This window comes from Rathayibacter sp. AY1H3, from assembly GCF_002932015.1.
This window is the reverse complement of the sequence record NZ_PSUU01000007.1, coordinates 55,530-100,056: the sequence shown is the minus strand read 5'-3', so window position 1 is coordinate 100,056 and position 44,527 is coordinate 55,530. Positions and strand designations below refer to the sequence as shown.

The window sequence follows — 44,527 nt, the reverse complement described above, 5'->3', positions numbered from 1 at the left end:
CCCGTTCGAGACGCCGGGCGGCGGCGGTGATCTTCCTGCTCGCCTCGTGCGCTCGGGGGCGCTGGCGCGCACGCCCAGCACCGGCCGGTCTTGCAAGACTCATGCAAGACGTGTTATTGTCTTCTTGTTCGACTTCATCTCAGAGAAAAGGAAAGAACAATGACCGCCTACGTGAACGTGCCCGTGCCCGGAGACCTTGTCATTCCTGTGATGCGTTTCATCGCAGCGCAGAACTCCAGCGCTGCGAGCGTGAGCAGCCTGGGGGCCGCAAGAGTCTTGAACAACGATGACGAGATGATCGAAGACTCGCGAGAGTGGACCCTCGAGGAGTTCGAGGTCCTCCGGTCCGGCGAAGCGAAGTCCATCAAGCTCTTCTGCGAGGTCCTCGACGTCCTTGCCGCGGCGTCGCCGTCGGCGGTCGCCCTCGAGGACGTGGCGAAGGTGACCGGCGTCGAGCCGCTGACCATGCAGCGCGCGTTCGGCCGGGCAACGGTGTGGATGAAGAACCGCATGGGCGGCGACACCCGCTGGCCGATCTTCTGGCCCGGCGACGGCTGGGCGATGACGGAGACCAACGCCTCGCTGTGGAAGTCGCTCGCTGAGTGAGGATGGGGATGGACGGCGTTCTCCTCCTGAAGTCCCGGAGGCTTGGTGTCCGGGTGACGAGAAGCGAGGAGCGGAGCAGGTCGGCCCTCTCTGAACCGCGGAGCCAGGTCGATCACAGCACCCGAAGCGCTCGCGATGACTTCTCCTGTCACGTCGGGGACGGAGCTGAACACCGAGGAGCGGTAGCGAAGCCATGGCGCGGAGTCCTGGATGCGGCGAGTGGCGCCAGTGAAACTGCGACTTCACACGCCGGATCGGATCCGCTCCTCGAGCCGGCAGCGAATGATCCGTCGCCAGATCATTCGCTACTGCCCATGCGCGCATTGTCATACACCACGAGCTCACTCATGAACCACTCGAGCACTTCGACGAGTTGCAGCCGAGCAGTCCGGTCGGCGAGGACTTCGAGATCGAAGGATGGGCGCTTCTCCAATCGGTCGGCGGGCAGGTCGACGCCGCTGACCGCGTTGAGGCGGCTGAGCAGCGCCTGTCGGAGCGTGACGGAGTCGAGCGGCGATCGGCTCCGCATGTGCTGGAAGACGACCTCGACACTGCCGCTCGGGTAGAGCGTCAGCGGCCAGATGCTCTTCGACGCCGGAGTGGAGCCGCGTGCGACGAGGAAGCACGACTTCTCTTCCGCGGCACCGAAGTCCAGGATGCCTCCGAGACGTTCCCACTCGTCGAGGAGCTCGACGACACCGTGGACGGTCGACGGTGCCTGCCTGTCGGCGACGCCGGAGAGGAAATCGGCTCGCTCGCTGTTCCCCTCGTCGGGGACGGAGTCGATGTCGGAGTGGATCGAGAGCCCCACAAGCTCCGCGAGCTCCGGAACCGTCAGCTTCTGACCGGGATCAGCGCGGCCGGCGGGGTCGAAGATCAGGCCCTCGGACCTCAGCAGCTCGTCAGGGGCGACCTCCGCGTGCGGGCTGTCCGCCTCCCAGACGAAGCCCGGCGAGATCTGCCCGGACTGCTTGAGGACCCGGTACGCGTTCGGCACCGGGTTGTGGGTGAGGTACTGCCCGAGGGGAACGGGATGGGTTCCGGCGACTGTCGCGATGTCGCCGTAACTCGCCCACCGGCCCGCAGGGATCGCCGCGACCAGGTCGAGGACGAGCCTCCAGGAGACCCCGGAATCGCGGGTCTCCGAGTCAGTGAGCGGTGCGGCCCACGTCGAGACGATCCTGTCGGCGATCGCGGAGCCGCGCTCGACGATCTGACGCCGAGTCCAGGCCGTCTGGCCGGCGATCTCGCGGTTGAGACGGAAGCTCGACGCGTCGAGGAGCTCCCGCTTCTCGGCGAACGGGCGATTGCTGAGCTCGGAGTTGTACGAGGTCAGAGTCAGGTTCGCGAGCGTGTGCACGTAGGACTCGTGCATCTCGTCGACGGTGTCGAAAGTTTCGAGGTCGCCGGCCAGCGCCTCGCGCCAGGTCTGACTGAGCGTCTGCGGCATGACGTGCTCAATGGTGGCTGCGCTGGGATCCGTGTGCTCCTTCGCGGAGACGTCTCTGTTCCGCCACTCTATGGGAGTCGCGTCCTCGAGCCAGGCAAGGATCATCTTCCGTTGCGCTGGTCGGCCCTGGTAGTAGAAGGGCTTCGACAGGACGGCTTCGCGGATCTGCGCGTCGGTGGCGAAGAACTTCCGCCCCACGGAGAAGTAGCGGTGGAGGGTCGCCACGCCATCCGATTCCCCGACCTCGAGAGGTGCGCGGTAGAGGATCCGCGAAAGAGCCGCGCTGCTGGCTCCGATGATGACTCGGCGGACCATGAACGACTCGAGCAGCCGCAACGACTCGGCGACCTCGGAGGAGCTCACCGAGCCCGCGTCGCGCAGTCGGAGGAGGTGGAGGACGAGCGCATCGGTCGCTGAGAGCCCCCACTGCACATTGCGCTGCAGCGCGGCTCGGACGTCCGGGTCCGGCTCGTTCTCGGGGTTCCGGATCACCGCCAGCAACTGGGCGAGTCCGCTGTACCGGCGGACCTCGGCGACGATCTGATCCTCAGTGAGCGATCGCATCCGATCGACCTGCAGCGAGTAGATGTCTCCCTGCTTCGCATCGGGTGTGGACCAGATCAGGTCGATCCAGAAGAGCGCTTCGAGATCTGCCGGCGAGAGAGCCTTCTGCAGGGGCAGCCACCAGCCGTCGTAGATCTCCTCACTGCGCGACCCGAGCCGCATGAAGATGTAATTGCGCAGCAGATCGCCCTGGGTGAGCTTGAGGCCGGTGTTGTTGAGCGACTCGAAGATCCGGTACACGTTGTCGTGGGCGTGCGCCGTGATGGAGACGAAGACCAGACCGTTCAAAACGGCCGACTCGATGCGGTCCATGTCGTAGGCGTCGTCGGGATCATCGGCGCCGTGCAGCTTCGTGCGGAAGAACCGGTAGGCGTCGAGCACGCCGGACGCCACGGACTGATCGATGTTCCCGTCGACGATCGCCCGGAACGCCTGCCTGTCGGCTTGCGTGGGCAGGACCTTCAACCGATCATCGCCGCGCTTGAACCGGTCGAACAGGTACGTCTCTTCGAGCCGCTGCACCTTCTCGGGGTTCTCCGGCTCCGTCTCCGCTTAGTGGTCGCGGAGGGCGCAGATGAACAGACTGAGGGTGGTGAGGCGTTGCTGACCATCGACGACGAGGAACTGCGACCCTGCCGGCCCGATCTCGCCCAGCGAGAGGACGAGGGAGCCGGTGAAGTGAGTGGCGCCCGGAGGGTCGACGCGCTGCTCGGCGAGGTCGACGACGTCTGACCAGAGCCGATCGAGCTGTTTCACGGTCCAGGAATACGGGCGCTGGTACAGCGGCACGCGGTACTGCTTGGCGCCCTCGAGGACCTGCTGGAGTCGGGTCTCTTGCACGTCCATGAGCGGCTGGTCCTGTTCTTGGGGTGGGCGGTGCACTCAGAGTACGGGCGACCTCTCAGTCGGGAGGCGCCCCACGTAGGGTTCGCAATGGTGTCACTCCACGGGACCCTGAGAGTGGCGGCTCTGCTGAAGGAGTTGGCGAAGTCCGCAAGCGAATGGCCCTCCTGGTGACACCTTGCCGCCGTCTACATTCGGCCGAGAAGGGGACGGTGATGCCCCCACGGTTCCAGCACGCTACTGACCGGCCGCGTCGCTGTTCAAGGCCTCGGCTCCCGTCAATAGACTCGTTCACAAGTTCATGAGGGGTCCTGAAGACTTGAGTAATAATCACGCCACGTTCATCTGGTCAATCGCTGACCTGCTTCGCGGGAGCTTCAAGGCGCACCAGTACGGCGACATCATTTTGCCGTTCACGGTGCTCCGCCGCCTCGACGCGGTACTCGAGCCCACGAAGCAAGCGGTGTTCGCGGCGGTGGAGCAGGCCGCGGCCGCCAGCATACCCGTGCGCGCGTCGCTGCTGCGCAACAAGGCGAGCCACCCGTACTCCTTCTGGAACGAGTCGAAGTTCGACCTCAAGACCGCCCTCGGCGACTCGGAGAACCTCGGGGTGAACCTGCTCGACTACGTCTCCGGGTTCTCGGAGAACGTGAAGGACATCTTCGACAAGTACAAGATTTCCGACCGCATCGCCGAGCTCGACGAGCACGACCTCCTGTTTCACGTCACGCAGCGTTTCGCGGCGGTCGACCTCTCACCGGCGCAGGTGCCGAACGAGGAGATGGGACACATCTTCGAGGAGCTCATCCGCAAGTTCGCGGAGGCGTCGAACGAGACGGCGGGTGAGCACTTCACGCCCCGCGACGTGATCGAACTGATGGTCGATGTGCTGCTCGCCCCGGAGTCGGACACGCTCGCGAAGGCGAACGTCGTGCGGTCGGTCTACGACCCGACGGCCGGCACCGGCGGCATGCTCTCGGTCGCGGAGGATCACATCCGCAGCGCGAACCCGTCTGCCGTACTCACGCTCGCCGGCCAGGAGATCAACCCGCAGTCGTACGCGATCTGCAAGGCCGACATGACGGTCAAGGGCCAGTCGGTCGACGCGATCTACTTCGGCGACACCCTCATCAACGACGGCCACGCCGGCGCGACCTTCAGCTACGGACTCTCCAACCCCCCGTTCGGCGTCGACTGGAAGAAGCAGCAAAGAGCGGTCACTGAGGAGCACACTCTCCGTGGTTACGCGGGGCGGTTCGGGGCCGGGCTGCCGCGGGTGTCGGACGGTTCGATGCTGTTCCTGATGCACCTCATCTCGAAGATGCGGACTGCCGAGCAGGGCGGCGGGCGCGCCGCGATCGTCCTCAACGGCAGCCCGCTCTTCACGGGCGGCGCGGGGTCTGGGGAGTCGAACATCCGCAAATGGGTGCTCGAGCGCGACCTGCTCGAGGCGATCATCGCGCTGCCAACCGACATGTTCTACAACACCGGAATCGCGACGTACATCTGGGTACTCGCGACGAAGAAGAACGCCGACCGGGTCGGCAAGGTGCAGCTCATCGACGGAACCAAGCTTTTCCGCAAGATGCGCAAGGGCCTCGGCTCCAAGCGCAACGAGCTGGGCCCCGAGGACATCGACACGCTGGTGAAGCTCTACAGCGGTGAGGCGGATGATGCGCGGTCGAAGACCTTCGCGACAGAGGACTTCTTCTACCGCACCATCACCGTCGAGCGCCCGCTGCGGCTGAACTGGGCACTCACACCGGAACGGCTGGCCATCGCGCGGGAGATAAAGGCCCTGGCGAAGGTGGAGTGGAAGAACTTCGTCGCGTCGGTGGAGGAGGCGGGGATCGCGCCGACCACGGACCTTGCGGAGTTCCGCAAGCAGCTCAAGCGCCGGCTCGACGACGACGGCGTCGTGATGACTCCGGCGCAGTACAAGGCCTTCTTGGGCGCGCTGTCGGAGCGGGACGAGAACGCGCCGATCGTGAAGGACGCGAAGGGTCGCCCTGAGGCTGATGCCACACTTCGCGACACCGAGAACGTCCCGTGGACCGAAAGCATCCACGAGTACTTCGAGCGCGAGGTGACGCCGTTCGCCCCAGATGCGTGGATCGACGAGTCGAAAACGAAGGAGGGCTGCGAAATACCCTTCACGCGCCACTTCTACCAGTACGTGCCACCACGCTCACTCGAAGAGATCGACGCTGACCTCGAAGCGGTGCTCGGCCGCATTCGCGCGCGCCTTGAGGCGGTGAAGTTATGACGAAGTTGAAGCCGTATCCCGAGTATCAAGGTATTGCAGTTCCATGGCTCGAAAAAGCTCCCATGAAATGGTCGCTACAGGCATTGCGATATCTAGCCGTCGTAGAAACCGGAACGAAAGATACGATCGATTCCGTACCGAATGGGTCCTACCCATTCGTCGTGAGGTCGAAAACGCTTCTCAGTATTGACAGCTTTACTTACGATACGGAGGCTATCCTCACGGCGGGAGATGGAGATGTTGGAGAGGTCTTTCATCATCTCACTGGAAAATTCGATGTCCATCAGCGAGTTTACGTGCTCCGAAACTTTCGGACCATTCTTCCACGATTTCTCTATTACTACTTTTCCTCACAGTTCAAGCGGGTTGTGGCATATGGCGGGGCCCTGACCACTGTCGCATCCTTGCGCCGACCGATGTTTACTTCTTTTCCGGTGCTAGTGCCTTCTCGTGATGAACAGTTAGCAATCTGTGCCTTCCTTAATCGGGAGACGGCGGAGATCGACGCGTTCATCGCGGATCAGGAGGAGCTCATCGCGTTGCTCGCCGAGCGGCGAGATGCGTGCTGGCAGTCCGCTATCGATGGTTTGAACGTGACCGATGTCCCACTTCGCAGGGTGACATCCTCAGTTACCGATGGCCCTTTTGGATCGAGCCTTACTTCGGCGCATTATTCTGACGAGGGCGCGCGCGTCGTTCGTCTCGGTAACATCGGCATCAACTCGTTCAAGGACGCGGACCGAGCCTTCATACCGTTGCCCTATTTTGCTGATCTTGTAGCGCACTCCCTTCGTGCCGGGGACGTCGTAGTTGCGGGACTTGGGGATGATCGCATGCCTCTTGGTCGAGCCGCGGTCGTACCTGATCTGGGTCCTGCAATCGTCAAAGCCGACTGCTACCGGGTGAGATCAAACGGACTTGTCACCGGCGAGTATCTCGCCTGGGTGCTCTCGGCACCACAGACCAGAGCAAGGTTCACCTTAATGGCGAGAGGGTCAACAAGGCAGAGGCTCAACACGGCGGTTGTCCAGGATGTTTTCATCCCCTTGCCGAGCCTTGATGAGCAAAGACGCGTCGTAAATGAGACGAGCGAGATTGTTGGAACGTTGGATGCCGCGATCGCCGATGCGCGTGAGGCAATCGCGCTGTCGAAGGAGCGGCGGGCCGCTCTCATCTCGGCGGCGGTGACGGGCAAGATCGATGTGCGCGGCGTGGCCTGACGGCTGCGGGCGTTGACCGGGGGTTACTGATGGCGATCCAGCACGAGGACGCGTTCGAGGTTGAGCTGTGTGAGTACCTCGCGGCACACGGGTGGGAGTACTCCACCGATGACGAGGGGTACGACACGGAGCGGGCACTGTTTCCCACCGACGTTTTCGCGTGGCTGGAGGCGACGCAGCCGGAGCAGCTCGACAAGCTGGTGAAGCCGGGTGCGAACGAGGCGTCCCAGGTGGTCGGGCGTAAGCAGATCCTCGATCGCATCGTCGCTGCGCAGACGAATGATCCGATGAACGGCGGCGGCACACTCAACGTGCTGAAGACGTCCGTCGGGGCATTGAACGCGAGGTTCTCGCTGTTTCAGACGCGGCCTGCGACTTCACTGAACTCGAAGACGGCCGAGCGCTTCGCGGCGAATCGTCTGCGGGTGATGCGTCAGGTCGTCTACTCGGGTAAGAACGGGAATCGTATCGATCTCGTCTTGTTCGTGAACGGTATACCGGTGTCGACGATCGAGTTGAAGACCGATTTGACGCAGGGCCTCGCCGCGGGGTTAAAGCAGTACGCCCAGGACCGGAAGCCGGAGGGTGAGCCTCTGCTGACCTTCGGTCGGGGTGCTCTCGTGCATTTCGTCGTCACGAACGAGGAGGTGCACATGACGACGAAGCTCGACGGGCCGAACACGCGCTTCCTCCCCTTCAACCGCGGCGCAGCGAACGGCGCGGGCAACACGGCTATTCCGGGGACGAGCCCAACGGCGTACTTCTGGAAGGAGATTCTCGAGCGGGGTACGTGGCTGGATCTTCTCGGGCGGTTTCTGCATTATCGGTTCGAGGAGAAGACCGACCCGATCGATGGGAAGAAGACGTACGCGAAGTCGCTGCGCTTCCCGCGGTATCACCAGTGGCGGGCCGTCACGAAGCTCGAGCGGTCCGTGCTGGAGGAGGGCCCTGGTCACAACTACCTGATCCAGCACTCCGCCGGCTCGGGGAAGACCGACTCCATCGCGTGGGCTGCGCACCGGATGGCGCAGCTGCACGACGCGACCGGTCAGAAGGTGTTCGACGGCGTCATCGTGGTCTCGGACCGGCAGGTCCTCGACGGGCAGCTGCAGCGTGCCGTCGAACAGCTCGAGACCACGTCGGGTGTGTTCCAGCCGATCACGCGCGGTGGGGATGCGTCGAAGTCCGCACAGCTCGCTGAGGCGTTGCTGGCGGGGAAGCAGATCATCGGGGTGACGTTGCAGACGTTCCCGCATGCGTTGACCACGATCGAGAAGCACGCGGGTCTTGCCGGTCGCCGTTACGCGGTTATCGCTGACGAGGCGCACTCCTCGCAGAGCGGCGAGGCTGCCGCCTCTCTGAAGCAGGTCCTCACCGCCGGCGTGGCCGATGCCGATGAGGCGGGGGCGGGGTCGGTGGATGTGGAGGACGTGCTCGCTGATGTGATGGCGCGAAAGGTCGGGGTGGGGACGATTTCGTTCCTGGCGTTTACGGCGACGCCGAAGGGGAAGACGGTTGAGTTGTTCGGCCGTGAGGACGAGACGGGCACCAAGCGCGCGTTCGATCTGTATTCGATGAAGCAGGCGATCGAGGAGGGCTTCATCCTCGACGTGCTGAAGAACTACCTCCCCTACGACCTCGCGTTCACCCTCGCCCACACCGACCGGGCTACTGGGGTGGATGTGGAGATCGACACGGTGAAGGCCAGCAGCGAGGTGATGCGGTGGGTGCGGTTGCACCCCACGAACATCGCGCAGAAGGTCGCCGTGATCGTCGAGCACTTCCGCACGAACGTCCGCAGCGAGCTCGGCGGCCGCGCGAAGGCGATGGTGGTCACCGGGTCTCGGAAGGAGGCCGTGCGTTACAAGCTCGCCATCGACGCCTACCTGAAGGACCACAAGCTCGACGGTCAGCTGGGGGCGCTCGTCGCGTTCTCCGGGTCGGTGCTGGATGCGGAGTCGGGGCCGAAGGACTTCACAGAGACGTCGATGAACGAGGGCCTGAAGGGGCGGTCGTTGGAGGCGGCGTTCGCGGGGGATGAGTTCCAGGTGATGATCGTCGCTAACAAGTTCCAGACCGGCTTCGACCAGCCCCTCCTGGTCGGCATGTACGTCGACAAGAAGCTCTCCGGCATCACGGCGGTGCAGACGCTGTCGCGGCTGAACCGGGTGATCCCGGGGAAGGAGAACACGTACGTCATCGACTTCGTCAACGACCCGGACCAGATCCTCGAAGCGTTCCAGACATACTACGAAGACGCCGAGCTGACCCAGCCGTCAGATCCGAACATCATTCACGACATGCTGGGCAAGCTGCGCAGCATGAGCATCATCGACCCCCACGACGTCGACGCCGTCGTCGACGCGTGGCTGACGAAGTCCAGCCACAACACCCTGTACTCGCACATCAAGGCATCCCGCGACGTGTTTTGGACCCGCTGGAACGACGCCGTTGACACCTCCAACGACCTCGAGAAGGGCCGCCTCGACGAGTTCCGTGGAACGATTTTCGCGTTCGTGCGGGCCTACGACTTCCTGTCGCAGATCATGGACTACGGCGACACCGACATCGAGAAGTGGGCCATCTTCCTCCGCGTCTACCGCCGCGTCATCGAGCGGCAAGACGCAGAACCGTCAGCGATCAACACCGACGACATCGTCCTCACCCACTACCGCCTCCGGAAACTCGAAGCTCAGAACCTCGGCCTGACCTCGGGGCAGACCGGGCAACTACCTGGCGTCACGGCGGCCGGGTCGGCTCAACCGCGGGAGGCGAAGTACGGGCTGCTGCAGGACGTGATCGACAAGATCAACGGCCTGTTCGCCGGCACCGACGTCGACGAAATCAACGGCGTCAGCGCTGCGGAGACGATCCTCCGGCACGTCGTCGACAACCCCAAGATCCAGGCCGAAGCGATGGCGAACACGCCCATCGACTTCGAAACATCACCCACCATCGCCGCGCAACTCGAAGACGTCATCTATGCCTCCGCCGCTGGCCACAGCAACGCGATGAAAGCGCTGCTGCAGAAGAGCGACTTCGCATCAATCGCTGCTGTGCTCGTCGCCATGGGGCTGTATGAGAAGACGAGGAGCGAAGCAGAACGGGCGGCGGCTGCGGGCTGAATACTGCGACGCGGCTCTACTACGCTTCACCCGATTTGGTGGAGACGGTCGGAAGTCAGACATCCTTCCGGCGGCACAGCGGGCGCTCACGAGCGGTTACGGCGGGCCTGGCACCCCGTGTTACGCGATGGTCGAAAACGGCCTGCAAAATTGTAAGGTGGTCCCACTTCTGCCACTGTAGGAGGATGGCTGAACCAACACGACCCACGAAAACCGGCTCTGGAACGCCGTCCGCGTCTGCAAGCGTTACCATCTCACGTAAAGCCCTCGTTGTTGGTCTAGTCGTCGCGGTCGTGATCTTGGTAGGTTTGGCAATCGGGGTCGGATACGCCATCGGGAACGGGAATGGTCGCAGCGGGGTCGGGGTCGCAGCTGAGTCCGCACGACAAACGTCCTCCCCCGCGCGTACAGTAGCCCCCACTCGAGCGGCCAGCACGCCAACTCCGGCATCCGGCCCGGCCGTGACGGTCTTCCAGCTGGGAGACACTTTCACCACGGGCAATGTCACTCTCACGGTGAATTCCATGGAGGCTGTCGAGTCCATCGAGACGACCGAGGGGTCGCCTATTACTCCCGATTCTGGGGGGCAGTTATTCATACTCGGAATGACGTACAGCAACTCGAAGTCGCAGGCCGATCTTTCTTGTGGGAACACCGATCTTTACCTTCAGGCGTTCGATACTCTTGAGCGCGAGATGGCGCCGGTGTTCGAACTCAGCCGCGTCCCCGGCAATCCTGGTTGTAATGACCACTTGCTACAGGATACGCCGCACGAATGGAATTACATATTTCAAGCAATTTCAGGGGCTGAGCCTTACGCTCTCTCGGTTACCGAGACCGACAAGTATCTCGACCCGGTTTGGGTGAATCTGCAACAGTAGCAGTGAAATGACCATCTGATAATCAAGTGCGGTGCGGGCGGCGCCTCTTGAGGCGGATCGCGAGCGGCTACGAGTATTGGTGAAAGATCATCGAATGCGTCGAAGGCGGACCGACACCCTCGGCCCCAATCCGGCAGCCGAGCGGGCGCTGATCGCGGACTACCGTGCAGCGGTCGCCGGCGCCATCCCCGTGCTCGAGCTGAGTGTCGCTGAGGAGTGAAAGCGCGCCAATGATCCGACCGCTTGCCACGACTCCCGCATCGAAACAACCGTGGCTTTCGATGACAATGGTCGAGCGCAGTCGGCGGAACCAGCGGCAGCTGAAGCCGCCTGAGCTGCCCTTGCGTAGGAGTGGCGAGCCGACCAGGTCGGTGGTCCCTCCGTTGCCGCGGCGGATAACGAGCAGACTCAGTCTCAGCGCGACGTCACCGAAGCTCAGCTTGTGATCGCGGAGGCCCAACTCCAAGTTACGCCATAGCCGTACCCTTTCATGGGCGCCTGAAATTCGAGCTTGGTGTAACCGCTTTCGAGCTTAATCTCTGAACCCACCGCGGCTAACGTTGGCCAGTCACCAGCGGGAGCCACCACGCGATTCACGTGAAGCGGACGCGAATTATCGTCAAATTGTATGGCAAGCGAGAAAGTCGGCGTAGGTGCATTCGGGCTCCAACCTATAAAGGAGGGCATTCGCTCTGCGGACTTGCGAACTCGTCGAATGAATTTGACGGTGCGTCTTTGTCCCACCGCTAGCGCGCTTTCTAGTTCAACACGGTAGGTGATTGCGCCTGTGGCACCCACCGTAGGCCCCTCCTTCAGGGTTCCGCCAGCAAGAATTTCGAGCTCCACCTCCTCGGGGCGCGGCCAAAAGAAGCTGATCGGGATAGAGGCAGTTCCTGCGACGATTGCGACTAGAGTAAATTCCTCGTGCCACTGTAGGGCAAAACCACCATTCTCGATGCGGCAAAAGACCTGCTGGTCCTCGATTATGGAGCGGCGCAGAGCACCGACATCTGATACCAGACTGATTGTTTCAGCCGCTATGGCGCGCTCGTTTATTGCGTCAATAGCGGAGTCGAGCATGCTAAACAGCTGATCTGCCGAATCAGCGGGTACGACTACGGCGGATCGAGTGTCAATGAGCCGTTGTGCCGCTGGTGTCGGCGTTCCCACTCCTACCCAGTAAGTGGGGTAGGTCGATTCCGTAGCTAAAAGGAGATTGTAGAGAGCCTTGTCCCATGTTGCAGACCACCCCGATATCACCAAACCGCTATTAGCAAACAGTGCGCCCAGTGTTGCGAGAAGTTTAGGCGAGTAGCTGCTGAGCTCTTTCTCTGTGTTCTTCGCGGCTAAGTCGAGGTAGTCGCCATTGATTTTTAGTAATGCCGGTGTTCTATCGCGAAGTGCCAGTCCATCAGTCTCGAGGTGAGTCGAGACTCGCGCTCGTACGTTCCACTTCGCGAAAGAATTTTCAAATAAGCGGTCAAAATTCGTAGTGACAATGTACTGAATGGAATCCTTAGCTACCATTCGTGCAACTGCCTCATGCGCGATTGAAGGCCGGTGCAGGCCGCTGCCGACGCTGGGCTCGAAATAGGATCTTAAAATATCTCTGCGCGCTAGTGGGGATGGTGAGATTGCCGCTAGCAATGAAGAGTAGTTGAGGGATTCCCCGCGTTGTGAGATCCACCATTCCTCACGCTCACTCGTATCGAGTTCGATCCCATTAGCTTGAGCGATGCGGCCGATTAGGTCGATCATTACGTCCCAGCCCGTGGGAAGTCCGGCGCCACGTGAAACGCCTGCACCTGCCAATAACGCATAAGAGCCCGGTGAACTTTGCATTGCCACGGCGAGCTGAGCGAAGCTGAGGCTCGCGGACAGATCGATCATGATGCGTCCCTCTCGAACAGGGGCAAGTTAGGTGCCAAGTACAAGGCTGGCTGTTCGAGCACTGTCTTGACAAGAGCGGAGCTGCAGTTACGTGCGGATGACAGCAAGTTTTGGTTCCCTGCCCCCCTGCAGGCACTGCTGGCGTTCCGCACCTTTAAGCGAGTCGCCGAAAAGTGAGGGCATGTCAGGGTTCTGGCGTATCAACACGAGCATGCGCGCCGAGACCGTACGCAGCCTCGGGCTCGGGCAGCTATATTTAAGCATCGCAGAGCGACCGAAGCATCATTTCGAGGACGCGTACACCAGCGGAAGAACAAGTTCGGGCCGCTCGGCGAGTTTCATTGCTGCTGCTCATCGTCGGTGGCGTCGGGGTCCTTGTAGCTGGATTGGTTCGCCTGGTCGGCTCGACCTTGCGTACCGCGAGCCACCTGATCCGTGCTGTTTCAAGCATCGCTCTCTGCTCGACTCGAAAGTGACCGCTGAACGCGCGGTGGTTAAGGTGTCTTTGGTGTCACACTGATCACATGAGTGCATGGCGCGATTACCAAGAGGCGACAGCAAACGTGTTTCGAGACCTTGGCTTCGAGGCAGATACCGATCAGACGCTGCAGGGCGTGCGTACGACCCACGCTGTCGACGTCGTTGCGCGATACAAGCACGTCGGATTGCAGTTGACGTGGCTGATCGAATGCAAGCATTGGAAACATCCAGTCAACAAACTTCACATCCTCGCGTTACGGACAATTGTCGAAGACACTGGTTCGGATAAAGGTATCGTCATGGCCGAAAAGGGCTTTCAAAGTGGAGCGGTCGAGGCTACCGTCAAAAGTAATGTAACGACTATGTCTCTAGATAACCTGCGAGAAGCCGCCTCTGAAGCGCTATTGAAGCGCCGACTTGCTTATTTGCCGGCGAGAACTGCAGCCGCTAATGCCCGCTATTGGAAGATACCGAAGTCTATTCGCGAAGATATAGGCTTACGCCCAGATGGCCCCGCAAACGGATATAGCGGCGCGACTATCGTCCGAACTGTATCAGATCTTGTTTACAGTGCGATGGCAATGCAGTTTCCGCCGAGAATGACGTTCATAACTCTGTCAATTCGTGACCTGCGCCAGGCTGTCGAGGTCGCGGAGTACCTTATCTCAGATCTTGAAAGTCGGTTGAGCAAAGTGGAAGCTGATAGAGGTGTTGGACATCCTGGGAAGCCTGTCGGGCGTGGCAAAGATGAGGATGAAGACGTTGATGTAAGCGATGCAGAACTTATGTGGCAACTTAGTCTTCTCTTGGAAACTTCACCCTCAGAGGTAGCCCGTCAGCTGCAAGGCCCTGATCGCCCTGTAGATTGAAAGGAGGTTCTCTTTAGAGCTTCACGACACCGGTCACGGTCATCCGTCTCGACGCTGATAACACAGATAGTGTCGAGCCTCCCGAGGATGACTAGGGTAGGCATGACCTCCCTAGGGCCTTAAGCTTGTTCCTCAGCGAGCGCTTGGTGGCTCCCGACCTCACTTCCGCCGGTTCAGCACCTTCGTCCCCACGCCCGCGATCGCAGCTCCCACGATCGGCGCGACCAGGAACACCCACAGCTGCCCCAGCGCGTCCGGCCCTCCGAACACAGCGGCAGCGATCGACCGAGCCGGGTTCACCGACGTGTTGCTCACCGGGATGCTGATCAGGTGCACGAGCGTCAGCGTGAAGCCGATGGCGAGCGGCGCGACGGCCTTGTACTCGCTCTTGGCGGTGACGGAGAGGATGACGGCGACGAAGACGGCGGTCAGGACGATCTCGGTCAGTAGCACTGCGCCGAGGCCGAAGCCGCCAGGCGATCCAGCGCCGTAGCCGTTGGAGGCGAAGCCGGAGTCGCGGGCGGCCGCGAGGTAGCCGGCGGGGCCGTCGGCGGCGACGAGGAAGACCATTCCGGCTCCGATGAGTCCGCCGAGGATCTGGCTGACGATGTAGCCGGGGATGTGCTTCCACTCGGTCCGGCCGGCGATGGCGAGGCCGATGCGGACGGCGGGGTTGAAGTGGCCGCCGGAGATGTGGCCGACGGCGTAGATGCCGGCCATCACGGCGAGGCCGAAGGCGAGGGCGACGCCGAGGAAGCCGACTCCGAGCGCGTTGCCGGAGTCGGGGAAGGCGGAGGCGAAGACCGCGGTGCCGACGCCGCCGGCGACCAGGAGGAAGGTGCCGAACGCCTCCGACGCGTAGCGCGCTCCGGCCGAGTACTGCTCGGCGTGCTCGGTGCGCTGCTCGCTCGTGGTGCGGCTGGCGGTGTGGGGGCGGGCCATGATCGTTCTCTCTCTCGGGTCGGGGGAGTGCCTGCGGGGTCACCGGGCACCGGGACACTCCAGCACTGGGCGGACGGGCCGGAGCATGGTCGCGGAGGGCTCTCAGACTCCGTCGCGTGACGGTTCCGTGAGCGGCCTGGAGCCACTCGCTCGGCGGCCATCCGGGCGCCCCTACGCAGGTGCCCGTCACCGTAGCGATCGGCCGACACCCACACGTCCCAGCACCGGGGACAGGCGGGAATCACGCCCCAGGTGGCACGAGCACCGCTTCATCCACCTCCCTCTTCTCCTACGCGCGCCTCCCTGCCACGGTGCGCTGAACCGGTTTACAAAACCGGTTCAGACGCGGCGACGAGCGAAGGAGCTCCCATGGCGGGCAGACCGACGATCCTCGACGTCGCGCGCGAGGCCGGCGTGAGCAAGGCGCTCGTCTCGTTCGCGCTCAACGACCGGCCGGGCGTCTCGCCCGACTCCCGCGAGCGGATCCTCCGCGTCGCCGCCGAGCTCGGCTACCGGCCCAGCCTCACCGCCCGCTCCCTCTCCACCAGCGTCTCGTTCGCGGTGGGACTCGTCGTGGCGCGCGACCCGGCGGTCATCGCGGCCGACCCGTTCTTCCCCTCCTTCATCTCGGGGGTCGAGCGGGTGCTCGCCGAGCGCGGCCGCGTGCTGGTGCTCAGCGTGGTCGATCCGGGCGCCTCCGAGGAGGCCGTCTACCGCACGCTCGCGGCCGACCGCCGCGTCGACGGCGTGTTCCTCACCGACCTCCGGCAGGACGACTCCCGTCCGGCGCTGCTCGCCGAGCTGCAGATCCCGGCCGTCACGCTCGGGCGGCTCGAGGGCTCCTCCTCACCCGCCGTCGTGATGGACGACTCCGCGGGCATCGCCGACGCCGTCCGGCACCTGGCGGAGCTCGGCCACCGCCGCATCGCCCACGTCGCGGGGCCCGACCACCTGCTTCACTCCTCCCGCCGCCGCGAGGCTTTCACGCGGGCCTGCACCGACGCGGGGCTCGAGCCCACCGCGCTCGTCGCCACCGACTTCAGCCCGCAGCAGGGCGCGGCGGCCACGGAGCGGCTGCTCGACAGCCCGACCCCGCCCACCGCGATCGTCTTCGGCAACGACCCAATGGCCATCGCCGGCCTCGGAGTCGCGCACGCCCGCGGCCTCCGGCTCCCCGACGACCTCTCGATCACGGGCTTCGACGACTCCGAGATCGCCGCCCACGTCTACCCGTCACTGACCTCGGCCCGCACGCGCCCCGCGCGCTGGGGCGAGGAGGCCGCCCGCACGCTGCTCGACCTCATCGAGTCCGGCAGCGCCCCCGACGTCGACCTCGAGCCCGCCGGGCTCGTGGTGCGCCACTCGACCGCTCCTCCGCGGCCGTCGACCCACTGAAGACGCGTGCGCACCGTCGCGCACGCCGGACAAGGAGAACACCATGGCCCCCTCGACGACGAGACGCTGGCTGACCGGGATCGCCACCGCCTCCCTCGCGACCCTCGCCCTCACCGCCTGCAGCGGTGGTGGCGGAGCGTCGACCGACCTCACCGCCACCGGCCCGATCACCATCTGGTACTCGAACAACGAGCAGGAGGTGCAGTGGGGCAAGGCGATGGTCGACGCCTGGAACGCCGACCACCCGGACGAGGAGATCACCGGGCAGGAGATCCCCGCGGGCAAGAGCAGCGAGGAGGTCATCGGAGCCGCGATCACGGCCGGCAACGCGCCGTGCCTCGTCTTCAACACTGCCCCCAGCGCGGTCGGCCAGTTCGAGCGCCAGGGCGGACTCGTCGACCTCTCGAGCTTCGACGGCGGCGCCGACTACATCGAAACCCGCAGCGGCGACCTCGCCGAGCAGTACCAGAACGCCGACGGCGAGTACTTCCAGATGCCGTGGAAGAGCAACCCGGTCGTCATCTTCTACAACAAGGACCTCTTCGCGAAGGCGGGACTCGACCCCGAGAACCCGTCGCTGTCGACCTACGACGACTTCCTCGCCACGTCGAAGACGCTCGTCGAGTCGGGAGCCGCGCCCGCCGCGATCCAGCCCGCGCCCACGAGGGAGTTCTTCCAGACCCAGTTCGACTTCATGCCGCTCTACGCCGCGGCAACCGGAGGGACGAGCCTCGTCGAGGACGGCAAGGCCACCTTCGCCGACGACGACGGCTACGAGGTCGCCGACTTCTGGAAGAGCCTCTACGACCAGGGCCTCGCCGGCCGCGAGCAGTACCAGGGCGACGCCTTCGCCGACGGCCAGGCCGCGATGTCGATCGTCGGCCCGTGGGCGGTCTCGGTCTACGACGACCTGAACTGGGGCTCCGTCTCGGTGCCCACCCCCGACGGCACGCCCGCCGAGGACACCTGGACCTTCAGCGACGCGAAGAACGTCGGCCTCTACTCCGCCTGCGCCAACAAGGGCACGGCCTGGGAGGTGCTGAAGTTCGCGACCAGCGAGGAGCAGGACCGCTCGCTGCTCGAGACCACCGGGCAGATGCCGCTCCGCACCGACCTGCAGACCACCTACGCCGACTACTTCGAGGCGAACCCCGCCTACCAGCGCTTCGGCGACCAGGCGAGCCGCACCATCGAGGTGCCGTCGGGACCGAACACCGTGCAGATGCTGCAGGCGATCCGCGACGCGTGGGGCAAGACGGTCATCTTCGGCGAGGGCGACGTGAAGACGGCGCTCGACGGAGCGGCCGAGACCGTCACCGGGCTCGCCGGCCAGCAGTGACCCGGCCGTGACCACCCTCACCCGCCGGCCCGCGCCGGCCGGGGCGCCGGGGAAGCGGAGCCTCCTGCACCGCGTCCTCGGGCCCCAGCCCCTCGGGCTGCTGTTCGGCAGCCCCTACCTCCTCTTCGTGCTCGCGGTCTTCGCGTTCCCAGTCGTCTACTCGGTCTGGATCGCGTTCCACGACTTCTTCTTCGCAGCTCCCGGCGTGCAGGTGGAGCGGCCGTTCGTCGGCCTCGACAACTTCGTCACGGCCTTCTCGAGCCCGCAGGTCATCCGCTCCTTCGGCAACATCGGGATCTTCCTGGTGATCAACGTGCCGCTGACGGTGGTGCTCTCGCTCCTGCTCGCCGCGGCGCTCGACAAGGTCGTGCACCTGCGGACGTTCCTCCGCGTCAGCTTCTACGTGCCCTACGTCACGGCGAGCGTCGCGGTCGTCGGCGTGTGGCTGTTCCTCTTAAACGGGAACGGGCTGGTCAACAGCCTCCTCGGGCCGCTCGCGCCGAACCCGTCGTGGCTGATCAACGAGCAGCTCGCGATGCCGATCATCGCGCTCTACGTCACCTGGAAGCAGCTCGGGTTCTACATCCTGCTGTACCTGGCGGCGCTGCAGAACGTGCCGAAGGAGCTCTACGAGTCGGCCTCGACCGACGGCGCCGGACGCATCCGCCAGTTCTGGTCGGTGACCGTGCCCAGCGTGCGGCCCGCGACCCTTTTGGTGCTGCTGGTGTCGACCGTCACCGGGGCGAACCTCTTCACCGAGCCCTATCTCCTCACCGGCGGAGGCGGCCCCAACGGCGCGTCCGCCTCGCCCGTGCTGCTGATGTACCAGCTCGGGATCCAGCAGGGGCAGCCCGACGTGGCCTCGGCCATCGGCGTGGTCCTGGTGCTGCTGGTGCTGGTCATCGCCTATCTGCAGAACCGTTTCGCGGGGGAGAGGAACTCATGAGCACCCTGTCCAGTGCTGGAGGCGCCGCCTCGGCCGTGCCCGCCGCCGTCGCCCCCGAGAAGTCGCCGCGTAGGCGCCCCGTCGGCTCCAGCCGCGGAGCCGTGATCCTGCGCGGAGTCGTGCTCGCGATCGGCGCGATCGTCTTCCTCTTCCCCTTCTACTACATGATCGTCGGCTCCCTGCAGACGGATCCGGACCCGACGCTGGCGGGAGCGATCCCGGAGCCGGGCAACCTCACGCTCGACAACTACGTCAACGTGAACGAGCGGATCAGCCTGCTCACCGGACTGGTCAACTCCGGGATCTTCACCGGCGGTGTGCTGCTGTGCACGGTGTTCTTCGGCGTCCTCGCCGGCTACGCGCTCGCGATGCTGCAGTGGCGGGGGCGCAACGCGGTGTTCGCGCTCGCCCTGCTGGTGCAGGTCATCCCGTTCCAGCTGCTGCAGATCCCGCTCTACGTGCTGATCGCGCGCGACTACGGCCTCGCCGACAGCCACCTCGGGATGATCCTGCCGTTCGCCATCAACTCGACGGCGGTGATCATCTTCCGGCAGTACTTCCTGCAGCTCCCCAAGGAGCTGTTCGAGGCGGCCCGGATCGACGGCGCCGGCGAGCTGAAGCTGCTGTGGACCATCGCGCTCCCGCTGGTGCGGCCCGCGCTGGTGACCGCCGTGCTGCTGACCTTCATCGGCCCCTGGAACGAGTTCCTCTGGCCGTTCCTCATCACCAAGGACGCGTCGCTGCAGCCGCTCGCCGTGTCACTGGCCAACTACATCTCGAACGTGGCGTCGTCGACCGACAACCCGTTCGGGGCGATCCTCGCGGGAGCCGTCGTGCTCGCCGCGCCCGTCGTGGTGCTGTTCATCGTGTTCCAGCGCTACTTCGTCTCGACCGATCTCGGATCCGGAGTGAAAGGCTGACCATGTCTCCCACCCTCACCACTGTCCCCTACCGTCTCGAGCGCGTCGGCGTCGTGATGGAGCCCGCCCCGGGCGACGAGCTCGAAGCCGAAGGGGTGCTCAACCCCGGCAGCGGCCGCGGACCCGACGGCGAGCTCTACCTCCTGCCCCGGATGGTCGCCGCCGGCAACGTCTCGCGCGTGGGCCTGGCCCGCGTGATCGTCGAGGGCGGCGTGCCCGTCGGAGTCGAGCGCGAGGGCGTCGTGCTCGCGCCCGACCGCGGCTTCGAGCGCGGCGCGCACAACGCCGGCGTGGAGGATCCGCGCATCACCTTCATCGAGGCGCTCGGCCTGCACGTGATGACCTACGTCGCCTACGGGCCGCTCGGGCCCCGGACGGCGCTCGCCGTGTCGGAGGACCTCCGCGACTGGCGGCGCCTGGGCCCGGTGACCTTCGCCTACGACGACGCGCTCGACATCGATCTCGGCCTGTTCCACAACAAGGACTGCGTGTTCTTCCCCGAGATCGTCGCCGCGCCGGACGGCACCCGCTCGTTCGCGGTGCTGCACCGGCCGATGTGGGACCTCGGCGAGACGCGGCCGGGCGAGGGCGTGCGCCTCCCGGCCGGGATCGAGGACCCGCGGCAGAGCATCTGGATCAGCTACGTGCCGGTCGATGAGGTCGACCGCGACCTGGCGAGCCTCACGCGCTGGACGCGGCACCGGTTCCTCGCGGGCCCGGAGTTCCCGTTCGAGGAGCTGAAGGTCGGCGGCGGACCGGCGCCGCTGCGCGTGCCCGAGGGGTGGCTGCTCATCCACCACGGGGTGACCGGAGTGATCGACAGCGCCTTCGCGCAGCAGCAGCACGTGAACTACTCGGCCGGAGCGATCCTCCTTGACGGCGACGACCCGTCGCGGGTGATCGCGCGCACCGCCGAGCCGCTGCTCGAGGCCGAGACGGAGGAGGAGCGCAGCGGGATCGTCCCGAACGTCGTCTTCCCGACGGCGATCGAGGAGATCGACGGACAGCACTACGTCTTCTACGGCATGGCCGACTCGAAGATCGGCGCGGCCCGCCTCGTCCGGACGGACGGCTGACGCCGCTGATCGAGTCCGTCGGCGCCTCCCGCTGATCGAGCAGCCCGCATCACGGGCCTATCGAGATCCGCCCCCGCACCCCACCCAAGGAGAGTTCGATGACGAACACGCTCACCAGATCGGCGGCCGTCCTGGCCGCCGCCGCCCTCACCGTCGGGGGCCTCGCCCTCGGCGCGACCCCCGCGCAGGCGGCCGAGCCGCTGACGAACACGGCGCACCTCGACTTCCTCCTCGACACCGCCACTCCGGTGCCCGAGCCCGGCCACACCACCTACCGGCTCGACGAGGAGCCGACCCTGGTGATGCCGTGGACATACGCCGACGCCCGCGACGGCGGCGCCTTCGAGCGCGTGGGCGGCGGCCGCCTCGATCCGGCGACCGGCGACTACGAGCAGGGCGCGTTCAACACCGACGACATCTCGCGCGCCGCGGTCGTCTACCTCCGCCACTGGCAGCAGACCGGATCGACCGAGAGCCGCGAGAAGGCCTTCGAGACGCTCCGCGCTCTCGCCTACTTCCAGACCACCGAGGGCGACGACGCCGGGAACGTGGTGCTCTGGATGCAGACCGACGGGGAGCTCAACGCGAGCGCCGAGCCGGTCGAGCTGCCGGATCCGAGCGACTCCGAGGACAGCTACTGGCTCGCCCGCACCCTCTGGGCGCTCGGCGAGGGCTACGCGGCGTTCCGCGACACGGATCCGGAGTTCGCCGCCTTCCTGCAGGAGCGGCTGCGCCTCGGCGTCGCGGCGGTCGACCGCGAGGTGCTCACGCGCTACGGCGAGTACGCGCAGGCCGACGGCGTGCAGGTGCCGGCCTGGCTGATCGTCGACGGCGCCGACGCCACCTCGGAGGCGCTGCTCGGCCTGTCCGCCTACCTCGAGGCCGCCCCCGACGACTCCGCGGTGCGCTCGAGCACGGCCGAGCTCGCCGAGGGCGTCGCCGCCTACGCCCGCACCACGACGGAGGCGGACACCACCGCCTGGCCGTACGGCGCGATCCTCCCGTGGACGAAGTCGCGCACGCTCTGGCACTCCTGGTCGTCGCAGATGGCCGGCGGCCTGGCCGCGTCGTCCGCGGCGCTCGACGACTCCTCCCTCCTCGAGCCCGCGCTCGTCGACGGCGCCCGCTTCGCCCCGGAGCTGCTCACCGCCGGCGGCCCGGACAACGGCTGGAACCCCACTCCGACCGACCGCGTGCAGATCGCGTACGGAGCCGACTCCCGCCTGCAGAACTCGCTCGCCCTGGCCGACGTCACCGGCTCCAGCGCCTTCACCGACCTCGCGGCCGTGCAGGGCGCCTGGTTCTTCGGCCTGAACCGCAGCCTCGGCCCGGTCTACGACCCGGCCACCGGAGTCGTCTTCGACGGCGACCAGGCCGACGGCTCCGTCAACCGCAACAGCGGCGCCGAGAGCACGATCCACGGCCTGCTGGCGATGCTGGCGCTCGACGAGCACCCGGACGTCGCCGACCGCGCCCGCTCCGTCGCCACCGAGCGCTCGCGCGACGGACTGACGCTCGTGGAGGCGGAGAGCGCGCGCGGTGGCACCGTCGTCACGCCCGAGTCGTCCTGGACGGGGGAGGCCGGCTGGAGCGGCTCGTACCTCTCGCTGACCGACCCGCGCCGCGCGGTGTCGATCCCGATCGGTCCGTCCACGCAGGACCGCGTGGTCGAGGCCGTCATCGACCAGCCGCAGCGCGGCACGGAGCGCACGCCCCTGAGCGTCTGGACGTCGGGCTCGCGCCCGCTCGACCTGCTCCGCTCGACCGTCGGGTCGCAGGGGGTCACCGAGGCGTCGGGCGCGCTGCTCCCGGAGAAGCTCCGCCGCACCGTGCCGGCCGGATCGACGAGTGTCCAAGTCCGCCCGCTGAGTGGGCAGACGCGCCTCGACGCGCTGCTGGTGCGACCGCTGGTGACGCGCCTCGTGGTCGAAGGAGAGGGCGGCCGCACCGAGCTGATCCGCAACTCCACCGACGGAGTGCGCACCACGGCGATCGGCGTCTCGGGCGGCTCCGGCACCCTGCGCGTCTACTCGCAGGACGGCGCGCTCGTGAGCGAGACGTCGCCGTCCGGTGCCGTCTCCGTGCAGCTGCCCGCGCAGGGCTTCGCGGTGCTAACTGACTGACTCCCTCGTGGGCCGCCGGCTCCTCCGGCGGCTTTACATTTACAGGGCTTCAATCGCGGCTGGTTCTTGATCTCCTCTAGATCAAATTTGCTTCGCTGCAATTTTCGATAGTCCTACTTGTGCATTGAGGAATCAACTGGGACAGTTACACGCATGCCGTCCGCAACTGTCTTCGACCGGTCTCAGCCGATTCTACCCACCTCACTCCCCGCGCAACGCTTTTACGCAGACTTCACGATAGTGAATGAGTACTATTGGTCAGCCGCCGCTGGCATGGCTGCTGTAGGTGGCGTGCTACACCACTTGACAGACTCAGATGACTTCCGGACGCACCTTGGTCTAACTCAGGGCCGCTTCGATAGGTCGCTTAATCACAACACTTCGCAGTTCGCGGCCGAAATGAAAATTGGCAACCAGTGGCATCGGCGAGCCACACTCGTGATTCTCCTTTCTGCTTTTGAGAAGTATATGAGCTCGGTCTGTTTTCTCGCGGCCCTATCGGATCCCTCTCTCGAGCCCGGCTTCCCAAAGCACATTGAGGGACTTTCCTTACTCAAAAGGAACATCAAATTAGCAGAGCGAGATCTTGAGGGAGTGGTCAAAGGGGATTGGAGCTCACGCATCGCCGCTTACTCCCGCCTTTTTGGTCCGAACGATTACCTGATTGCGCAGGTCGGCGAGCTGGAAAAACTGCGCAATGCACGGAACAAGGTGGCGCACACCTTTGCGGCCGGGACGCAGGGGACCGCTTCGTCGGGCATCATCAATTTATTTGCAGGTGCCCGAGGGATGCTAAGTGAGCAACTTCTGGCACCGTCTGAGAAAAATCTGTTGAAATGGTTTGACCTCGTCCGCGGAGCCGTTAAGTCGGTTGATACGCAGCTGGTGCAAGAATTCATTGGGGGCTTTGAGGTGGTTGCGCTGTTCCTCGAATGGAATGCAAACCCGCAATGTTTTGAAAAAAAGTTCGGCTTGTCCACATATAACCCTGCCTATCCTCTTAGTAGAAACTTCAAAAAATTCCTGGCAGTAGCGCTTAAATATCCGATGACGTCGCGAAGTTATGTCGAATCAGTCATCGCTTACGCAACGAAGCTTTGACGTAGGTGTGCGATTACCTAAATCCCACCTAGTACCGAGGTCGGCCTAGCTCGGTCCGAACACGTTCACGAAGTTCATCTCGATCACCATTGAAGTCATCTCCATAGACCAAGCGATCGAACTTCGCCCCGGCTTTAGCGAGCACGGTTGACGGCGAGCGGTTATCGACGAATTTTGGCCATAGATATCGTCCGAGCGCGATCACGTCTTCCAAGTCATAGGTGCATCCAGCAGACAAATTCTCGGCCAGTTCTGGATATTGCTCTAGAATTTCGGTGAAGCTCATCTCGGACCAATTGCTGGGGCGCCTGCCAGGATAGGGCGCTACTGCGGTGGCGCCAGTTAGAAGAGCTTGCGCGCGGCTAGGGAGTTCGCTTTCTCGAAAGTCGACGCCGTGCTCTGCTGCAAGGTATCTCGCGTAAAATATCGGAGAGAATTTTGCATTGCGAAAGCAATGCGGAATCAGGTGATTTCGCAAGTTTTCAATATTATGATCCTCGGCACCAGCAAGCATATCGAGAAATAGCTCCGTCCGACTATATGCCGAGTAGCCCTTCACGCCCAGTCTTTCGAAAGCGCCGACACCGATCACGACTTCAACATCGTTGACATCCTCACCCTCTTGCAGCGGTAGAACATGCACTCTCTCACTTGAGGCATCTGAATATGCCATCTGCGTGACGCGTTCCGCGAGGTTTCGAAGAAGTTTGACCGGGTAGTGTTCGGGCAGGTCGGCAAGAACTTCGAACATTCCATTGAAGTCGTCGACTCCAAACTCCTGGACGCCGAAGGTGTGTCCGGGCACTGTGATACTCGAACGCGACAGTCCCTTCGGGCGATTCGGACCCACTCGGCCTACGAAGATGAGGCGTTTATTGAAGGTTCGCAACTGGTCATCTGAAAGGCATGAGACCAATGTCGCAAGAAGATCCAGAATATGTGGGTCTCGCAAGCTGTAGCCAATAAATATAACTGGATGCTCTACAAAGAGGGTCATTATCTTCGCTATTAAATAGGGGTTTTTGCGACGGTAGGCGGCGTAGTCCTCCCCGGTGAGAACGAGACTTCGCGGGTTCGAGACGGAGCCATGAATCTTGTAAATCTCTCCGATGTATTGAGGAGCGGCAAAGAGAATGTCTTGCTGCCCGACGTATACTCGAAAGTCCGGAAATGCCTCTTCTAAGACGCAATCGTAATTCGTAGTTATGACCGCATGAACTTTTGCCCGACTTAACGTCTCGCGTTCGGTGAGAAGTGTGGTCTCCGTTAGTTCTTTCAGGCCACCTATATATTTTGCAATCATAAGTTTCAGTGGATCGCCAGCACCTGGTAGGGGCTCGGTGTTGCCGCTCCTGACCTGCTCATACTTGGGAGTTGTCCACCATTCCGAATGAAACTGCTCTGCTATAAGCGAAGAGATCTGTGGTAGTCGGTCGTCTTCCGCTGTTGCCTCGGGAAGGCGGCTTGAATAGTAATCAAGTGGATATTCTGTCAGTCCGGCAGCGTATTCGACGAGCCCATTCCAGTCTGGGGCTCCAAGGTACCGACGAGACAGACCGGAGCCCACGAACAGGATTGGTAGTGACTGACTCGAGCCGAGGAGCTCGGCAAGGTCGTCGAGGCTATCCATAGTTAGGTCTGACATGCCGCAAGACTAATTGCCCTACACACAGATGTCGAGTAGTTGCGTTGCGAGAGACCTCTTGTCAGACAGGATGATGGCTGTGAGATCAAGTCGGCTCGTTCTTGGACGCCAAAGCCCTGAAGAAGTTATTGAGGGAAGGTCGGGTCCGCCTGGGGTTGTGGTGCCTTGCAATTACTGCTGCGCCTGCTCGGCATGCCCGACTCCAGCACTGTGGGTGCCGGGGTGGTGAGTGTCTGAAGGGCGCTCCGGACCCCCGCGAAACAGTTCTGTCAACCTCCATGAGAGCGCTCTCTCGAAAATGCTTGACCTCTCCGTGGGGGCGTGCGTAAGCTCGCCGCACACCTCGTGAGAGCGCTCTCACACACGCGGCACAGCACACGTGGGAGCGCTGTCCGGAGTGCCCCAACCACCATCACGAAGGAGTGACCGTGCTCGCATCACGACGTGCCGGGGTCGCCACAGCGATCGCCGGCGCCGCCACTCTCGCCCTCCTCGTCTCCGGATGCACCTCCGGCTCGGACGCGGCAGAGGGCGGGAACATCGAACTGACCGTCACCACGTTTAACGCCATGGGCTTCGACGAGCTCTACGGCGAGTACGAGGACGCCAACCCGGGGATCACCATCGTCCCGAACAACATCGACACCGGCGGCAACGCGCGGACCGACGCGTTCACCAAGCTCGCCGCCGGGTCCGGACTCGCCGACGTCGTCGCCATCGAGGAGGGCTGGCTCGGCTCCGTCATGGAGGTCTCGGACCAGTTCGTCGACCTGCGCGACCACGGCATCGAGGACCGCAAGGCCGACTGGGTCGACTGGAAGTACGAGCAGGCGACCGACCCCGAGGGGCGCGTCATCGGCTACGGCACCGACATCGGACCCGAGGGCCTCTGCTACAACACCGCCGCCTTCGAGGCAGCGGGCATGCCCACCGACCGCGCCGCCGTCGCCGAGATGCTCGGCGGACCGGACGCGACCTGGGACGACTACTTCGCCGCCGGTCAGAAGTACCACGACGCCACCGGCAAGGCCTGGTTCGACCACTCCGGATTCGTCTGGAACGCCATGGTCAACCAGCTGCCCGAGGGGTACTACACCTCCGACGGCGAGCTGAACGTCGAGGGCAACCCGGAGCTCGAGGAGCGCTGGGGCCAGCTGACCGACGCCACCGCCTCCGGCCTCTCGGCCGCGCAGAAGGCGTGGGACTGGAACAAGGGCAAGTCGTTCACCGACCAGACCTTCGCCACCTTCGTCTGCCCGGGCTGGATGTTCGGCACGCTGAAGAGCAACGTCGAGGCCGGCGGCGGGAACGCCGAGGCCACCGGCTGGGACTTCGCCGACGTCTTCCCCGGCGGCCCCGCCAACTGGGGCGGCTCGTTCCTCTCTGTCCCGACCCAGTCGAAGCACCCCGCTGAGGCCGCCGCGCTGGCGTCGTGGCTCAGCGAGCCGGAGCAGCAGCTGAAGGCGTTCGAGGCGGCCGGACCGTTCCCGAGCACCCTCGACGCGCAGAAGGAGCTCGCCTCGGCGGCCGCTCCCGACCCCGGCATGAACGACTCCCCGACCGGCGCGATCCTCGCGCAGCGCGCCGAGGGCGTCGTCGCCCAGTACAAGGGCCCGGACGACTCGCTGATCCAGGAGAACGTCTTCGGACCGGTCCTGCAGAAGGTCGACCGCGGCGAGATCGACGGCAAGGAGGGCTGGAACGAGGCGCTCCAGCTCCTCGGTGAGCTCGTCGACTGATCCGGTCGGGCCGACGCCCGGGGGCTGACGCCTCCGAGCCGACGCCCAACCGATACGGGAGGTCCGGCCGCCACCGGACCTCCCGGTCCCCGTGCGGCCGGGCCGCCCGCATCCCGGGCCGGCCCCGCCGCACGGGAGAAACGCTGCCGTCCGCCGACCCGAGGCCTCTCCGGCCCCGCCGCCCGCGACTCCTCCCGGTCGGCCCTACCGCCCGCGACCCTCCCGGCCGGCCCCGCCGCATCCCCTCCGACTCCGACTCGACCTCGAAGAGAGCGCCATGACGAGCACACTCACCCCGCCGGCCACGGCGACGCCCCCCGCGGGGAAGCGGCGCCCGGCGCCCCGACTCCCGCTGACCTTCCGCCAGCGCGCGAGCCGCTTCGACGTGAAGGCCTCGCCCTACCTCTACATCTCGCCGTTCTTCCTGCTCTTCGCGCTCACCGGCGCGTTCCCGCTGGTCTACACGCTCGTCGTGTCGCTCTACGACTGGCAGCTGCTGCAGGGCCAGGGCGACTTCGTCGGGTTCGCGAACTTCGCGGCCGTGCTCGGCGACCGCTTCTTCTGGAACTCGATCGTCAACACGCTGAGCATCTTCCTGCTCTCCACGATCCCGCAGCTCGCCGTCGCGCTGCTGCTCGCGGCCGCCCTCGACCAGGCGCTGCGGGCCAGCACCTTCTGGCGGATGAGCATCCTGCTGCCGTACATCGTCTCGCCGGTCGCGGTCGCGCTGATCTTCTCGAGCGTCTTCAGCGACCAGGAGGGCCTGATCAACAATCTGATCGGCCTGGTGGGCATCAGCCCGATCGAGTGGACGAACGACCGCCTCGCCAGCCACGTCGCGATCGCGACGATGGTCAACTGGCGCTGGACCGGCTACAACGCCCTCATCCTCCTCGCCGCCATGCAGGCCGTGCCGCGCGAGCTGCACGAGTCGGCCGCGATCGACGGGGCGAACGCGTTCCGCCGCTTCCGCTCGATCACGATCCCCAGCATCCGGCCGACCCTGATCTTCGTGATCATCACCGCCACCATCGGCGGCCTGCAGATCTTCGCGGAGCCGCGCCTGTTCGACGTGTCGAACGCGGGCGGCATCGGCGGCTCGGACCGGCAGTTCCAGACCACCGTCCTCTACCTCTGGGAGATGGCGTTCTTCCGCCAGAACTTCGGCGAGGCGGCCGCGATCGCGTGGCTGCTGTTCCTCCTGATCGTGCTGATCGGCCTGCTGAACTTCGCGATCTCGCGGCGGATCGCCTCCGTCGAGAACCGGATCTCGCAGCGCTCGAAGCGGCGCTCCGCCCGCCCCGCGACCGCGGACGAGATCGCCGCCGCGGACCCCCTGCTCACCACCACCGGCCTCGGCCAGAACGAGAGCGAGCGATGACCGCCCCCGCCACCTCCGCCGCCTTCCCGGTGCGCCGCGTCCGCGCCTCCCGCGCCGGCCGCGTCGACCGGCCCGGCTTCCTCACCTACGGGCTGCTGAGCGCCTTCATCCTCGGCTCGACCTACCCGCTGTGGTGGTCGTTCGTCGTGGCGAGCGGCTCGAACGCGACCCGCAGCGAGACCCTGCCGCTCGTCCCGGGCGGCAATTTCCTCGCCAACGCCTCGCAGGTGCTGACGGCGATCCCGTTCTGGACGGCGCTGCTGAACAGCGTCATCGTCTCGGGGATCATCACGCTGTCGGTCGTGTCGTTCTCGACGCTCGCCGGCTACGCCTTCGCGAAGCTGCGGTTCCGCGGGCGCGACGGCCTGATGATCGGAGTCGTCGCGACCATGGCGATCCCGACGCAGCTGGGCATCATCCCGCTGTTCATCCTGATGCGGCAGCTCGGCTGGACCGGCTCGCTCGGCGCCGTGATCGTGCCGACGCTGGTCACCGCGTTCGGCGTGTTCTTCATGCGGCAGTACCTGGTCGACGTGATCCCGGACGAGCTGATCGAGGCGGCGCGCGTGGACGGAGCGAACCAGTTCCGGACGTTCCTCACCGTCGCGGTCCCGGCCGCGCGACCGGCGATGGCGATCCTCGGTCTCTTCACGTTCATGATGGCGTGGACCGACTTCCTCTGGCCGCTGATCGTCCTCAGCCCCACGAATCCGACGCTGCAGACGGCGCTCGCGCAGCTGCAGTCGGGCTACTACGTCGACTACTCGATCGTGCTGGCCGGCGCCGTGCTCTCGGTGATCCCGCTGCTGGTGCTGTTCCTCCTCGCCGGACGCCAGCTCATCGCGGGCATCATGAGCGGAGCGGTGAAGGGCTGAGGCCCGGAGACTCCCGCGGGACCGGGTCGGGGGACATCGGACCGCGGGACGGGGGCCTCGGGCCCGGGGCCGTGGTGCCCCGGGTCCGGGGGTCGGGGGGTGCGGTGAGGGATCGGGCAGTGGACTGAGCGGCCGGCGGGTTCGTGGCTCGGCCGGTCGTCGTGCTCGGCTCATCCCGACCGTTGCCGCGCAGGATCCCGCCGATCACGCTCCGCCCGAGACCTCCTGGCCCGACCTCCCGCCGCCTAGGCTGGCGCGGAGGAGGCGACATGGAGCCGAAGGACCCGCGCGACGAGGACCCCTCGAGCGGGCCGGCGCAGCCGCGTCCAGGGGACGGGCCGACGCCGTCGGAGCAGGCGCTGCGCGCCATCCGCGATGTCGCGAACGGAGCGGATCCGACGAGCGAGGCGTTCCGGCTGTCGAACGACTTCACCGACCGGCAGGCCGAGCGGCTCCGGAGACTCCTCGCGCGCTTCCGCCGCGGGCGCTGACGGGCGCGAGGCTCCCGGCCTCCGCCAGTGTGCGATCGATCGCCGCGCGCCGGTCGCGCCGGTGATCGCCGAGGCAGCGCCCCCGACCGCTTCGCGCCACCCCGAACGGCCTCGATCCGCGCCCTCGCAGGCCGCGGACTCACTCCGCCGGCCCGCTCCGCCGCCCCGCATCACCCCCGAATGGCCGCGATCCGCGCCCCTTCACGCCGAGGACGCCCTCCACGGGCCCGCTCCTCCGGCGCTCGGCTAGCCTCGGAGGCACCCGCGAGGAAGGCCTGCATGACCCACGACACCGCCTCGGCCGCCCCGACCCTCGAAGCCGTCGCCGCGCTGGCCGGAGTCTCCCGCGCGACGGTCAGCCGGGTCGTCAACGACTCCCCGCGCGTGAAGGACGGCGCCCGGACGGCCGTGCTCGCCGCGATCGAGCAGCTCGGCTACGTGCCCAACCGCGCCGCGCGCTCCCTCGCCAGCCGCCGCACGCAGACCGTCGCGCTCGTGGTGCCGGAGTCGGCGGCGAAGGTGTTCGCGGATCCGTTCCTCGCCTCAGTGGTGCAGGGCGCCGCGATGGCCTTCGCCGGCACCGAGTACACGCTCACCATCGTGATCGCGTCCGAGGCGGCGCCCGAGAAGACGCGGCGCTACCTGCTCGGCGGCAACGTCGACGGCGCGCTCGTCGTCTCGCACCACAGCGGCGACCACTCCTACGCGCAGCTCGGCGCCTCGCTCCCCGTGGTCTTCGGCGGGCGGCCGCTGACGGAGGAGGGCGGCAGCTACTTCGTCGACGTCGACAACACCGGAGCGGCGCGCACGGTCACCGAGCACCTCCTGGGCCTCGGCCGCACGGCCCCCGCGATGATCGCGAGCCGCCAGGACATGCCCGCCGCGATCGACCGCCTGTCGGGCTGGCGCTCGGCCGTCACCGCCGCGGGGCTCGACGACTCGCTCGTCGAGTACGGCGACTACTCGCCCGAGGACGGCGCGACCGCGATGCGCCGCCTGCTCGACTCCGGGCGGCCTATCGACGCGGTCTTCGCCTCCAACGACCAGATGGCGGCGGGCGCCCTGACGGCGCTGCGCGAGCGCGGCCTCACGGTGCCGGGCGACATCGCGCTCGCGGGATTCGACGGCGACTACTTCGCCGAGGCGAGCGAGCCGCGCCTCACCACGGTGCGCCAGCCCTCCACGGGCCTCGGCGAGGCGATGGCGGACGTGCTGGTGCGCCTCCTGGCCGGCGAGGAGGTGCAGCGCGTGACGCTGCTGCCGACCGAGCTGCTGGTGCGCGGCTCCACGGTCGCGGGCGCGTGACCCTGCGCTGAGTGCGCTGACCCGTCCGCTGAGTCGCCCGGATCGGCTCCCCGCTGCGGTGTGTCGCGAGCCGATCCGGGCGACTCAGCGCGGGACGGGCTCGTCGGGGATCTCGAGCAGGTGGAAGGGACCCCGGGGGAGCGGGCCTGTGCTCCACAGCGCGACGACGGCCCAGCCGAGGTCGGCGTGCGCGACGGCGCCCTCGGGCAGGGTCCGGGTGAAGAGCGCGTAGTCGATCCCGTCGAGGGGGAGGGCGCTCACGTCCCACGCGGGCCGGTCGGCGGCCAGCTCCTGGGACCGCGCCTCCGCCGCCGCCATCGCCGCTCGCGTCCGGTCCCCGGGCAGGCCGGCGGGGATGGACGAGAGGAGGAGCGAGCCGATCGCGAGCGCAGCCGTCGCGACCGGGTCGGTGACCACTCCGTGCACCGAGCCGCGCGGGCCGAGGCGGACACCGGTCAGCCGCAGCGTCCGGACTGAGTACGAGCCGCCGTCCCGCTCGGCGCGGACCGCGAGGTCGTCGACGGGCCCGTCGTCCGTGCGCCCGCTCCCGTCGACGGACCACGGATCGGAGACGGGGACCAGCGCGCGCACGCCCTCATCCGACTCCCTGCTGCGCCGCCGGTCAAGAGGCGCAGCTGGAATGCGGCCCCGGCAGGCCGGCCGGTCGGTGGGGACGCGTCAGGCGCGGAGCGCTCGCAGGACCCGGTCGACGTGCCGCTCGACCCACGTGCCGGTGAAGGGGCCGCTCCGCAGGAGCCATCGGTGGAGGATCGGGCCGAGCAGGAGCTCCGCCGCGCCGGAGGGGTCGGCCGCTCCTCCACTCGCGAGACGCGCGGCGATCGCGCTCAGCTGGGGCTCGAGCAGCAGGGTGCGGTACTGCGCGGCGAGCTCGGTGTCGGTCTGGATCGCAGCGGTCACCGCGCGCAGGAGCGGCTCGGCCACTGGGTCGCTCAGCTCGGCGGCAGTGCCGGTGACCAGGAGGAGCAGGTCGGCGCGCAGATCTCCGGAGTCCGGGACGGCGACGGCCCCGTCAGGAGTCAGGCTCCGCGCGAGGAGCGCGTCGAAGAGGATCGCACCGGTGGAGGGCCAGCTGCGGTAGAGGGTCTGCTTCCCGACTCCGGCGCGGGCGGCGACGCCCTCCATCGTCAGGCGCGGAAGCCCCTCGGTCCCGACGAGGTCGAGCACGGCGGCGTGCACGCGCTGCCGTGTCCTGCTGGTGGCCATTCTCCGATCCTACTGCGAAACGAGACGGAGCGTCTTGTTCGGAGTAGCGTGCAGGCATGACCACTCGACAGACCTGGCTGATCACCGGAGCCTCCCGCGGGCTGGGGCGTGCGCTCGTCCTCGCGGCGCTCGCCGAGGGCCACTGCGTCCTGGCCGCGGTCCGGGGCGCGCACTCCCTGCCCGAGCACGAGCGGCTGCAGGTCCACCGGCTCGACGTCGCGGACTCCTCCGCAGCCGCCGGCGCCGTCGACGCGGCCACGGCGATCGAGGGGCGCCTCGACGTCCTCGTCGACAACGCGGGCTACGGGCTCATCGGCACGGCGGAGGAGGTGGGCGAGGACGAGGTGAGGGAGCTGCTGGACGTCGACCTGCTCGGTCCGCTCTGGCTCTGCCGGGCCGCGCTGCCTGTGATGCGGCGGCAGGGGTCCGGACACATCGTGCAGATCTCGACCGTCGGCGCGGTGGGGACGATGCCGACGCTCGGGGTCTACAACGCGGCGAAGTGGGGCCTCGAGGGCTGGACGGAGGCGATGGCCGCAGAGGTCGCCCCCTTCGGCGTCCGCGTGACGCTCGTGCAGCCCGGGGAGATCGCCACCGACTGGGCCGGCGGCAGCATGCGGTTCGCGGCGCCGATGCCGGAGTACGACGACCTGCGGCGGGAGCTCTTCGGAGCGGCCGAGGTCCCCTGGCCGACCGACGGTCCGCAGGGAGGCACGCCTCCGGCCGAGGTGGCGGCCGAGATCCTCGCGCACGTCGCTGATCGGAGCGACGCCCGATTCCGTCTGCTCGTGGGCGACGACGCTCCCGGTCAGGTGCGCGCCGCGCTCGAGAAGCGCCTCGCGGACTACGCCCTCGACCCGCGCTGGGCTGCGTCCGCGCTCTGAGGGACCGCCGCTGAGGTGCCCGGATCGGCTGGCAGTTCCGGCGTGTCGCGAGCAGATCCAGGCACCTCAGTGCGGAGCCGCGGAGATGCTGAGGCCCGCAGGCGCGGCTCAGAACTCCTCGTAGTTGTAGGGCTCCGGGTCCTCGTCGATCACGGGGCGCGCGATCGTGGCGCGGTTGCTCTTGATGCGGGAGCGGATGTCCTCGACGGCGGCCTCGACGGCGCCGGTGGTCGACTCCTCGTCCTTGATGGAGACCTCGACGGGGACGGCGACCAGCTCGCTGCTCGCGTCGAGGGTCATCTTCGCCTCGATGAGCTCGCCGTCCTCGGTGAACGCCGGGACCGTGACCGCTTCGGAGTGCTCCTGGCGGTCGATCGCGGTCACCAGGTCGAGGAGGGCCTCGGTCACGGCGTCGGTCGTCACGAAGCTCTTGGAGGCGTAGGTCAGCTGCTGCATGCCTCCACTCTCCCGAACGGGAGCGCCCCTCGCGCGGGGTTGCGCCTCGTCGGCCCAGCCCGTAGCGGAGGGGCAGCACGACCGGCGCGGGCGCGAGGAGTCAACCCTCTAGGCCGCGATCCGGGCGTCCGCTTCCCTGGTGGCGGGGCCTCGGGAGGAGGCGCGGGGGTCTCGGGATCCCGGGGCCCCGGCACTCGATCGGGAGGGGACCGGATGCGGCGTCGGGGACTCCGCGGCGACCGGGCGTTCCAGGGCGGCCTCCTGATCGGAGTCGGCCTCATGGCGGCCGTCGACGAGATCGTCTTCCACCAGATCCTCGCCTGGCACCACTTCTACGACCGCTCCACTCCGGCGATCGGCCTTCTCTCGGACGGGCTGCTGCACGCGGCCGAGATCCTCGCACTCGTCGGCGGCGGCTTCCTGCTCGCCGACGCCCGGCGCCGATCCGCTCTGCGTCCGCGCACGGCGTGGGCCGCGGGGCTCACGGGGGCGGGGCTGTTCCAGCTGTGGGACGGAGTCGTGGACCACAAGCTGCTCCGGGTGCACCAGGTGCGCTACGACGTCGGCCTGCTGCTCTACGACTCCGTCTGGATCGCCTCCGGAGCGGTGCTGCTGGCGGCGGGCCTGCTCCTCCTGCCTCGGCGACGGCGCGCGACGGCGTGACCCCGCACGCCGACCACACCCTGCTCGACCCGGGCCTGCTGCTCCTGGTCCCGCTGGCCGCGGCGGCGGCGCTCGGAGGGGGCGCCGCGGCCCTCGAGCGGCGGCGCGGACGGCCGTGGCCGCTGCACCGGACCGCCCTGCTCCTCGGCGGGCTCGCGACCGCGGCGCTCTGCTTCACGGGTCCGGTCGCGGAGTGGTCGCACGCGGATCCGCGCGGGGCGATGCTGACGCACCTGGTCCTCGGGATGCTCGCGCCGCTCCTCCTGGTGCTCTCGGCCCCCGTTGCCCTGGCCCTGCGCGCGCTCGACGTCACGGCTGCCCGGCGGCTCTCGCGGCTGCTCCGGAGCCGCCCGGCCCGTCTCCTCGCCCACCCCGTGACAGCGCTCCTGCTCTCGACGGGCTCCCTCTGGCTCGTGCACGCGACCGGACTGCTCGCCACCGCGCACGCCGATCCGCTGCTGCACCTCGCGCTCAGCGTGCACTTCCTCCTCAGCGGCTGCCTGATGACGGCGGCGCTCGCCGGAGTCGATCCGAACCCGCACCGCGCCCCGTTCGGCCTGCGCCTGGGGGTGCTCGGAGCGGGCATCGCCGCGCACGGGCTGCTCGCGACCGTGCTCTACGCGGAGGCTCCGGACGAGACCGGACGCCAGGCGGCGCTCCTGCTGTTCTACGGCGGCGACCTGCTCGAGACGGCGCTCGCCGTGGTCGTCTGCGCCCGGCGCTTCGCGGCGACGGCGCCCCGGCAACCCCCTCCGCCGAGCGCGCCCTGCTCCCTACGCTCGGACGCATGCTCCTCATCTTCGGGACCCGAGCCGTCGAGGACCTCCTCCGGACGCTCGTCTTCGTCTGCCGCGTCTGCGGGCAGCGCGACGAGCAGCGGATCTTCCGCCGCCGGACGCGCCTCTCGCTCTTCTTCGTCCCCGTCCTGACCGTCTCGACCCGCTACCTGCTCGAGTGCTCGCACTGCGGCACCGTGTCCCCGATCAGCAAGGAGGAGGCGCAGGGCTCCGTCCGCTGGGCCGGCAACTCCGACCAGTGACCGCCCCGAGCGGGAGGCTCTCGCGGTGCGCTCAGCGCACCGGAGCCGGCACCGCCGCGGGGCGCGCGGCGACCGCGGCCGCGCGCCGCGTCGCCCAGTTGTTGAGCAGCAGCGCCGTCACGACGATGGCCGCGCCGAGCAGGGCGACGGGCCCCGGCCGGTAGCCGCCCGCCATGCTGATCGCGAAGGTCGTCACCGGGACGAGGTTCTGGAAGAGCGTGCCGTTGAGGGCGCCGAGCAGCTTGATGCCCGTGTTCCACAGCAGCACGGCGACGACGCCGGCCAGGAGGATCAGGTAGGCCAGCTGCGGCCAGGCCGCGAGCACCTCGGCACCGGTCGGCGGGCGCGCGGAGCCGGTGGCTGTCGCCACGGCGACCGCGACGGCGATCGAGGGGCAGCCGAGCGCGGTGGTGAGCGTCGAGTACCGCAGCGCCGACCAGCCGGGGAAGGCCGCGGCTCCGCGCGTGTAGACGACCCAGCAGATCGCGCCGAGCAGGGCGAGCAGCTCGCCGAACCCCAGCTCGCCGTCGAGGAGGAGGGCGACGTCGCCGCGGGTGACGACGAGCGCGACTCCGGCGAGCGCGAGCAGGATGCAGCCGACGGTGGCGGCCGGCGGCAGGCGACGCGCGCCGATGCTCGCGAGCACCGCGCCGATCGCGGGCATCATCCCCATCATCAGGCTGACGTTCGGGGCCGAGGTGAACCGCAGAGCCGTGAAGGCGAGCAGGCCGAAGCCGGCGAATCCGGAGGCGCCGAGCAGCGCCAGCCGCCACCCGCGGCCGTCGAGCCGGAAGGCGCGGAGCCCCTCCGCCCGGGCGAGCAGCAGGGCGAGGACGACCGCGGCGGCGGTGTAGCGGATGAGAGTCATGAAGAAGGAGTCGACCGTCGCCGCGATGCTGTCCGCGACCGGCAGCATGCCGCCCCAGAGGATCGGCGGGATCAGGCAGAAGAGCAGACCTCGCGACCGCATGGCGCCCCTGACCCGTCGGGTGCGGCTGCCCCGGGCGGGGGCCGTCGCTCGATGGTGGACCCCGGCGGCTCGACGCACAAGAGCGCCGCCGACCCCCGAACGGCCCGTCGCGGGGCCGAGCGGAGAGGGGTGCGCCGGGTGTGGAGGAGGCTCAGCGAGGCGAGGGATCAACTACGACGAAGACAAAGAAGCCGCAAGGACCTTGTACAGCCCCTTTAGGGTGACAAATTTTGCTTGCTTCCATCATCTCCGTGCCCCTAGGTTGATCGCAGCACCCCCCGATGCTGTCCTCTGTCAGGCCCTGCTCCGATCCCCCCGTCGGACGCCGTTCCTCACTCGGGTCGCGCCCACCCCGGCGACGACCTCCGTTCCGCGCGGGCGCTCATCAGCGCACATCGGCCCCCGGCCGCGGAGAGGAACAGTCATGAGCACACAGCCCGGCCACGGCGCGGACGAGCGGACGGCTCCCCGTCGCCGGGCGACCTGGGAGGCGCACGACGAGACGGCCTCGCGCCCGCTCTCGGGACGCCGTGCCGCCCGCTCCGGGCGCGAGCGGGTCTCCGCTCCGCGCCGCCTCGCGTCCGCGCTGCCTGCCGGAGCGGTGACGATCCCCGCTGGAGCGGTGACGATCCCAGCCGCCCCGACCGCGGTGCTGGAGCGTCGGGCCGCGATGAACGAGCGTCCGGCCGCGCCGACCGCCGTGGTCGAGCGTTCGTCCGCCGCTACCGCCGTCCCGGAGCGTCCGACCGCCCCGACCGCGCTCCTGGAGCGCTCGGCCGCCCCGACCGCGCTGCTCGAGCGTCCGCCGGCCCCCACTGCGGTCCTCGAGCGCACCGGGCTCCCCGCCGTCGACGCCGACCGGCTCCCTCCGGCATCCACTCCGATCCGCGGCACGCGCCCCCGCAGCGGCCGCCGCGCCTCGTCGCGCATCGGCGACCTGGTCGCCGCCCTCCCCGCCCACAACGAGGAGGCCGGGATCGCCGCGGCGATCGAGGGCCTGCGCCGGCAGACCTGGCCGCCGGACCGGATCGTCGTCATCGCCGACAACTGCACCGACGCCACGGTCGAGATCGCTCTCGCGCACGGCGCCGAGGTCTTCGTCACCGTCGGGAACAGCCACAAGAAGGCGGGCGGCCTCAACCAGTTCCTCGCCGAGGTCCTCCCGGGGCTGCAGGACGACGACCTGGTGCTCGTGCAGGACGCCGACTCCGCGCTCGACTCCGGGTTCCTCGAGATCGCCCGCGGCAGGCTGCACGGCGGCATCGGCGCGGTCGGAGGAGTGTTCCGCGGCGGCGAGGGCGGCGGCTTCGTCGGCCACCTCCAGCGCAACGAGTACGCGCGCTACGCCCGCGACGTGCGCCGGCTGAACGGGAAGTGCCTCGTCGTCACGGGCACCGCGGCCGTGCTCCAGGTCGCCGTTATGCGCCGCATCAGCGCGGCCCGCCTGGCCGGCTCCCTCCCCTCCGGAGACGGCATCGGCGGCATCTACGACACCACCGTCCTCACCGAGGACAACGAGCTCACGTTCGCGATCCGCCACCTCGGCTACGACGTGCTGAGCCCTGCCGGCTGCACCCTCGTCACCGAGGTCATGCCGACGTGGGGAGACCTCTGGCGTCAGCGCCTGCGCTGGAAGCGCGGAGCGGTCGAGAACTGCGTGCAGTACGGCTTCACGCGGGTCACGGCTCCCTACTGGGGGCGCCAGCTGCTCACGATGCTCGGCTGCATCATCACCTACGTCTACCTGGCCACGATCGTCTACGCCGTCGGCTGGGGCGAGCTGAGCCTCCAGCCGTTCTGGCTGGCCGTCACCGCGATCTTCGTCGTCGAGCGGATCGTGACGGTCCGCGACCGCGGCTGGCGGTACATGCTCGCCGCCGCGTCGATGTACGAGCTCGTCGTCGACCTGTTCCTGCAGGTCGTCCACACCAAGGCCTACCTGGATGCGCTGACACGCCGTCGGCGCGACTGGTGAAACAGAGAGAGAGACATGTACAACCACATCGGAACAGCCGCCGGAGCCGGAGTCGGTGCCGGAACGCTCGCCATGACCGGGTTCGACTCGGTCTGGCTGGCACTCGCGGCCTTCGCCCTCATCGCTGCGGGGACCGCCGTCCTGCGCATCGCTCCTCGCCGCAAGCGCGAGGTCTGAGACACGGTGGCGGGCGGGGGACAGCCCGCGCCCGTCACCGTCCCACGACCGCCGTCGCCGCGGAGGTCCGGCTCGCGGTGGAGTAGCCGGTCTTCGTCCCGGTGACGGTCAGCGTGATCCGCTTCCCCGCCTGAGCCTTCGTGAGCGTGAACCGCGGCGACGTCGCTCCCGCGATGGCCGCGCCGTCCGCCTTCCACCGGTAGGTGAGGTTGACGGGAGTCGGCGTCCACGGACCCGGGGCTGCCGTGAGCACCGCTCCGACCCGGGCCGTGCCCGTGACGGTCGGCGTCGCGGCGCCGAGGGTGCCGGCGGCGACCGGTGCGGTCGGCTGCGAGGTCGTCGGGCCGGAGCCGTCGGCGGCGCTCACCGTCACCGTCACCCGCTTGCCGACCGCGGAGGAGGGGACCACGAGATCCGGACCCGTCACTCCCGCGATGTCGACGCCTCCCGCCGCCCAGCGATGCACGAGCGGTCCCGTCCGGCCGGCGGAGGAGGACAGGGTCGCGCCCACCGCGGCGGTCCCGACGACGACCGGAGCCGGCGCCGCGTCGGACCGGTAGACCGCGACGTGGTCGACGAGCATCGTCCCGCCGGAGCTCTTCGGAGCGGCTGCACTGTCGCACCCGCACACGCCGTTCGGCAGCCCGCCCCCGATGGCGAGGTTCAGGATCAGCAGCACGTCGTTCGGGACCGCGGCCTGCCACGCGGCCGTCCCCACCTCCGACTCCCGCACCACGTGCCGGGTGACGCCGTCGACGAGGAACTCCACGCGCTCGTCGCCGGGCACGGTCCGGTCGAGCAGGGCGGAGTAGCGGTGGAACCCCGTCACGCAGGACGCGCAGTCCAGCATCCCGCTCGTCCGGCCGGCGGGCTCGTCGCAGGGGCCGCCGTCCGGCATTCCGCAGTGCAGCGTCTGGATCACCTGGGCGGTGCCGTTGACGGCCTCGAGCATGTCGAACTCGCCGGTCGCCGGCCAGTCGATGACGGCGTTCGCGTCCCGCCCGAGAGCCCAGAAGGCGGGCCAGTAGCCGGTGGCCTGCGCGACGTCCGGCAGCTGGATCGAGGCGGTCATCAGCAGTCGGCCGCCCGCCGGCGCCGAGAACGACTTGTCGGCGGTGACGATCCGCCCGGAGGTCCAGGCTCCGGCGGAGTCGCGGAGGGCGCGGATTCCCAGAGCGCCGCCGCCCGTGAGGAAGACGTTCGCCGTCGACGCGGTCGTCCGGTCGACCGCCCCGGTGCCCCAGGTGCCGACCTCGTGCTCCCACTGGCTCCCGACCGGCGCGCCCGCCGGCCCGGTGAAGTCGTCGCGCAGGAGCGTGGTCCAGCCCGGGGCGTCGGCGGGTGCCGCCGTGACGGCCTGGCCGGCGGACGAGGCGGTCGGAGTCGTGGACGCCGGTGCGAGGGCGGCGACCGCCTGCGGGGGTGTCGCCGCCAGCACTCCGAGGCACAGGGCCGCGAGGGCGAGGGCGAGTCGCGGCCGGTCGAGGAGTCGTGAAGGCATGGCGAGTCCTCTGCGTCGAAGGGGCGCGCAGCTGCACGCGCCTCGACGCTAGTGAGGAGTACTCGCTCTATCCCCACCCTCCAGGCGGGGTGATCTCCGGCACGAAAGCTCACGACCGGGCTCGGCCGGGCCGGGTCCAGGGTGCTGGCAGAGGGGCGGCCGCCGTCGCCTCCGATCGCCCGTTCGAAGGAGAACACCATGCACCGTCGTCTCACGGCCACGCTCGCCGCGATCGCCCTCGCCCTCGGAGGGGCCGTCGCCGTCGCTACCCCCGCCTCCGCCGGGCAGCTCGTCTACCGGAACGGCGGCCCGGGCAACTGCTACGAGGTCCGCTCGCAGCGCGACTCCCTGGGTCGCGCGCAGGTCACGGTGTGGTGGCACTGCGACCAGGCGAGCAACGTCAAGGTCATCTGGAAGAACGGCCCGGACAGCGGCTGCAACAAGATGAGCGTCATCAACCGCAAGTTCAGCGACAGCTCGGGAGTCGCGTCCCGCTTCGACCGCCTCGTCTCCTGCTGACGCGGTCGGGCTGCCCCTGATCCCTTCCGCGAGACGCCACCTCGGTACGCGGCACGCCGCGCGAGGTACTCGGGTGGCCTCTCGCGGGAGGGGGGCGGCGGCGGCCCCGCTCAGTGCTCGGCGCGCCCCGAATCCTCGATGAGGCGCACCTTCACGTTCACGGCGAGCGGCCCCGAGACCGACGGGTCGGCGGCGAGCAGCGCGTGCATCCGCTCGCCCACCAGGCGGAGCGTCTCGGGGGCCGGCAGTGCGGCGGACGCGGCGATGTGCGCGCTCACCGTGGTGAACCCCTCCGACCGGTCGATGTCGACCAGCACGTCGGGCTGCCGCAGGTCCAGCTTCACGGCGAGCGCGTCGGCCGCGGCCTCGACGATCGGCTGGGCGGGGTAGACCCCCGCGACTCCCTCGATGTCGCGGATCTCGGCGGTCAGCCGCTGCGAGAGCTCGGTGTCGTCGGTCATTCCCGCTCCTCCCGGTGGGGGTACACGTCGTCGACGGTCACGTCGATCGCGCCGACGGTCAGCTCGGTGTGGCGCTCCAGGGCGTAGCGGATGCGCTCGCGCAGGCGGTCGGCGGCCACGGCGACCGGCAGGCCGAACTCGAGGGCGCAGGTCACGTCGATCCGCACCACCGCGCCGGGAGCCGAGACGTCGCCGTCGAGGGTGCAGCGGCCCATGATGACGCCGCCCATCGTGTCGCCGGCGCGGCGGATCATCCCGCGCACGGCCGCCTCGGTGAGCGCCAGGCGGAGGGTCGGGTCGGGGTGGCGGACGGGGATGTCGCGGCCGGAGCGCACCTCGGAGCGGATCGCGTCGAGCAGGCCGGCGATCCAGACCTCGTCGCGGTCGGGCTCGCGGTCGGCCTCCTGGCGCAGCGCCCGTGCCGAGAGCTCGGTGAGGCGGGTGAGGTTCGCGAGAGCGAGCCGGCACGCGGCGGAGTTCTCGATCGAGGGGTCGCGCGGCTCGCGGCCGCGGTCGAGGTACTCGCCCAGCTCCTCGAGCGTGTGGCCGTCGAGGTCGTCCTCGGGCACGGCGGCGTCGTCGGTCATCGCCATGCCTCCAATTCGTGGAGCAGGAATCGACGGGCCCGGGCGAGGAGGCCGCGGACCGTCGAGACGGGGAGTTCGAGAGCGTCGGCGATCTCCTGGTAGCTGTAGCCGGCGGTCTCGCGGAGTAGCCAACAGCGTCGCTGATCAGCAGGCAATCGGTCCAGCGCTTCCCAGACCGCGTCCAGCTGGAGTCGCGCCTCCACGATGCGCTCGGGGGAGTGCTCGGGCGGCGCGGGCGGATCCCAGTCGTCGATGTCGTCGTGGCGGCGGCGGACGCGGATCCGGTCGATCGCCTTGTGGGTGACGATGCGCATCAGCCAGTTGCGGATGTGCGCCGGGCTGTCGAGATCGGCCAGACGCCGCCAGCCGGTGAGGAACGCCTCCTGCACCACGTCCTCGGACTCCGCCTCGGAGCCGAGGAGCTTCGCGGCGTAGACGCGCATGAGCGCGCCGTGGCGGCGGGCGAGCTGCTCGAACGCCTGCACGTCGCCGTCGACGGCGCGCGCGGCGAGGGTCGCGTCGGACGCGTTCAGGAGGGGGTCGTCGTCGATGAGCGCCTCCTCCGCGGTCCCGCGCGCGGTGTCCCCGCGCGCCGATGCCCTCAGTGTGGGGCGCCGTCCGGCATGACTACCAGCCTTGACAACGGGCCGCCGAATCCGCTGGCCGGATTGCGAGTGCCGCCGATGGGGGACGTCTCGAGACGGGATTCGTGACATTCCGGCTCCTCGACACGTCTTGATTCCGTACCCCTCGTGCGTCCCCCCGAGCGCACGGACCCCGAACCCGGAAGAAGTCCCCATGCACTGCTCCCTCCGCCGCCGCCCCGGGCGGACGTCATGAGCGAGTCGACCTTCACCCTCGGCAGCCCGTTCGCGGGCGACGAGCGGGCCGACCGGCGCTACGAAGCCTCCGGCGACGATCCGTCCGCCGCGTCCGCCGTCTACTCCGAGGCGTACGGCGGAGGCGAGTTCCGAGTCGCTCCGTCGCAGCGCGGCTTCTCCTACCGCTACGCCGTCCGCGGCAGCGACCGGGTGACCCTGCGCACCTCCGACTGCTCGGGCGCCCTCACCGGCCAGGTCCCCCACCTGAAGGAGTACGTCGTCGGCTGGTTCCGCGCCGGCGGCGGACGCCTGAACCTGCCGCCGTTCACCCGGACCGGCGCGCTGTCGGCCCCGTTCCTGTTCCCCGCGGAGCGCCAGTTCGGGCTCGAGTTCGAGCCGCACCGGCAGAACCTCATCCACTTCGCCCCCGGGTTCCTCGAGGACGTCGCGACCGAGACGCACGCCGGCCCCCGCCAGCCCGTCTCCTTCGACCACGGGGCGGACGCCGACCCCGGCGTCCTCGCCCGCTGGCGCGCCGCGGTGACGGAAGCGAGCGCTGCGCTCGCGACGGCCGCGATCACTCCGCTCGTGCGCTTCACCGCCGAGCTCGACCTCGCCCGCGTGCTGCTCCTGCTGTTCCCGTGGCGCGCGTGGGACGTGCCGGCCGTGCTGCGGCGCCCGTCCGCGTCCCGCACCCGGGTCGCGCTCGACTTCCTCCAGCACCACGCCCACGAGCCGATCACCCCGGCAGACGCCGCCCGCGCGGCCGGTCTGCACACCCGCACGCTGCAGCAGGCGACGAAGCGGCACCTCGGAGTGTCGCCGTCGGTCTACCTGCGCGACGTGCGGCTGGACCGCGCCCACTCCGACCTGGTCGCCGGCGACCCCTGCTCGACCACCGTCGCCGCGGTCGCCCGCGAGTGGGGCTTCGGCAACCTCGGCCGCTTCGCGAGCGCGTACCAGGTGCGCTTCGACGAGAAGCCGAGCCACACGCTGCGCCGCTGACGCTCAGCCCCTGCGAGCCCGAGGGCCCGGACCGTCTCAGGACGGTGCCGGGCCCTCGTCGTCTCCGGGTGTGTCCCGAGGGACCGTTTCGGAGGATGCTCCATCGTGTCCTCCGACCGGTCTTCAGGACACGGACCTCGTGACACTCGGCGCCGGCTCAGCCCGGCTGATGCACGTGGATGTCGCTGCTCGACGTCACGCCGTTGAACTCGAGATACAGCTGCCCCTCGACGACCGACACGGTCAGCGTGTTGCGGCGCTCGAGTACCGCGACCGCGGCATCCAGGAACCCCTGGTCGAAGCTCTGCACGGTGATCTGCTCGAGCTGGTGGACGCGCTTGCCGGACCACGCAGCGATCACCTTCTCCGGGTTGCGATGCGTGTAGACCGTCGTGCGGTCGGCCAGCTTGCTCCCGAAGTGCAGTCGCTCGGCGTCCGGCGCGCCCACCTCGATCCACGTGGTCAGCCTGCCGGTGAGATCGCGGACCAGCACCGCCGGCTCGGTCGCTGTCGACGAGATCCCCTCGCTGAAGGTGATCCCCTCCACGTATTCGAGGCAGTACGCGAGCACGCGCGTCATCATGTACGTGTCGGTCTCGGAGGGGTGCCGAGCGGCCCGCAACGTGATGTCCTCGTAGACACCGCGGTCCACATCAGCCAGCTGTATCGCGAAGTTGTACATCACTGCGCCGGCTGCCACGTGTGGGAGCTTATGTCCTCTCGCTCATCGAGGAGCGCGAGGCTTCTCCGGCGCCGGTGGGGGCATCAGGTTC

The 44,527-nt window shown here is 67.7% G+C and carries 41 protein-coding genes and 1 pseudogene (1 of these 42 running past the window's edge); 28 read left to right on the top strand and 14 right to left on the bottom strand.

Annotation, left to right across the window (positions count from 1 at the left end; all coding sequences use genetic code 11):
• Positions 1 to 159 precede the first annotated feature (159 nt).
• A complete protein-coding gene (locus C5C33_RS04855; RefSeq protein ID WP_146078935.1) occupies positions 160 to 606 on the top strand; it encodes a hypothetical protein in 447 nt (148 codons plus the stop codon).
• A gap of 298 nt (positions 607 to 904) precedes the next feature.
• Here the strand turns inward: C5C33_RS04855 and C5C33_RS18395 are convergent, their stop codons facing one another.
• Positions 905 to 3,142, bottom strand: coding sequence for a DUF1524 domain-containing protein (locus C5C33_RS18395; protein ID WP_181136191.1), 2,238 nt, complete (start codon positions 3,140 to 3,142; stop codon positions 905 to 907).
• 30 nt (positions 3,143 to 3,172) lie between these two features.
• Positions 3,173 to 3,466 (bottom strand): DUF262 domain-containing protein, encoded by a 294-nt coding sequence (locus tag C5C33_RS18390; protein WP_181136190.1) that lies wholly within the window; start codon positions 3,464 to 3,466, stop codon positions 3,173 to 3,175.
• Positions 3,467 to 3,782: 316 nt separating this feature from the next.
• Between C5C33_RS18390 and C5C33_RS04840 the strand changes: the two genes are divergently transcribed.
• From C5C33_RS04840 to C5C33_RS18945, 5 genes are all read left to right on the top strand, one after another.
• On the top strand, positions 3,783 to 5,729 hold the full coding sequence (locus C5C33_RS04840; protein WP_308471170.1) for a class I SAM-dependent DNA methyltransferase: 1,947 nt from the start codon (positions 3,783 to 3,785) through the stop codon (positions 5,727 to 5,729).
• Complete coding sequence (locus C5C33_RS04835) at positions 5,726 to 6,949, top strand: restriction endonuclease subunit S (RefSeq protein WP_104225826.1); 1,224 nt, start codon at positions 5,726 to 5,728, stop codon at positions 6,947 to 6,949. Before C5C33_RS04840 ends, C5C33_RS04835 begins: the two co-directional genes overlap by 4 nt.
• A gap of 29 nt (positions 6,950 to 6,978) precedes the next feature.
• Positions 6,979 to 10,074 carry a type I restriction endonuclease subunit R gene (locus tag C5C33_RS04830; protein WP_104225827.1) on the top strand — a complete coding sequence of 1,032 codons (3,096 nt, stop codon included), beginning with the start codon at positions 6,979 to 6,981 and terminating at the stop codon, positions 10,072 to 10,074.
• A 461-nt stretch (positions 10,075 to 10,535) separates the two neighbouring features.
• A complete protein-coding gene (locus C5C33_RS18185) occupies positions 10,536 to 10,955 on the top strand; it encodes a hypothetical protein (protein WP_104225828.1) in 420 nt (139 codons plus the stop codon).
• 94 nt (positions 10,956 to 11,049) lie between these two features.
• The gene (locus C5C33_RS18945) at positions 11,050 to 11,175 is read left to right on the top strand and encodes a hypothetical protein (RefSeq protein ID WP_258059332.1); all 126 of its coding nucleotides are present in this window, start codon (positions 11,050 to 11,052) and stop codon (positions 11,173 to 11,175) included.
• Positions 11,176 to 11,390: 215 nt separating this feature from the next.
• Here the strand turns inward: C5C33_RS18945 and C5C33_RS18180 are convergent, their stop codons facing one another.
• A complete protein-coding gene (locus tag C5C33_RS18180; RefSeq protein ID WP_146078937.1) occupies positions 11,391 to 12,845 on the bottom strand; it encodes an SIR2 family protein in 1,455 nt (484 codons plus the stop codon).
• 524 nt (positions 12,846 to 13,369) lie between these two features.
• Here C5C33_RS18180 and C5C33_RS04825 point away from each other — a divergent pair.
• Positions 13,370 to 14,194, top strand: coding sequence for a restriction endonuclease (locus C5C33_RS04825; protein ID WP_104260552.1), 825 nt, complete (start codon positions 13,370 to 13,372; stop codon positions 14,192 to 14,194).
• Between the two features lie 159 nt (positions 14,195 to 14,353).
• Here C5C33_RS04825 and aqpZ read toward each other — a convergent pair whose 3' ends face one another.
• Entirely contained in the window at positions 14,354 to 15,136 is a 783-nt protein-coding gene (gene aqpZ, locus C5C33_RS04820) for an aquaporin Z (RefSeq protein ID WP_104260551.1), read from the bottom strand.
• 369 nt (positions 15,137 to 15,505) lie between these two features.
• On the opposite strand from aqpZ, the gene C5C33_RS04815 reads away from it, so the two are divergent.
• The 7 genes from C5C33_RS04815 (at position 15,506) to C5C33_RS18175 (ending at position 24,036) form a co-directional block, all read left to right on the top strand.
• The gene (locus tag C5C33_RS04815) at positions 15,506 to 16,531 is read left to right on the top strand and encodes a LacI family DNA-binding transcriptional regulator (protein WP_104260550.1); all 1,026 of its coding nucleotides are present in this window, start codon (positions 15,506 to 15,508) and stop codon (positions 16,529 to 16,531) included.
• A 43-nt stretch (positions 16,532 to 16,574) separates the two neighbouring features.
• Complete coding sequence (locus tag C5C33_RS04810; protein WP_104260549.1) at positions 16,575 to 17,870, top strand: extracellular solute-binding protein; 1,296 nt, start codon at positions 16,575 to 16,577, stop codon at positions 17,868 to 17,870.
• A 7-nt stretch (positions 17,871 to 17,877) separates the two neighbouring features.
• Positions 17,878 to 18,816: a carbohydrate ABC transporter permease gene (locus C5C33_RS04805; protein WP_104260548.1), complete on the top strand. Its 939-nt coding sequence runs from the start codon at positions 17,878 to 17,880 to the stop codon at positions 18,814 to 18,816.
• Positions 18,813 to 19,736 (top strand): carbohydrate ABC transporter permease, encoded by a 924-nt coding sequence (locus C5C33_RS04800; RefSeq protein ID WP_104238931.1) that lies wholly within the window; start codon positions 18,813 to 18,815, stop codon positions 19,734 to 19,736. Before C5C33_RS04805 ends, C5C33_RS04800 begins: the two co-directional genes overlap by 4 nt.
• A 2-nt stretch (positions 19,737 to 19,738) precedes the next feature.
• Positions 19,739 to 20,812, top strand: coding sequence for a glycosidase (locus C5C33_RS04795; RefSeq protein WP_104260547.1), 1,074 nt, complete (start codon positions 19,739 to 19,741; stop codon positions 20,810 to 20,812).
• Positions 20,813 to 20,910: 98 nt separating this feature from the next.
• A complete protein-coding gene (locus C5C33_RS04790) occupies positions 20,911 to 22,935 on the top strand; it encodes a hypothetical protein (RefSeq protein ID WP_104260546.1) in 2,025 nt (674 codons plus the stop codon).
• A 240-nt stretch (positions 22,936 to 23,175) separates the two neighbouring features.
• A complete protein-coding gene (locus C5C33_RS18175) occupies positions 23,176 to 24,036 on the top strand; it encodes a hypothetical protein (protein ID WP_146085746.1) in 861 nt (286 codons plus the stop codon).
• A 28-nt stretch (positions 24,037 to 24,064) separates the two neighbouring features.
• On the opposite strand, the gene C5C33_RS04785 is transcribed toward C5C33_RS18175, so the two are convergent.
• Positions 24,065 to 25,681: an SIR2 family protein gene (locus C5C33_RS04785; RefSeq protein ID WP_104260545.1), complete on the bottom strand. Its 1,617-nt coding sequence runs from the start codon at positions 25,679 to 25,681 to the stop codon at positions 24,065 to 24,067.
• A 428-nt stretch (positions 25,682 to 26,109) separates the two neighbouring features.
• Between C5C33_RS04785 and C5C33_RS04780 the strand changes: the two genes are divergently transcribed.
• The 5 genes from C5C33_RS04780 to C5C33_RS04760 all read left to right on the top strand — a co-directional run bounded on the left by C5C33_RS04780 (position 26,110) and on the right by C5C33_RS04760 (position 31,472).
• Positions 26,110 to 27,420 carry an ABC transporter substrate-binding protein gene (locus tag C5C33_RS04780; RefSeq protein ID WP_104260544.1) on the top strand — a complete coding sequence of 437 codons (1,311 nt, stop codon included), beginning with the start codon at positions 26,110 to 26,112 and terminating at the stop codon, positions 27,418 to 27,420.
• A gap of 277 nt (positions 27,421 to 27,697) precedes the next feature.
• A complete protein-coding gene (locus C5C33_RS04775) occupies positions 27,698 to 28,801 on the top strand; it encodes a carbohydrate ABC transporter permease (protein ID WP_104260543.1) in 1,104 nt (367 codons plus the stop codon).
• Positions 28,798 to 29,676 carry a carbohydrate ABC transporter permease gene (locus C5C33_RS04770; protein WP_104223961.1) on the top strand — a complete coding sequence of 293 codons (879 nt, stop codon included), beginning with the start codon at positions 28,798 to 28,800 and terminating at the stop codon, positions 29,674 to 29,676. The genes C5C33_RS04775 and C5C33_RS04770 overlap by 4 nt, the downstream gene beginning before the upstream one ends.
• 269 nt (positions 29,677 to 29,945) lie before the next feature.
• Positions 29,946 to 30,167, top strand: a complete 222-nt coding sequence (locus C5C33_RS04765; protein ID WP_104223962.1) for a hypothetical protein — start codon at positions 29,946 to 29,948, stop codon at positions 30,165 to 30,167.
• 279 nt (positions 30,168 to 30,446) lie between these two features.
• Complete coding sequence (locus tag C5C33_RS04760) at positions 30,447 to 31,472, top strand: LacI family DNA-binding transcriptional regulator (protein ID WP_104223963.1); 1,026 nt, start codon at positions 30,447 to 30,449, stop codon at positions 31,470 to 31,472.
• Positions 31,473 to 31,556: 84 nt separating this feature from the next.
• Here the strand turns inward: C5C33_RS04760 and C5C33_RS04755 are convergent, their stop codons facing one another.
• Complete coding sequence (locus C5C33_RS04755) at positions 31,557 to 32,063, bottom strand: hypothetical protein (protein ID WP_104260542.1); 507 nt, start codon at positions 32,061 to 32,063, stop codon at positions 31,557 to 31,559.
• Positions 32,064 to 32,150: 87 nt separating this feature from the next.
• Positions 32,151 to 32,696 carry a TetR/AcrR family transcriptional regulator gene (locus tag C5C33_RS04750; RefSeq protein WP_104232939.1) on the bottom strand — a complete coding sequence of 182 codons (546 nt, stop codon included), beginning with the start codon at positions 32,694 to 32,696 and terminating at the stop codon, positions 32,151 to 32,153.
• Positions 32,697 to 32,752: 56 nt separating this feature from the next.
• Here C5C33_RS04750 and C5C33_RS04745 point away from each other — a divergent pair, with 56 nt between their 5' ends.
• Complete coding sequence (locus C5C33_RS04745) at positions 32,753 to 33,580, top strand: SDR family NAD(P)-dependent oxidoreductase (RefSeq protein WP_258059797.1); 828 nt, start codon at positions 32,753 to 32,755, stop codon at positions 33,578 to 33,580.
• A gap of 108 nt (positions 33,581 to 33,688) precedes the next feature.
• On the opposite strand, the gene C5C33_RS04740 is transcribed toward C5C33_RS04745, so the two are convergent.
• The gene (locus tag C5C33_RS04740) at positions 33,689 to 34,036 is read right to left on the bottom strand and encodes a hypothetical protein (RefSeq protein WP_104223965.1); all 348 of its coding nucleotides are present in this window, start codon (positions 34,034 to 34,036) and stop codon (positions 33,689 to 33,691) included.
• Positions 34,037 to 34,249: 213 nt separating this feature from the next.
• Between C5C33_RS04740 and C5C33_RS04735 the strand changes: the two genes are divergently transcribed.
• The 3 genes from C5C33_RS04735 to C5C33_RS19205 are packed head-to-tail and all read left to right on the top strand — an operon-like array spanning position 34,250 to position 35,738.
• The gene (locus C5C33_RS04735; protein ID WP_104260541.1) at positions 34,250 to 34,699 is read left to right on the top strand and encodes a DUF2243 domain-containing protein; all 450 of its coding nucleotides are present in this window, start codon (positions 34,250 to 34,252) and stop codon (positions 34,697 to 34,699) included.
• On the top strand, positions 34,696 to 35,628 hold the full coding sequence (locus C5C33_RS04730; RefSeq protein WP_104260540.1) for a cytochrome c oxidase assembly protein: 933 nt from the start codon (positions 34,696 to 34,698) through the stop codon (positions 35,626 to 35,628). The genes C5C33_RS04735 and C5C33_RS04730 overlap by 4 nt, the downstream gene beginning before the upstream one ends.
• On the top strand, positions 35,580 to 35,738 hold the full coding sequence (locus C5C33_RS19205; protein WP_374953527.1) for a hypothetical protein: 159 nt from the start codon (positions 35,580 to 35,582) through the stop codon (positions 35,736 to 35,738). The genes C5C33_RS04730 and C5C33_RS19205 overlap by 49 nt, the downstream gene beginning before the upstream one ends.
• A 31-nt stretch (positions 35,739 to 35,769) precedes the next feature.
• Here the strand turns inward: C5C33_RS19205 and C5C33_RS04720 are convergent, their stop codons facing one another.
• On the bottom strand, positions 35,770 to 36,708 hold the full coding sequence (locus tag C5C33_RS04720; protein WP_104260538.1) for a DMT family transporter: 939 nt from the start codon (positions 36,706 to 36,708) through the stop codon (positions 35,770 to 35,772).
• A gap of 424 nt (positions 36,709 to 37,132) precedes the next feature.
• Here C5C33_RS04720 and C5C33_RS04715 point away from each other — a divergent pair, with 424 nt between their 5' ends.
• Positions 37,133 to 38,683, top strand: a complete 1,551-nt coding sequence (locus C5C33_RS04715) for a glycosyltransferase family 2 protein (RefSeq protein ID WP_258069179.1) — start codon at positions 37,133 to 37,135, stop codon at positions 38,681 to 38,683.
• A 15-nt stretch (positions 38,684 to 38,698) separates the two neighbouring features.
• Positions 38,699 to 38,860 carry a hypothetical protein gene (locus tag C5C33_RS18385; protein ID WP_167305255.1) on the top strand — a complete coding sequence of 54 codons (162 nt, stop codon included), beginning with the start codon at positions 38,699 to 38,701 and terminating at the stop codon, positions 38,858 to 38,860.
• Between the two features lie 34 nt (positions 38,861 to 38,894).
• Here C5C33_RS18385 and C5C33_RS04710 read toward each other — a convergent pair whose 3' ends face one another.
• A complete protein-coding gene (locus C5C33_RS04710) occupies positions 38,895 to 40,361 on the bottom strand; it encodes a family 16 glycosylhydrolase (protein WP_104260537.1) in 1,467 nt (488 codons plus the stop codon).
• Positions 40,362 to 40,559: 198 nt separating this feature from the next.
• On the opposite strand from C5C33_RS04710, the gene C5C33_RS04705 reads away from it, so the two are divergent.
• Positions 40,560 to 40,880, top strand: coding sequence for a hypothetical protein (locus C5C33_RS04705; protein WP_104260536.1), 321 nt, complete (start codon positions 40,560 to 40,562; stop codon positions 40,878 to 40,880).
• Between the two features lie 110 nt (positions 40,881 to 40,990).
• On the opposite strand, the gene C5C33_RS04700 is transcribed toward C5C33_RS04705, so the two are convergent.
• The 3 genes from C5C33_RS04700 to C5C33_RS04690 are packed head-to-tail and all read right to left on the bottom strand — an operon-like array spanning position 40,991 to position 42,413.
• A complete protein-coding gene (locus C5C33_RS04700) occupies positions 40,991 to 41,341 on the bottom strand; it encodes a hypothetical protein (protein WP_104223972.1) in 351 nt (116 codons plus the stop codon).
• On the bottom strand, positions 41,338 to 41,934 hold the full coding sequence (locus C5C33_RS04695; protein ID WP_104223973.1) for an Asp23/Gls24 family envelope stress response protein: 597 nt from the start codon (positions 41,932 to 41,934) through the stop codon (positions 41,338 to 41,340). The genes C5C33_RS04700 and C5C33_RS04695 overlap by 4 nt, the downstream gene beginning before the upstream one ends.
• A complete protein-coding gene (locus C5C33_RS04690; protein WP_244248147.1) occupies positions 41,925 to 42,413 on the bottom strand; it encodes an RNA polymerase sigma factor in 489 nt (162 codons plus the stop codon). Before C5C33_RS04690 ends, C5C33_RS04695 begins: the two co-directional genes overlap by 10 nt.
• A 351-nt stretch (positions 42,414 to 42,764) precedes the next feature.
• On the opposite strand from C5C33_RS04690, the gene C5C33_RS04685 reads away from it, so the two are divergent.
• A complete protein-coding gene (locus tag C5C33_RS04685; RefSeq protein WP_104247226.1) occupies positions 42,765 to 43,754 on the top strand; it encodes a helix-turn-helix transcriptional regulator in 990 nt (329 codons plus the stop codon).
• A 157-nt stretch (positions 43,755 to 43,911) separates the two neighbouring features.
• On the opposite strand, the gene C5C33_RS04680 is transcribed toward C5C33_RS04685, so the two are convergent.
• Entirely contained in the window at positions 43,912 to 44,454 is a 543-nt protein-coding gene (locus C5C33_RS04680; protein ID WP_104260535.1) for a YaeQ family protein, read from the bottom strand.
• A 12-nt stretch (positions 44,455 to 44,466) separates the two neighbouring features.
• Between C5C33_RS04680 and C5C33_RS18940 the strand changes: the two are divergent.
• Positions 44,467 to 44,527 (top strand): annotated as a pseudogene (locus C5C33_RS18940) (GntR family transcriptional regulator); its annotated part runs 128 nt beyond the window's last position; the annotation flags it as partial.

Coding starts and splice junctions, on each gene's coding strand:
- C5C33_RS04855 (WP_146078935.1), top strand. CDS start 160: ATGACCGCCTACGTGAACGTGCCCGTGCCCGGAGACCTTGTCATTCCT.
- C5C33_RS18390 (WP_181136190.1), bottom strand. CDS start 3,466: ATGGACGTGCAAGAGACCCGACTCCAGCAGGTCCTCGAGGGCGCCAAG.
- C5C33_RS04835 (WP_104225826.1), top strand. CDS start 5,726: ATGACGAAGTTGAAGCCGTATCCCGAGTATCAAGGTATTGCAGTTCCA.
- C5C33_RS04830 (WP_104225827.1), top strand. CDS start 6,979: ATGGCGATCCAGCACGAGGACGCGTTCGAGGTTGAGCTGTGTGAGTAC.
- C5C33_RS18945 (WP_258059332.1), top strand. CDS start 11,050: ATGCGTCGAAGGCGGACCGACACCCTCGGCCCCAATCCGGCAGCCGAG.
- C5C33_RS18180 (WP_146078937.1), bottom strand. CDS start 12,845: ATGATCGATCTGTCCGCGAGCCTCAGCTTCGCTCAGCTCGCCGTGGCA.
- C5C33_RS04825 (WP_104260552.1), top strand. CDS start 13,370: ATGAGTGCATGGCGCGATTACCAAGAGGCGACAGCAAACGTGTTTCGA.
- aqpZ (WP_104260551.1), bottom strand. CDS start 15,136: ATGGCCCGCCCCCACACCGCCAGCCGCACCACGAGCGAGCAGCGCACC.
- C5C33_RS04815 (WP_104260550.1), top strand. CDS start 15,506: ATGGCGGGCAGACCGACGATCCTCGACGTCGCGCGCGAGGCCGGCGTG.
- C5C33_RS04810 (WP_104260549.1), top strand. CDS start 16,575: ATGGCCCCCTCGACGACGAGACGCTGGCTGACCGGGATCGCCACCGCC.
- C5C33_RS04800 (WP_104238931.1), top strand. CDS start 18,813: ATGAGCACCCTGTCCAGTGCTGGAGGCGCCGCCTCGGCCGTGCCCGCC.
- C5C33_RS04795 (WP_104260547.1), top strand. CDS start 19,739: ATGTCTCCCACCCTCACCACTGTCCCCTACCGTCTCGAGCGCGTCGGC.
- C5C33_RS04790 (WP_104260546.1), top strand. CDS start 20,911: ATGACGAACACGCTCACCAGATCGGCGGCCGTCCTGGCCGCCGCCGCC.
- C5C33_RS04785 (WP_104260545.1), bottom strand. CDS start 25,681: ATGTCAGACCTAACTATGGATAGCCTCGACGACCTTGCCGAGCTCCTC.
- C5C33_RS04775 (WP_104260543.1), top strand. CDS start 27,698: ATGACGAGCACACTCACCCCGCCGGCCACGGCGACGCCCCCCGCGGGG.
- C5C33_RS04770 (WP_104223961.1), top strand. CDS start 28,798: ATGACCGCCCCCGCCACCTCCGCCGCCTTCCCGGTGCGCCGCGTCCGC.
- C5C33_RS04765 (WP_104223962.1), top strand. CDS start 29,946: ATGGAGCCGAAGGACCCGCGCGACGAGGACCCCTCGAGCGGGCCGGCG.
- C5C33_RS04760 (WP_104223963.1), top strand. CDS start 30,447: ATGACCCACGACACCGCCTCGGCCGCCCCGACCCTCGAAGCCGTCGCC.
- C5C33_RS04750 (WP_104232939.1), bottom strand. CDS start 32,696: ATGGCCACCAGCAGGACACGGCAGCGCGTGCACGCCGCCGTGCTCGAC.
- C5C33_RS04745 (WP_258059797.1), top strand. CDS start 32,753: ATGACCACTCGACAGACCTGGCTGATCACCGGAGCCTCCCGCGGGCTG.
- C5C33_RS04740 (WP_104223965.1), bottom strand. CDS start 34,036: ATGCAGCAGCTGACCTACGCCTCCAAGAGCTTCGTGACGACCGACGCC.
- C5C33_RS04735 (WP_104260541.1), top strand. CDS start 34,250: ATGCGGCGTCGGGGACTCCGCGGCGACCGGGCGTTCCAGGGCGGCCTC.
- C5C33_RS04720 (WP_104260538.1), bottom strand. CDS start 36,708: ATGCGGTCGCGAGGTCTGCTCTTCTGCCTGATCCCGCCGATCCTCTGG.
- C5C33_RS04715 (WP_258069179.1), top strand. CDS start 37,133: ATGAGCACACAGCCCGGCCACGGCGCGGACGAGCGGACGGCTCCCCGT.
- C5C33_RS18385 (WP_167305255.1), top strand. CDS start 38,699: ATGTACAACCACATCGGAACAGCCGCCGGAGCCGGAGTCGGTGCCGGA.
- C5C33_RS04710 (WP_104260537.1), bottom strand. CDS start 40,361: ATGCCTTCACGACTCCTCGACCGGCCGCGACTCGCCCTCGCCCTCGCG.
- C5C33_RS04705 (WP_104260536.1), top strand. CDS start 40,560: ATGCACCGTCGTCTCACGGCCACGCTCGCCGCGATCGCCCTCGCCCTC.
- C5C33_RS04700 (WP_104223972.1), bottom strand. CDS start 41,341: ATGACCGACGACACCGAGCTCTCGCAGCGGCTGACCGCCGAGATCCGC.
- C5C33_RS04695 (WP_104223973.1), bottom strand. CDS start 41,934: ATGGCGATGACCGACGACGCCGCCGTGCCCGAGGACGACCTCGACGGC.
- C5C33_RS04685 (WP_104247226.1), top strand. CDS start 42,765: ATGAGCGAGTCGACCTTCACCCTCGGCAGCCCGTTCGCGGGCGACGAG.